This is a genomic window from Clostridium coskatii, assembly GCF_001675205.1.
In the GTDB taxonomy this organism is placed as follows: domain Bacteria; phylum Bacillota; class Clostridia; order Clostridiales; family Clostridiaceae; genus Clostridium_B; species Clostridium_B ljungdahlii.
In genome coordinates this window covers 1-54,133 of the sequence record NZ_LROR01000058.1, presented here as the reverse complement: position 1 = coordinate 54,133, position 54,133 = coordinate 1, and the positions used below count along the sequence as shown (strand labels likewise).

At 31.3% G+C, this 54,133-nt stretch carries 44 protein-coding genes and 1 pseudogene; 27 read left to right on the top strand and 18 right to left on the bottom strand.

The window, feature by feature from the left end; genetic code table 11:
• The first annotated feature begins 160 nt into the window (after nucleotides 1-160).
• From CLCOS_RS15110 to CLCOS_RS15100, 3 genes are read left to right on the top strand one after another with little or no spacing between them, the layout of a single operon-like run.
• Nucleotides 161-1,330 carry an MFS transporter gene (locus CLCOS_RS15110; RefSeq protein ID WP_242867009.1) on the top strand — a complete coding sequence of 390 codons (1,170 nt, stop codon included), beginning with the start codon at nucleotides 161-163 and terminating at the stop codon, nucleotides 1,328-1,330.
• Nucleotides 1,331-1,358: 28 nt separating this feature from the next.
• Entirely contained in the window at nucleotides 1,359-3,332 is a 1,974-nt protein-coding gene (locus tag CLCOS_RS15105) for an FAD-dependent oxidoreductase (RefSeq protein ID WP_063602192.1), read from the top strand.
• Nucleotides 3,333-3,364: 32 nt separating this feature from the next.
• Nucleotides 3,365-4,534 (top strand): iron-containing alcohol dehydrogenase, encoded by a 1,170-nt coding sequence (locus CLCOS_RS15100; protein WP_063602191.1) that lies wholly within the window; start codon nucleotides 3,365-3,367, stop codon nucleotides 4,532-4,534.
• 142 nt (nucleotides 4,535-4,676) lie between these two features.
• On the opposite strand, the gene CLCOS_RS15095 is transcribed toward CLCOS_RS15100, so the two are convergent.
• Nucleotides 4,677-5,264: a hypothetical protein gene (locus CLCOS_RS15095; protein WP_063602190.1), complete on the bottom strand. Its 588-nt coding sequence runs from the start codon at nucleotides 5,262-5,264 to the stop codon at nucleotides 4,677-4,679.
• A 495-nt stretch (nucleotides 5,265-5,759) separates the two neighbouring features.
• On the opposite strand from CLCOS_RS15095, the gene CLCOS_RS15090 reads away from it, so the two are divergent.
• On the top strand, nucleotides 5,760-6,314 hold the full coding sequence (locus CLCOS_RS15090; protein WP_041705503.1) for a hypothetical protein: 555 nt from the start codon (nucleotides 5,760-5,762) through the stop codon (nucleotides 6,312-6,314).
• Nucleotides 6,315-6,404: 90 nt separating this feature from the next.
• On the opposite strand, the gene CLCOS_RS15085 is transcribed toward CLCOS_RS15090, so the two are convergent.
• A complete protein-coding gene (locus CLCOS_RS15085; RefSeq protein WP_063602189.1) occupies nucleotides 6,405-6,593 on the bottom strand; it encodes a hypothetical protein in 189 nt (62 codons plus the stop codon).
• Between the two features lie 344 nt (nucleotides 6,594-6,937).
• Nucleotides 6,938-7,600 carry a Type 1 glutamine amidotransferase-like domain-containing protein gene (locus tag CLCOS_RS15080; RefSeq protein WP_063602188.1) on the bottom strand — a complete coding sequence of 221 codons (663 nt, stop codon included), beginning with the start codon at nucleotides 7,598-7,600 and terminating at the stop codon, nucleotides 6,938-6,940.
• A 289-nt stretch (nucleotides 7,601-7,889) separates the two neighbouring features.
• Here CLCOS_RS15080 and polC point away from each other — a divergent pair, with 289 nt between their 5' ends.
• Nucleotides 7,890-12,239: a DNA polymerase III subunit alpha gene (gene polC / locus CLCOS_RS15075; protein WP_063602187.1), complete on the top strand. Its 4,350-nt coding sequence runs from the start codon at nucleotides 7,890-7,892 to the stop codon at nucleotides 12,237-12,239.
• A gap of 125 nt (nucleotides 12,240-12,364) precedes the next feature.
• Here polC and CLCOS_RS15070 read toward each other — a convergent pair whose 3' ends face one another.
• The 6 genes from CLCOS_RS15070 to CLCOS_RS15045 all read right to left on the bottom strand — a co-directional run bounded on the left by CLCOS_RS15070 (nucleotide 12,365) and on the right by CLCOS_RS15045 (nucleotide 19,715).
• Nucleotides 12,365-13,273, bottom strand: coding sequence for a GGDEF domain-containing protein (locus tag CLCOS_RS15070; protein ID WP_063602186.1), 909 nt, complete (start codon nucleotides 13,271-13,273; stop codon nucleotides 12,365-12,367).
• 227 nt (nucleotides 13,274-13,500) lie between these two features.
• On the bottom strand, nucleotides 13,501-13,881 hold the full coding sequence (locus CLCOS_RS15065; protein WP_275507179.1) for a GlcG/HbpS family heme-binding protein: 381 nt from the start codon (nucleotides 13,879-13,881) through the stop codon (nucleotides 13,501-13,503).
• 220 nt (nucleotides 13,882-14,101) lie between these two features.
• Nucleotides 14,102-16,846: an EAL domain-containing protein gene (locus tag CLCOS_RS15060; RefSeq protein ID WP_082853610.1), complete on the bottom strand. Its 2,745-nt coding sequence runs from the start codon at nucleotides 16,844-16,846 to the stop codon at nucleotides 14,102-14,104.
• Between the two features lie 138 nt (nucleotides 16,847-16,984).
• Nucleotides 16,985-18,184 carry a sensor histidine kinase gene (locus CLCOS_RS15055; protein ID WP_242867005.1) on the bottom strand — a complete coding sequence of 400 codons (1,200 nt, stop codon included), beginning with the start codon at nucleotides 18,182-18,184 and terminating at the stop codon, nucleotides 16,985-16,987.
• A gap of 26 nt (nucleotides 18,185-18,210) precedes the next feature.
• A complete protein-coding gene (locus CLCOS_RS15050; protein ID WP_063602183.1) occupies nucleotides 18,211-18,885 on the bottom strand; it encodes a response regulator transcription factor in 675 nt (224 codons plus the stop codon).
• 179 nt (nucleotides 18,886-19,064) lie between these two features.
• Nucleotides 19,065-19,715 (bottom strand): GTP pyrophosphokinase, encoded by a 651-nt coding sequence (locus CLCOS_RS15045; RefSeq protein WP_063602182.1) that lies wholly within the window; start codon nucleotides 19,713-19,715, stop codon nucleotides 19,065-19,067.
• Between the two features lie 567 nt (nucleotides 19,716-20,282).
• Between CLCOS_RS15045 and CLCOS_RS15040 the strand changes: the two genes are divergently transcribed.
• Entirely contained in the window at nucleotides 20,283-21,449 is a 1,167-nt protein-coding gene (locus CLCOS_RS15040) for a phosphoglycerate dehydrogenase (RefSeq protein WP_013239698.1), read from the top strand.
• A 265-nt stretch (nucleotides 21,450-21,714) separates the two neighbouring features.
• Here CLCOS_RS15040 and CLCOS_RS15035 read toward each other — a convergent pair whose 3' ends face one another.
• Nucleotides 21,715-22,548 (bottom strand): methyl-accepting chemotaxis protein, encoded by an 834-nt coding sequence (locus tag CLCOS_RS15035; protein ID WP_013239697.1) that lies wholly within the window; start codon nucleotides 22,546-22,548, stop codon nucleotides 21,715-21,717.
• Nucleotides 22,549-22,784: 236 nt separating this feature from the next.
• Between CLCOS_RS15035 and CLCOS_RS15030 the strand changes: the two genes are divergently transcribed.
• Entirely contained in the window at nucleotides 22,785-23,540 is a 756-nt protein-coding gene (locus tag CLCOS_RS15030; protein WP_063602181.1) for a YoaP domain-containing protein, read from the top strand.
• A 159-nt stretch (nucleotides 23,541-23,699) separates the two neighbouring features.
• Here CLCOS_RS15030 and CLCOS_RS15025 read toward each other — a convergent pair whose 3' ends face one another.
• The gene (locus CLCOS_RS15025) at nucleotides 23,700-23,888 is read right to left on the bottom strand and encodes a hypothetical protein (RefSeq protein ID WP_242867004.1); all 189 of its coding nucleotides are present in this window, start codon (nucleotides 23,886-23,888) and stop codon (nucleotides 23,700-23,702) included.
• Between the two features lie 394 nt (nucleotides 23,889-24,282).
• On the opposite strand from CLCOS_RS15025, the gene CLCOS_RS15020 reads away from it, so the two are divergent.
• The 3 genes from CLCOS_RS15020 to CLCOS_RS15010 all read left to right on the top strand — a co-directional run bounded on the left by CLCOS_RS15020 (nucleotide 24,283) and on the right by CLCOS_RS15010 (nucleotide 27,772).
• Entirely contained in the window at nucleotides 24,283-25,998 is a 1,716-nt protein-coding gene (locus CLCOS_RS15020) for a methyl-accepting chemotaxis protein (RefSeq protein WP_063602179.1), read from the top strand.
• Nucleotides 25,999-26,078: 80 nt separating this feature from the next.
• The gene (locus CLCOS_RS15015; protein WP_430392618.1) at nucleotides 26,079-26,630 is read left to right on the top strand and encodes an N-acetyltransferase family protein; all 552 of its coding nucleotides are present in this window, start codon (nucleotides 26,079-26,081) and stop codon (nucleotides 26,628-26,630) included.
• A 134-nt stretch (nucleotides 26,631-26,764) separates the two neighbouring features.
• Nucleotides 26,765-27,772 (top strand): aldo/keto reductase, encoded by a 1,008-nt coding sequence (locus CLCOS_RS15010; protein WP_013239691.1) that lies wholly within the window; start codon nucleotides 26,765-26,767, stop codon nucleotides 27,770-27,772.
• 197 nt (nucleotides 27,773-27,969) lie between these two features.
• Here the strand turns inward: CLCOS_RS15010 and CLCOS_RS15005 are convergent, their stop codons facing one another.
• Both CLCOS_RS15005 and CLCOS_RS15000 read right to left on the bottom strand, forming a co-directional pair.
• Complete coding sequence (locus CLCOS_RS15005) at nucleotides 27,970-29,340, bottom strand: 8-oxoguanine deaminase (protein WP_063602177.1); 1,371 nt, start codon at nucleotides 29,338-29,340, stop codon at nucleotides 27,970-27,972.
• A 145-nt stretch (nucleotides 29,341-29,485) separates the two neighbouring features.
• Nucleotides 29,486-30,712 (bottom strand): MFS transporter, encoded by a 1,227-nt coding sequence (locus CLCOS_RS15000; RefSeq protein WP_063602176.1) that lies wholly within the window; start codon nucleotides 30,710-30,712, stop codon nucleotides 29,486-29,488.
• A gap of 209 nt (nucleotides 30,713-30,921) precedes the next feature.
• Here CLCOS_RS15000 and CLCOS_RS14995 point away from each other — a divergent pair, with 209 nt between their 5' ends.
• The 3 genes and pseudogenes from CLCOS_RS14995 (at nucleotide 30,922) to CLCOS_RS14985 (ending at nucleotide 33,358) form a co-directional block, all read left to right on the top strand.
• On the top strand, nucleotides 30,922-31,818 hold the full coding sequence (locus CLCOS_RS14995; protein ID WP_063602175.1) for a LysR family transcriptional regulator: 897 nt from the start codon (nucleotides 30,922-30,924) through the stop codon (nucleotides 31,816-31,818).
• A gap of 28 nt (nucleotides 31,819-31,846) precedes the next feature.
• Nucleotides 31,847-31,969: pseudogene (locus CLCOS_RS22840) on the top strand (methylcobamide--CoM methyltransferase); the annotation flags it as partial.
• A gap of 177 nt (nucleotides 31,970-32,146) precedes the next feature.
• Nucleotides 32,147-33,358, top strand: a complete 1,212-nt coding sequence (locus CLCOS_RS14985) for a methyl-accepting chemotaxis protein (RefSeq protein WP_063602173.1) — start codon at nucleotides 32,147-32,149, stop codon at nucleotides 33,356-33,358.
• Between the two features lie 119 nt (nucleotides 33,359-33,477).
• Here CLCOS_RS14985 and CLCOS_RS14980 read toward each other — a convergent pair whose 3' ends face one another.
• The 3 genes from CLCOS_RS14980 to CLCOS_RS14970 all read right to left on the bottom strand — a co-directional run bounded on the left by CLCOS_RS14980 (nucleotide 33,478) and on the right by CLCOS_RS14970 (nucleotide 36,444).
• The gene (locus CLCOS_RS14980; RefSeq protein WP_063602172.1) at nucleotides 33,478-34,212 is read right to left on the bottom strand and encodes a TIGR03915 family putative DNA repair protein; all 735 of its coding nucleotides are present in this window, start codon (nucleotides 34,210-34,212) and stop codon (nucleotides 33,478-33,480) included.
• A gap of 11 nt (nucleotides 34,213-34,223) precedes the next feature.
• A complete protein-coding gene (locus tag CLCOS_RS14975; RefSeq protein ID WP_063602171.1) occupies nucleotides 34,224-35,561 on the bottom strand; it encodes a putative DNA modification/repair radical SAM protein in 1,338 nt (445 codons plus the stop codon).
• Between the two features lie 160 nt (nucleotides 35,562-35,721).
• Entirely contained in the window at nucleotides 35,722-36,444 is a 723-nt protein-coding gene (locus CLCOS_RS14970) for an alpha/beta hydrolase (RefSeq protein WP_063602170.1), read from the bottom strand.
• A gap of 201 nt (nucleotides 36,445-36,645) precedes the next feature.
• On the opposite strand from CLCOS_RS14970, the gene CLCOS_RS14965 reads away from it, so the two are divergent.
• The 12 genes from CLCOS_RS14965 (at nucleotide 36,646) to CLCOS_RS14910 (ending at nucleotide 50,326) form a co-directional block, all read left to right on the top strand.
• A complete protein-coding gene (locus CLCOS_RS14965; RefSeq protein WP_063602169.1) occupies nucleotides 36,646-37,371 on the top strand; it encodes a LytR/AlgR family response regulator transcription factor in 726 nt (241 codons plus the stop codon).
• A 612-nt stretch (nucleotides 37,372-37,983) separates the two neighbouring features.
• Nucleotides 37,984-38,712 carry a sensor histidine kinase gene (locus CLCOS_RS22510; protein ID WP_192847935.1) on the top strand — a complete coding sequence of 243 codons (729 nt, stop codon included), beginning with the start codon at nucleotides 37,984-37,986 and terminating at the stop codon, nucleotides 38,710-38,712.
• 109 nt (nucleotides 38,713-38,821) lie between these two features.
• Nucleotides 38,822-39,493: a hypothetical protein gene (locus tag CLCOS_RS14955; protein ID WP_063602167.1), complete on the top strand. Its 672-nt coding sequence runs from the start codon at nucleotides 38,822-38,824 to the stop codon at nucleotides 39,491-39,493.
• A gap of 4 nt (nucleotides 39,494-39,497) precedes the next feature.
• Nucleotides 39,498-39,683 (top strand): transposase domain-containing protein, encoded by a 186-nt coding sequence (locus CLCOS_RS14950; RefSeq protein ID WP_063602166.1) that lies wholly within the window; start codon nucleotides 39,498-39,500, stop codon nucleotides 39,681-39,683.
• A 173-nt stretch (nucleotides 39,684-39,856) separates the two neighbouring features.
• Nucleotides 39,857-40,627: an ATP-binding cassette domain-containing protein gene (locus CLCOS_RS14945; protein ID WP_192847936.1), complete on the top strand. Its 771-nt coding sequence runs from the start codon at nucleotides 39,857-39,859 to the stop codon at nucleotides 40,625-40,627.
• Nucleotides 40,614-42,596 carry an FtsX-like permease family protein gene (locus CLCOS_RS14940; RefSeq protein WP_063602164.1) on the top strand — a complete coding sequence of 661 codons (1,983 nt, stop codon included), beginning with the start codon at nucleotides 40,614-40,616 and terminating at the stop codon, nucleotides 42,594-42,596. Before CLCOS_RS14945 ends, CLCOS_RS14940 begins: the two co-directional genes overlap by 14 nt.
• A gap of 36 nt (nucleotides 42,597-42,632) precedes the next feature.
• A complete protein-coding gene (locus CLCOS_RS14935; protein ID WP_063602163.1) occupies nucleotides 42,633-43,361 on the top strand; it encodes a response regulator transcription factor in 729 nt (242 codons plus the stop codon).
• A complete protein-coding gene (locus CLCOS_RS14930) occupies nucleotides 43,362-44,762 on the top strand; it encodes a sensor histidine kinase (protein ID WP_063602162.1) in 1,401 nt (466 codons plus the stop codon). It begins immediately after the preceding gene.
• Nucleotides 44,763-44,966: 204 nt separating this feature from the next.
• A complete protein-coding gene (locus CLCOS_RS14925; protein ID WP_063602161.1) occupies nucleotides 44,967-45,929 on the top strand; it encodes a D-2-hydroxyacid dehydrogenase in 963 nt (320 codons plus the stop codon).
• A 56-nt stretch (nucleotides 45,930-45,985) separates the two neighbouring features.
• A complete protein-coding gene (locus CLCOS_RS14920) occupies nucleotides 45,986-47,056 on the top strand; it encodes an HD-GYP domain-containing protein (protein ID WP_063602160.1) in 1,071 nt (356 codons plus the stop codon).
• 16 nt (nucleotides 47,057-47,072) lie between these two features.
• A complete protein-coding gene (locus CLCOS_RS14915; RefSeq protein ID WP_063602159.1) occupies nucleotides 47,073-49,922 on the top strand; it encodes a response regulator in 2,850 nt (949 codons plus the stop codon).
• 41 nt (nucleotides 49,923-49,963) lie between these two features.
• Complete coding sequence (locus CLCOS_RS14910) at nucleotides 49,964-50,326, top strand: response regulator (RefSeq protein ID WP_063602158.1); 363 nt, start codon at nucleotides 49,964-49,966, stop codon at nucleotides 50,324-50,326.
• A 156-nt stretch (nucleotides 50,327-50,482) separates the two neighbouring features.
• Here the strand turns inward: CLCOS_RS14910 and CLCOS_RS14905 are convergent, their stop codons facing one another.
• Nucleotides 50,483-51,652 carry an amidohydrolase gene (locus CLCOS_RS14905; RefSeq protein WP_063602157.1) on the bottom strand — a complete coding sequence of 390 codons (1,170 nt, stop codon included), beginning with the start codon at nucleotides 51,650-51,652 and terminating at the stop codon, nucleotides 50,483-50,485.
• Nucleotides 51,653-51,843: 191 nt separating this feature from the next.
• On the opposite strand from CLCOS_RS14905, the gene CLCOS_RS14900 reads away from it, so the two are divergent.
• Nucleotides 51,844-52,179 (top strand): YnfA family protein, encoded by a 336-nt coding sequence (locus CLCOS_RS14900; RefSeq protein ID WP_063602156.1) that lies wholly within the window; start codon nucleotides 51,844-51,846, stop codon nucleotides 52,177-52,179.
• Nucleotides 52,180-52,304: 125 nt separating this feature from the next.
• Nucleotides 52,305-53,225 carry a GH25 family lysozyme gene (locus tag CLCOS_RS14895; RefSeq protein WP_192847934.1) on the top strand — a complete coding sequence of 307 codons (921 nt, stop codon included), beginning with the start codon at nucleotides 52,305-52,307 and terminating at the stop codon, nucleotides 53,223-53,225.
• 70 nt (nucleotides 53,226-53,295) lie between these two features.
• Here the strand turns inward: CLCOS_RS14895 and CLCOS_RS14890 are convergent, their stop codons facing one another.
• Complete coding sequence (locus CLCOS_RS14890) at nucleotides 53,296-53,955, bottom strand: helix-turn-helix transcriptional regulator (RefSeq protein ID WP_023162049.1); 660 nt, start codon at nucleotides 53,953-53,955, stop codon at nucleotides 53,296-53,298.
• Nucleotides 53,956-54,133 lie beyond the last annotated feature (178 nt).

Sequence of the window (54,133 nt, the reverse complement as noted above, 5' to 3'; positions counted from 1 at the left end):
TTCTGAGGTATATGGTGATTTTGTTTCTTTACAATTCAATTTTACCATAAATCAGTGAGGAGTTATTTTATTTTACGACAAAAAATATCCCGCATTTATGCGGGTTACAGCGTTTCGCAAACGCCTAATAACCCTACTATATGAAAGGAGAGAAATGTTTATGGAAAATGCAAAAGGTAAAATCAAGTTAGGAATCTACGGCATTGGATTATTAATGATGGGTGTTATCGGCATTTCTAGTTCTTTATCGACAATAGGAGCTAAATTTCCTGAAGCATCACAAACGATGATTCAGAATCTAATTTCAATACCATGTATTGTAATTATACCTACAACTATTGTAGTCGGCAAGCTTATGCAAACGATTTCTAAAAAGAATATTGCATTGGCAGGAATTATAATTTTCCTTATAGGAGGAGCAGCACCTGCATTTATGACATCTTTTACAACTATTCTGGTTATGAGAGGAATACTTGGTGTTGGTATAGGCATATGTCAAGTTGTTAGTACTGCAATTGTTGCTGATAATTTTAGTGGAGTTGAACAACAAAAAGTGCAGGGTACATTACAAGCAAGCCAAATGGCAGGAGCGGCTATTATGGTTTTTGCAGGTGGGTGGCTCACAGAAGTGAGATGGAATTATGTATTTTTCGTTCATCTACTTGCAATCATATCACTAATTTTAGTAGCAACTATGGTACCAAATACAAAACCTGAAAAAATGACAACAACAGGTGATGCGCAAAAAACAAAGCTTACAAGTGCTACATGGGGATGGGTTATATTCATGTTTATCCTATTTATCAGTGTACAAGTATATTCCATTTCATTGTCGTTTCTTGTAACAGAAAAAAATCTTGGAACTGCTGCAGATTCAGGACTAGGATTAGCATTCTTTGCAATTGGCGGTATTATTATGGGCTTGTTATATGGCAGCCTGGCAAAGAGAACTAAAAACTGTGCAATTGCAGTTGGCTGTTTGATGCTGGTGGTAGCTTATGTAGTCATAGCATTTGCTAACAGTATGATTGTGTGCCATATTGGCAGCATACTTGTTGGTATGGCCGTTTCTGCTGCTTTACCTGGTATCTTTATCAATACAGGGATGTCTGTAGATGGATTTTCAGCAGGTATGGCAATTTCTGTTGTAACCTGTGCACAAAATTTTGGCCAATTTTGCTGCCCATATATTATTAATCCAATTGCCGCATCAATTAGCGGTGGCCGCGGTGTAAACTTTATGTGTTTCATCATAGGAGCAGTTGTGGCAGCTGCATTAACTATACTAATGTTAGCTTGGGGAGTTAAAAAAAATAGGCAAGTAATTTAAAAATATACAGCTTGGAGGGGGAAAAAATATGTATCAAAAATTATTTTCGTCAAAAAATATTGGATCAATGACTGTGCGAAATAGAATAGTTATGACTGCAATGGGTAACCATTTGGCAGAAGCAGATGGAAGTGTTTCAGAATCAGATATAGCATTTTATGGAGAACGAGCAAAAGGTGGAGTAGGTCTTGTAATCACAGAGTGTGCTTGTATCAATTTAGAAATTGGAAAAGGAAACTGCCATCAGATAGCAGTAGATGATGATAAATACATTGAGGGATTAAAAAGAATGGCAGATGAAATCCATAAATATGGCTCAGTCATAGCTGTTCAAATCTATCATCCAGGTCGCCAGGGCATAGCAGTAATCAATGGAAATACAAGCATGCAGGCACCTAGTGCTACAGAATGCCAGGTGGTTCACCAACCAACTCATGAGATGACAAAAGAAGAAGTTAAAGATACAATTGACAGATTTATTCAGGGAGCTAAGAGGCTGCAGAAAGCTGGAATTGACGCAGTTGAACTTCATGGAGCACATGGTTATATGATTGGTCAATTTCTAAGTCCGTATACGAATAAAAGAACAGACGAATATGGTGGAAGTTTTGAAAATCGTATGAGATTTTTAGATGAGATTATTGCAGGGGTTCGTAAGGAATGTGGATCAAATTATCCTATTATTGTGAGATATTCTGCAGATGAATGTATGAGTTATGCGGGATATCCGGAATTAGGAATACATTTAGATGAAGGAGTAAAAATTGCAAAGCATCTAGAGGCACAAGGAGTTGATGCACTTGATGTAAGCTGTGGTATTTATGAAACAATGAATACATCTTGGGAACCAGTTGGTTTTGATCAAGGATGGAAAATTAATATTCCAGCTAAGATTAAAGAGTCAGTTTCTATCCCGGTAATTGGTGTATCTGTCATTCGTGAGCCAGAATTTGCAGAGAAGGTTCTTGAAGAAGAAAAAGTAGATTTTATAGGATCAGCCAGACAATTCTTTGCTGATCCAGAATGGGGAAATAAAGCACAAGAGGGAAAGGAAAAAAGTATTAGAAAGTGTATCTCTTGCTTGTATTGCATGGAAACGTTAATGTCTGCAGATATGGGGCCAGCACCTATGGCATGTGCAATTAATTATCAGGGAGGAAGAGAAAATCAATATGGAGACCACTTATTAAAGAAAGATGGTAAGGGACGTGTAGTTGTAGTTATTGGTGCCGGACCATCAGGAATGGAAGCAGCTCGTATACTAGCAAAACGTGAATTCAAACCAATTGTTTTTGAAAAGAATTCTAAGGTTGGTGGACAAATTGTATATGCTTCTAAGCCTCCTAAAAAGGAAAAAACAGCATGGTTAATTGATTACCAAAAAGGGCAATTGGATGAACTTGGTGTTGAGGTAAAAACAAATCATGCACCAACAATAGATGAAATAAAAGCATTAAATCCATATGCAGTATTTGTTGCACAAGGATCTAATCCTATAATGCCAAAATCTATTCCAGGACTTGATGGAGAAAAGGTTTATACACCAGTGGATATTTTGAGTGGAAAAGTAACACTTAATGGTAAAAAGGTTGGTGTTATTGGTTCAGGTATGACAGGAATTGAGACTGCAGAATTATTGGAATCACAAGGCAATAAGGTAACAGTATTTGAAATGGCAGATGAAATAGGGCCGGGAATATTTTTTCAAAACCTGATTGATGTTATGGGAAGAATAGCAGAACATGAAATTAAACTATATCCAAAGCATAAGTTGGTAAAAATTGATGGAACTACTGTGACAGTGGAAACGACAAATACTAAGGAAACTAAAAATTTTGATTTTGATGCAGTAGTAGTTTCTTTGGGAACAGCATCTAATAAAGAATTGGTAGAAGAAATAAAAACAGCATTTGACAAGGTTGTATTGCTTGGTGATGCGGCAAAGGCAGGGCGTATTGAGGCAGCTGTTGGCAGCGGATATAAAGCAGCATTTGAATTATAAAAATAATAGGTTAAAAAAGGGGGAAATGATAAATGTTAAAATCAGGAGTTTACACACAACTATCACCAGTACTTTTTGGAAATGGAACTTTACAGCAAGTAGGTAAAAAAGCAAAAGAATTGGGTATGAACAAAGTATTATTAGTAACAGATAAGAAAATTTCAGAAATTGGTTATGCAGAAAAAGTAGCTAATATTATAAGAGAGGAGGATGTGCAAGTTGTTATATGGGACGGTGTAGAAACGGATTGCCCTGATTATACAGTAACAGCGGCAGCAGCTATAGGTAGAGAAAAAGCAGTTGATGGTATTGTAGGACTTGGAGGCGGTAGCACGCTTGACAGTGCAAAAGCCATTGCAGCAGTAATTCCAAATGGTGATGAGGTACTACAGGAAATTGTGCTTTATTTAACTGGTCAAAAGAATTATGCTGTAAAACCAGTTACAATGCTATTAATTCCTACAACATCAGGAACAGGTTCAGAGAGCACTTTTGTATCAGTTATTTCTTCGGAAATAATGCAATGCAAAATTGGACTGCCATGTCCCCCTGATTATGCAATTGTAGATCCAGAACTTACAGTTGGATGTCCGGCATTTATTACAGCATTTACAGGAATGGACGCATTTTCACATGCCAACGAAGCATTAACGGAAGGAAAAAATACACCACATTCTGATTTGCTAGCTTATGAAGCTATTCGATTAATAACAAAATGGCTGCCGATTGCAGTAAAAGATATAAACAATGTAGAAGCAAGAGAAAATCTAGCCCTAGCAAGTAATTTTGCAGGTATTGCATTTAATGAGTCAGGAGTGCATATGGGACATTCAACAGCACATGCATTAGGGCATATGTACCATATTTCTCATGGTATATGCTGTGCGTTAGTAACTCCAGCTATTATAGAATTTGCTGCTAAAACATATCCTGAGAAAATGAAAAAAATTGGAGAAATAATGGGAGTTACTTTTTCATCAGAAGAACCAGAAGCAATTGGAAAAGCAGTAGGTAATGCAGTTAGAAAGTTGTGCAAAGAAATACAAATTCCTTCTTTTAGAGAGCAAGGATTTACAAAGGAACAAATATTAGCGGCAAAACCAATGATTTATAAAGAACCACTATGTATGTCATTTGGAGGAACAATTACGGAACAAGATGTAGTTACAACATTAGAAACCTTATATGACGGCTACCAATAAAAAACATTGCTTCCTTTAGGTTTTACAAATATAGTAAAGAAATATATATTAAAGCCTATTGATAAAAGTAATATTATATTGAAAAACACTAAAAATAGAGTGGATATATGCATCCACTCTATTTGCTATTATTGCTATTATATTATAATTTATTTAAATATGAAGTATTGGGAATATAGCTATAATCAATATCGTTATTTTTCTTATATAAATCTGAATTTAGAAGTAATTCAGGATTTTTTGCTAGTATAGGATTTTGTAATATTGATTGGGCTTGCTTTTGTAACTTATTGATATAAGAAGATTTTTTTGCAGATATTAAGGCTTCTTTTATTGAACTTTCTTGATCTTTAGTGATAGTGCCATTTGATACTAAAGCATCTAAAGGAAATAGAGAATTATTTTTTGAAGTACCAGAGTATGATAAAGAAGAATTTTTTGCTGATATAAAAGCACTTTTAATAGAATTTTCCTGATCCGATGTAATGGTACCGTTTGATACTAAGGCATCTAATGCAGAACTAAATGTATTGTTGCTAGAATTTTGTAAAGAGCTTAAAGCACTTAATGCTTTAGGACTAAGTTTAACTGAATCCGAACTTAAGTTAGAAATTAAATTATCTGAATTGTCAGAAGAATTATCTGAATCTAAAATTGGATTTTGTGAAACTTGATTACTTGTATTTATACTATTCAAGTAAGAAAGTAAAGAATTAATAGTATTAGACATAAATAGTACACTCCTTTATAAATTATTTCATTAAATTATCGAATTAATTTTATAAAATATAATATAATTTACAATATATTTTTCATTTGCTAATATTTTGGTAAGTAAGTATAATCTATGGAGTATAGAATTATCATTTTTTTATATAGTTACTGGTTAGTTCTAATAAAAGATGATAAACTTAGTATAGAATATATGAGTTAAGACATTTGAAAGAAAATAACAAGTCAAAAATGCGACGGATATTTTTTATCCGATGACTAACCCGCTCTAATACTCACACTTTTTCAAGTGTGAGTAAAGAGCGGCTATGTCCCTGGATAACAAGTTCTAAGCATCAGTTGCTAAGAACTTTGTTTATCAGACAAGGAGGTAGGTTCCGCAGATAGTGAATCCTATCTAAGGGTTCTACCAACGCAGTATGATAAAAAATAGGCTAGCATACTGACTAGTTATTTCTTTGAAAATGCCTAAGGAAGGATGAAAGGTAAAATAATGAAAATAGAGAATTTAAAAGTATATGATCTAGAAGAAAGCATAAAAGCAAGTAAATATCCTATGGCAGTAGATACAGATAAATGTAATTCTGATATTACAAATACAGTTAAAAGTTTGGCTAAATCACCTAAAGGAGAAGCACATGATCAATTTTTATCAGGAATACGTGTTGCCTTTGATTTAACATTTACTAATAAGGCATGGGTTGAATTAGAAAGATATAGATTTATCACTTTCGTAAGCAGTCAAAGTACAATGCATAGAATATCTAAATTTGATTTATCCAAGCAGTATAATGAATATGTGGATAAAAGAATTATTGATATTATCGAAGAATTAAAGGATACATATAATAAAACTCAGGATAAAGAAGATTACTTAAAGCTTTTATACTCAAATCCTGCAGGATTTGAACTTACTGCAAGGCTAACTACTAATTATAGATGCTTAAAAGGTGTATATAGCCAGAGAAGGAATCATAGATTACCAGAATGGCGAGAATTTTGTAAATGGATTGAAACTCTACCATATGCTAAAGAATTGATAATTTAAATTATATAAAAGTGAGCACTGGCTGAAACCAGTGCTTATTTTTATATAAAAAATTTATAATGCAGATATTTAAATCGTAAATATTGGATGCTAATTAAAAAACGTAAATAATATAAGCAATATAGCCATAGGAATAACTGCAAACACAACTAATAATGCAGGTGGTATGTCATCTTCCTGTACAGGCTTATCATTAAGTTTATTTAATTCTTCAGTTGGTGGCTGTACAGTATGATCTTTTTCTATTGATTTTTGTCCTAGAGAACCTAAGTTTGCCATCAATATACACCTCCTTATATCAATTTTATACTTAAACAAAAATTTCCTTCTCATTAATTCTTATCTAAGTATACGTTTACAGAATATCCACATTTTAGTTAAATAAGAAATAGTTTAATATATTTCTTATTTATATTATATACAATTGTTTCCGATTTGTGAACAATATTTAAATTATTTATAAAATTTAATTTGGCCAAATTTAGATTATATAAACAGAGTTCTTGGTTTCAGGTGGAGTTTTTTCTCCATCTGAAACTTAGAAATCGTTATCCAGGGACGTACCTGCTCTTTACTCCAACTTGGATAAGTGGGAGTATTAGAGCAGGTAGTCATCGGATAAATTATCTACTAAATGTCTGCGTGTCTCCCAATAATTTAATTGAATTATTATCAACAATTATTCCGCCGGTATTTTTAATTGCATATACTGTATCTGTTTTTTCATTTAGTACTTTATTTATATAGTTTTTTTGTACTTCTGTTCCTTTATAATGAACTTCAATGTCAAAATCTTTAATGAAATTTAATCCTTTATTATATGAGAATGTGTCGTAATCTTCATCGGGAGTGATATGATACTCTTTTATCTGAATCATTGCTCCAGCACTACTGCCAATAATTGTTCCGGTAAAGTTTTCAATTTCATTTACTAAATCAAACTCCTTTAAACGGTACATCATTTTATCAGGAAGACCTCCAGTAAAAAATAGTATATCACTATTTTTTATTTTGTTTTTTGCATTTTCCTTTGTATCTTCAAAATAATTTATGCAGTTTATATTTTTTTTCTTGATTCCGTAGCTTAAAAAAGGTTTTATGATGGATTTATAATGATCGCCATTATCTTTGCCAAACTCATTTTGCCAATCCACATTGTTTTTTATGTTTTCACTAAAAGAAAATGGAATTATTAGAACCTTATTACTACAATTTATATATTTTGATACTGCATCTTTCCCCCAAGTATCATTAAAATTATATAAGCTAAACAACATATTTACCATTAGTATTTCTCCTCACTAATTTTTAATATAAACATAATTCTATTGTAGATATTATATCATATTGAAGATATTTTAAGCTTATCATAATTCTGAGGTAAGTTCATTTTGATGAAAGGAACAATAAAATTATGATAACTTCCTATTTAGATAGGATATAATATAATTGCAAGAAAGTAGTGAAAATGGATAAACGGTGTTATATACACTTTTTCTCTACATGACAATGCATAAGATTATCCTATATAATAGTAGCATACTAAAAATTTTGGGGAGAAGGTTAAAAAGTAGTATGAAAAGAATAAATGAAATTTTTAGTGATTATGAAACAGAAGGTAACATAAGTGCTGCCATTGTAGAATCTGTAGCCTTAAGTAAAAAAACTAAAACTTTAGAAATGAAAATTAACTCAGATAAGTATATTGAAATAAAAGAAATCCAGCGCCTTAATAAATTTATAAGAGAAAGATTTTCACTAAAGAATTCTAAAATTGCTGTAAAGTATGCTAAAGATACGGATAAAAAACCCATAGAAGATGAATTAAAAAATATTATATTTTTGGTAGCAGATAAGCATCCTGCTTTGAGAGCAGTACTCTTAAATAATAGTGAATATGAAGTGAATGAAAATACCATAAATTTTAATTTAAAAATTTCAGTATCAGAATTTTTAAAATCTATGAATTATGATAAAAAGATCTCTAAGGCTATAAAAAGTATGTATGGTACAGAATATAAAATAAATTTTGTTGATAAATTAGGAAGTAAAGAATTAATAAAGTTTGAAGAGGATAAACGTGAAAGTGAAATGCTGTTTATTAAGGAGGAAATTAATGCTATACGAAGCAATAATGTTTCTAAATTGCCCAATAAGCCTTTAGAAAAAAATCAGGAAATGAAAACAGAAACTCATAGGAAAAAGGCTAATAATCCATTTTTGATATTTGGCAGAAGTAGTAGTATTAGGGAGCCTGTAGTAAAAATTACTGACATTACACCAGATGAGGGTAGAATAGCTATACAGGGCGAAATATCCAATATGGAATCAAAGGAACTCCGAAGTGGAAAAATACTAATTTCCTTTGACTTGTATGATGGTTCAAGTTCTATGACCTGTAAGGTATTTTGCAAGCCCGGTGAAGACAGTGAGGTATTATCAAGACTTAAAAAGGCTAAGGGTATTAGGCTTTCTGGAAACTCAGGATATAGCAAGTTTTCTCAGGAAATTGAGATTATTGCCAATACTATAATTGAAACAGAAGGCATGAATAAAGTTCAGCGGCAAGATAAATCTGAGGTAAAGAGGGTAGAACTTCATATGCATACGCAAATGAGCCAGATGGATGCTATGACTAGTGCTACTGATTTAATTAAAAGAGCTATGAGCTGGGGCATGAAATCAATTGCTATAACAGATCATGGAGTAGTTCAGGCTTTTCCTGAAGCACATAAACTTTTAGGAAGAGATAATCCAGATATGAAGATTATATATGGAGTTGAGGCCTATCTGGCACCAGATAAAAAGCCATCTGTAACAAATCCTAAAGGACAGAGTATTGATACCACCTATTGTGTATTGGATTTGGAAACCACAGGATTTTCGCCAGTAACAGAAAAAATTACTGAAATAGGAATCATGAAAATCAAGGATGGAAAGGTAATAGACACATTCAGCACTTTTGTAAATCCTGAAAAGCCAATTCCGTTAAGAGTTGTAGAGGTTACAAATATAACTGATGATATGGTAAGAAATGCAGAAACCATAGAGCAGGTATTTCCTAAAATGCTAGATTTTATAAAGGATAGTGTTTTGGTTGCACATAATGCTGAATTTGATGTGGGATTTTTAAAGCATAATGCCAGAATTTTAGGGTGTGACTTTGATTTTACATATGTAGATACTTTGTCCTTAGCACAGGAGGTCTTCCCTGATTTTAAAACCTATAAATTAGGGAGAATTGCTAAAAACCTTGGTATAAAGGTGGAAGTTGCCCATAGAGCTTTGGATGATGTGGCAACTACTGTTAAGGTGTTTAATGTAATGCTTGAAAAGCTAAAAGAAAGGGGAGCAGAAAACCTTAAAGATATAGATATATACGGCCGTGATGAGGCAGCTAAAAAGGAAGAGTATAAAAAGCTTAAAACTTACCATGCAATAATACTAGCAAAGGATTATGTGGGATTAAAGAATTTATATAAGCTGGTATCTTATTCTCATTTGGATTATTTTTATAAAAAACCCCGTATATTAAAGAGCCTGTATAAAAAATATTCTGAGGGCTTAATTCTTGGTAGTGCCTGTAGTGAAGGTGAATTGTATCAAGCAATACTACTTGGAAAATCCGATGAGGAAATTGAAGAATTAGCAAAAGGATACGATTATTTGGAGATTCAGCCTCTAGGAAATAATGACTATTTAGTAAGGACAGAGCAGGTACCTGGTAAAGAATATCTAGAGGAAATTAATAAAAAAATTGTAGCCCTGGGAGAAAAGTTAAATAAACTTGTAGTTGCTACAGGAGATGTTCACTTCATGGACCCGGAGGATGAGATATACAGACGTATACTGGAAGCAGGACAGGGATTTAAGGATGCAGATAATCAGGCTCCATTGTATTTAAAAACTACAGAGGAGATGCTTGAGGAATTTTCCTATTTGGGAAAAGAAAAGGCCTACGAGGTGGTAGTTACAAATACCAATAAGATATCAGATATGTGCGATCCAATTAGTCCTATTTCACCGGAGAAATGTCCGCCCCATATAGATGGCTGTGAACAGACTATTAAGGACATTGCGTATGAGAAGGCCCATGAACTGTATGGAGATCCACTTCCAGAAATTGTTCAGTCCAGGCTGGACAGGGAGCTGGAATCTATTATAAAAAATGGATTTTCTGTAATGTATATTATTGCTCAAAAGCTAGTATGGAAATCAAATGAAGATGGCTATCTAGTAGGTTCTAGAGGATCTGTTGGTTCCTCTTTTGTAGCAAATATGACCGGTATAACGGAAGTAAATTCTCTGCCGCCTCATTATAGGTGTCCTAAATGCAAGTATTCGGACTTTTCAGATTACGGTGTTAAAAATGGATTTGACTTACCGGATAAAGTGTGTCCTGTTTGTGGAGAAAAGCTAGCTAAGGATGGTATAGATATACCTTTTGAAACCTTTTTAGGCTTCAATGGAGATAAGGAGCCAGATATAGATTTAAACTTTTCAGGAGAATATCAGGCAAAGGCTCATAAATATACAGAGGTTATTTTTGGAAAAGGCACAACCTTTAAAGCTGGAACTATAGGTACTATAGCAGAAAAGACGGCTTTTGGATACGTAAAAAAGTACTTTGATGAAAAGAATATTCCAGTAAACAAGGCAGAAATAACAAGAATCTCAGCAGGTTGTACAGGTATAAAAAGAACCACTGGACAGCATCCGGGAGGAATTATAGTTGTGCCAAAGGGGCGTGAAATCTTTGAATTTTGCCCTGTACAGCATCCTGCAGACGATCCTAATTCAGATATTATAACCACACATTTTGATTATCACTCTATTGACCAGAACTTATTGAAGCTTGATATACTTGGACACGATGATCCAACAGTTATAAGAATGCTGCAGGATATAACTGGGGTGAATCCCCATGAGATACCGATGGATGATAAGGAGACTATGTCTATATTTTCATCTACAGAAGCTCTAGGAGTAACACCAGAACAGATAAATTCTAAGGTAGGAACCTTTGGTATTCCTGAATTTGGTACTAAGTTTGTAAGGGGAATGCTTGTAGATACAATGCCAAAAGCATTTTCTGATTTAATATGTATATCAGGACTTTCTCATGGTACCGATGTGTGGCTTGGAAATGCAAAGGACTTAATTGATGATGGAATAGTTACATTAAGTGAAGCAATATGTACCAGGGATGATATTATGATTTATCTTATCAAAAAAGGTCTGCCGCCAAATAGTGCATTTAAGATAATGGAGCTGGTACGTAAAGGAAAAGTATCGAAGCAGCCTGAAAAATGGGCAGAGTATGAAGCTTTAATGAGAGAACATAAAGTACCAGAATGGTACATAGATTCCTGTAAAAAGATAAAATATATGTTTCCTAAAGCTCATGCTGCAGCTTATGTAATGATGGCATTTAGAATAGCCTGGTTTAAGGTTCACATACCAAAGGCTTATTATGCAGCATATTTTACTATTAGAGCAAAGGCCTTTGACAGTGAATTTATGATATTTGGAAAAGAAAAGGTTATAGAAAAGATGAGAGAAATTCAAGTCATGGGTAATCAAGCTACTCCTAAGGATAAGGATATGTATGATGACTTAGAGATAGTTCTGGAAATGTATGAGAGGGGATTTAAATTCTTACCAATTGATTTGTATAAATCTCATGCTACCAAATTTATAGTAGAGGAAGATGGTTTAAGACCACCTATAAATAGTATATCTGGCATGGGAAATATCGCAGCAGAAAGTATATTTAGTGCAGCACGAGAAGAGCAATTCAGCTCTATAGAGGATGTAAAGAAACGTGCTAAAATTGGAAATTCTGCTGTAGATTTACTTAAAAAGTTTGGCTGCTTAAAAGGCCTTCCAGAAAGTGATCAAATAAGCTTTTTTGATGTAATTTAAAAGATAATTAAAAAACCAGGGATTTAAAATATCCCTGGTAAAAAAATTAATCGAAGAAGGCTAATGTTGAATTCATACAATATTATGTGTAGAATAAAATTATTTATACATGACACACTATCACATTATGCGATTACCTTGTTTCTTCCAGCATTTTTAGCTTCGTATAATTTTTTATCTACTTCTTTTATTAGATCTTCTTCATTAAGGTTCTCATTAAATAATGTTTTAACGCCAAAGCTTGCAGTGACTTTTATAGAGGCACCTTCATAATTAATTATAGTGTTTTCTATTGCTTTTCTCATTTTTTCAGCAACTTTTACTGCTGTATCTTCACTTGCATTTTTTAAACAAATTATAAATTCTTCTCCACCATAACGGGCTGTCCAATCTACATCTTTTCTAACAGAACCACTAAGTATAGAAGCGATTACTTTAAGTACTTCATCTCCAGCTACATGTCCATAAATGTCATTTACTTTCTTAAAAAAATCTATATCTGCCATTATTAATGACAATGGTTTATTGTTTAATAAACTCTTTATTATGTCAGCTGGAAGTCTTTCGTATATAAATCGTTTATTAAAAACTTGGGTAAGAGGATCTAATACTATTAGTTCATTTATATGATTTACTGCATGGCGTATAGTGTCGCTATCTTTATTTTCTATATTTTCTATGACTCCACTTTTAGTTACATCTTTGAGAAGTTCAAGAACTACTGGTAAATCATCAACTTCAACTGGTATAGCAGTGATCATGTAGACTTTTGTGCCAGTGTACTCTATTTTTACAAAAGTTTCTTTTTCATTATAAGCTCTACCAGAAACGCAATTACTACATACTTTTCCCATCCTCCAAAGATTATAACAAGAAGATTCCAATTCATTAACCTTGTTTAACTTTAAATCTAATAATTGTTTTTTTACTGGGTTTACTACCCTAATTACGTCATATAATGTCTCAAATATTGACATGGTGTTAATTAATGTATTCATACTAATACTTTTATTACTTGTATTAACTTTTTCCATATTATTTCCTCCTAAAATAGAGTCCATTATTTTCAATCATATCATAAATATTATGTTTTCTGTAGTAAAAAAACTCCAGTAACTTTTTTAATTACAAAACTATCTATAATAGCAACCTACTTTATTACAATTATATACTTGCTAAACAAGAAGTTAATTGAAAGTGAAAAAGAAGATAGCTGGCTGCTGCCTTCTTTTCTTGTATTTAAAAATTTTATTTTCTTTAACTATTTTTTCAATTCTGCACTGTATACATCCATAGCAGCTTGAGCTACTTGCATGTCTTGGTCAACAGAACCACTGCTTACACCAATAGAACCAATAACCTCACCATTTAGTAGTAGAGGGAAACCTCCACCAAAAATAATTATATCGCTATTATTTTGTATACCATATAGAGATGATCCTGGCTGAGCGAGAGATGTAAGTTTACTAGTTGGCATTTTTAGTGCAACGGCAGTATATGCTTTACTCTGTGATATTTTTTCACTAGCTAAAATTGCGCCAGCCATTCTATTAATTGAAATTAAGTTTGCATCAGCATCGTCAATAGTAATATACATGGGAACCTTTATTTCATTTGCTTTTGCCTCGGCAGCAGTAGTAATTTGTATTACATTGTAAAACTACTATAATAAACTTTTAATTATTAAAAAATTAATAATGTTTAAGCACATTATTTATTAATATTGTAATAAACCTACATGCGGTGTATAATATTAATTGTCCTAAGTTAATATATAGATAGTTAACTGTAAAACTAAACTAGTTATGATATGGAATACAAGTTAAGTTATAGGGTTAACAATCTATATAACTTGGAGAAAATTAAATTTTATTATATTGCTTTATATATTTGATAAAATCACTGATAATAAGGGGCTTACTAAAATAATACCCTTGCAGTTCATCACATCCTTCATCTATCAATCTGTTAATTTGTTCTTGAGTTTCTACTCCTTCTGCAACGGTTCTTAGATTAAGAGTTTTTGCCATAGAAATAATACTTGGGGTAATATTTTTGTGATTTATATTTGCAATATCGTCTATGAAGGATTTATCAATTTTTAAATAGTCGGCAGGCAAACGAGTTAAATAACTCAGAGAAGAAAACCCTGTGCCGAAATCATCTATTGAAATACCGATTCCTAATTCCTTTATTTTCTGCAAGTTTTGTATTGCTTCCTCAGTATTTTGCATCAAAAAACTCTCTGTTATTTCAATTACTAAATCAATATTTTGAGAACTATTCTCTTTGAAAATTTCTTTGATTTTTGAAACTAAATTGTTATTTTCAAATTGCTTTGAGGAAACATTAATGGATAATTTAATATTAATACCACTGCTTTTTAGTATTCTATCAATTTTAAAAATTTCTTCTAATATCCAATTACCAATAGGTATTATCATTCTATTGTTTTCAGATACAGGTATGAATTTATCAGGTGTAAATATTTTTCCATCTGCTGTTTCCCACCTAATAAGGGCTTCAGCGCCAACTATTTTAAATTCATTTCCATCAAATGCAGTTTGCGGCTGAAGATATAATCTAAATTCCTTGTTATGAAGTGCTTCATTGAGCCTTATTTGCATTTCGAGAATTTCCTGGTTTCTCTTCTCAATTTCTTTTGAAGAAAAAGAATATTTTCCTTTTCCAGATTCCTTTGCATCGTACATTGCAGCATCTGCTTTTCTCATTAATCCTTCAACAGTGGATTCATCATAGGGTGCTAATGCTATTCCTATACTTACCCCTAAAGTTATTTCCCGACCAAGTATACTATAAGGAAGAAGTATTTTATCGATGATAACTTCTGATACAGCTTGTACATATTCATGGCTGTCTACATTTTCAAGTATTACGGTAAATTCATCCCCTCCTAACCTTGATACAGTGTCAGATTTACGGATACTAGATTTAATGCGAGCTGCAACTTCTTTGAGAAGCAAATCTCCAGCTGCATGACCTAAAGAATCATTTATAACTTTAAAACCATCTAAATCCATAAAAAGTAAAGCTACTGCTTTTTTATTATCATTAGCCCTTATAAGTGATCTTTCAAGTCTTTCATAGAAGAGAGTTCTATTTGGTATTCCTGTTAATAAATCATAATAGGCAAGACTGTGAAGTTTATCTTCTGTTTTTTTTATTTTACTGATGTCTGTAGATATAGAAATATAATTTTCTACTGCTCCATCTGATCCTTTTAAAGAGGTTATTGACATCCATTTAGGGTATATCTCGCCGTTTTTCCTTTTATTCCAGATTTCACCTTCCCAATAACCATTAGTACTTAAATTGTGCCACATATTTAAGTAGAAGGTTTTGTCATGACGCCCGGATTTTAGTATTCTAGGATTTTTCCCAATTAAATCATCTTTTTTATACCCAGATACTCTCTGAAAAGAATCATTTACTTTAATAATGTTTCCAGAAGCATCTGTCATCAATATACCTTCCATTGCAGTGCCGATTATTCTATATGAAATTAATAATTCATCATTTAGTTGTTTAAGGTTATTAGTGTATTCCTGCATTTTAGTTATATTGTGAAAGGTAAATAATCTGCCAATTTCAGATTTATCTGTATCAAAGATAGAAGATTTATATACTCTATAGTAAAAAGTTTTATTGTTGAAGTTAAAAGTAATTGTATATTCATTGCTTGTATCGCTTACTGTAGTAACATGTTTTATATCTGGTACAAATTTTAATAGATCATTAAATTTTATTCCTATGAAATTCATACCTTGTTTAATATTAAATTTTTTATTTTTGAAAGACATTATAAGCTTGATGCCTGCTGGATTGATATCTATTATTTTGTTAGAAGAATCTACTATAATAACAATGTCCTTAATATTTTCTATTAAAAGATCTCTGGCAATTGGCACTATTACTAACTTAGGCATATGAAACATTCCCAAGTATAATACAATCAATGTTAATAGCATGCAAATAGGAGTAACATCTATAAAGACTGACTTAAAATTAGCACTAATAAATAAAAAGTTAATTCCGATAGATACAATTGCACCTGTAAAAATAAATGTACTTTGCCTGCGGTATAATTTGGGAGACTTTATTGCTTTTATCATAAGAATGCAGCATCCTACTAAAATACTGCAGTAGGTATAAATGAGATTAATGTAGAATCCAATATTTGGCGCATACAATAATATGGGAATACCTCTAATATATGACATACTAACATGTGACATAAATTTATAAGGTATGCTGTTGGAAGTTAAAGACAATAATGATAATGCTGGTATAATAAAAATCAATAAAATAAAGTAAAGATTTTTTCTATTTTTATTAGCATATTCATTTATTATTAACAGGTAAAGTGGAGAAATAAATACTGTACTAATAAATTCTATCTTCTGGAATAAGATATCTGCTTTCTCTATTTCTGTATAATAGCTAAGTACCTCCATTAAAAGCCACAAAGAAACAAGTATAGTGTTTATGATTAATAATTTTCCCATGACAGTATTTCTTATTCTATACAGAAAAGCTAATAAAGTTATAGAAACTATAAAACTTATACCGAATAAAATTCCATACATTGATATTCTCCTCTAAAATGATTGATATATTATATACATAATTTTAAGGTATAATATACATAATTTCAAAGTTTTTTGTGGAAATTTTTCTTTCTAAGCATTGACTTAAAGTTACAGAAGCAGTAATAGATACTTTAATTAGATTAGAACAGTAAAACAAATGGATTTTCCATCCTCACTTCTAACTGAAATCTTTCCATGATGAGCCTGTACAATGGATTTGGCAATGGAAAGCCCAATTCCATAACCTCCAGTTTCTCTGGATCTTGAGGAGTCCGCTCGATAGAATCTGTCAAATAACTTGTCTAAGTTTTGTTTATCAATTTCGTCCGTTGTATTATATACTTCTAGCTTTGATTTTTTCTTTGCAGCAGATAAAGAAATTTTGATAGTTCCTTTTTCATTAGTATACTTCACAGCATTGTCCACAAGAGTAGAAACGAGTTGGTGGATACTATCTTCATCTCCATGTAGTTTTATTCCTGGCTTAATATCCATTAGAAACTTTTTATTCTGTGTTTCTGCAATGGTCCCAAATGGAGCTGTCGTTTCAAAAACTGAATCACTCAAATCAAAATCAGTAAACACCAATGTAATATTTCCTTCATCCATCTTTGAGAGTGTTAGTAAATTTTTTATAAGCTTATCAAGACGGGAAATTTGATTTCGAGTACTTGTAATCCATTCGCTTTTACCGTGAGTTAGCTCCAGCACATCTGCATTAGCTGAAATAATTGCAAGTGGCGTCTTGATCTCGTGTCCTGCATCAGTAATAAATTGCTTTTGTCTCTCCATATTTTCAATAATAGGATTAATCGCTTTTTTAGAAAAAATAGACACAAGGATAAACACAAGCAAAAGGGTTATTAGTGCAACTCCACAAGAAGTTAGTAAAAATAAAGTAGCTATCTGGATCTGACTTCTACAATCCATGAATACAAGCATTAGACCATCCGGTTTATTTACTACTATATATTTATAGATGTCACTATATCCACTAGTTTTACCCCCATGTAGTACTTTATTGGCATATCCTGATGCATCGGCTGAAGAAACAGCAGCAATATGGTTTGTATCAATTTCTCGGATACTGCCATCTTTATTGACCTTTACTACAAAATACCGTGTTTCAAACTGAGTTTCTGCATTCATTTGAAAACCAAATCTTTGCTCATTAGGTGGCAGTTTTCCTTTTTTATATATTGGAAATTTTCCCTGATTTTCTGAAAGAATTCTAAGGGCACCATTTATTTTACGATCTATCTGGTAAAGGTTAACTATATTAATGGAGCCAAGGAGAATGAATACAACCAAAGCCAGTGAACCCATTGTAATCATAATGAATTTTCTCTGTAATTTTTTAATCATTTAATCTCCTCCAATATATAGAAGGAATCCCTCCCTGAATTAATTTTTACATTAGCACCTAAAGATGACAACTTTTTACGCAGGTAAGAAATGTATACCAACACCACATTGATTTCAGCTTCCTCATCATATCCCCAAATTCGTTCCATAAACTGTTCTGTGGAAATCAAACATTTTGGATTATTCATTAGCATCTCAAGCATCTGAAATTCTTTGTTGCCAAGTCTTAGAGAGGATTTTTTACTTGATAATTCATAGTTTTCTTTGTTGAGGCTAATATTTCCTACTTTAATTAAGCTTGGTGTAAATTCACTCTTTCGTCTGGTCATAGCATGAACTCTGGCCAGCAATTCACCCATAGCAAAAGGTTTGCTCAAATAATCATCTGCTCCTGTATTTAGTCCAAGAATTCGGTCTTCAATCTCAGCCTTTGCAGTAAGCATCAAAATCGGTGTATGTATTCCTTCTTTCCTTAAATTTCCCAATGTTTCAAGTCCATTCATCTTTGGCATCATAATATCTAAGATAATCACATCATAACTTTTGTATAATCCACATTTTAAAGCGTCTGCTCCATCATACACAGCATCCACTGAATAATTGTTATGTTTTAAAATGGCAGCCAATGCATTTGACAATTCTTTTTCATCTTCCGCAAGTAAAACTCTCATAATATATCTTCTCCATCTTAAGGGATTTGAAAGAAACTAACAAGTCAAAGATGCGACGGATATTTTTTATCAGACAAGGAGGTAGGTTCCGCAGATAGTGAATCCTATCTAAGGGTTCTACCGACGCAGTATGATAAAAAATAGGCTAGCATACTGACTGGTTATTTCTTTGAAAATCCCTAATATTGTATTTCATTTATCATATCTGAAATAGTCTGCAAATTTAAATCTGTTGAAGCAATTTCATCTGCACACCGTTTTAATTCATTAATAATCATCTTCTCATTAGAAATGTTTTTTTTGTATTTTAACTGGTGCTCTAAACTTGCCCAACAATCCATTGCAATAGTACGTATTTGAATCTCACAGTACACCATTTCAACCCGGTTTTCTAGATGTAATGGTACTTGTAAAATCATATGATAACTACGATAGCCATTGGGTTTCGGATTGTGAATATAGTCCTTTTCCTTAATAATCTTAATATCCTGCTGGTTCTTTAGCATGTTTACAATCCAATAAATATCATCTAAGAATGGACAGATAACACGGATACCAGCTGCATCATGGATTTCCTTTAAAGCACTCTCCACCGTAACAGGTAAATTTTTTCGCACCAACTTTTCTTTCATGCTTTTAGCTGACTTAATTCTGGCCTTACAGTGCTCAATGGGATCTTTACATTGCTTTGCTACTTTGTATTTTCGAATAATATCCAATCTGGAGATAACTTCAATAATTGTTCCTTCTAATAGTATATAAGATTCTTTATAGAATTCATGTTCAGGTAACAGCGTTTTACATTTAATGTCATATTTAGACTGCTGCATTATGTATTCCTCCTTGCTGAAATAGTTATTTTCAATTTCTAATATAAAAGATAACATTGTAACCTTAAATATAGGTTAAATTTATAGTAGTATAAATAAATAACTCAACTTTCGTACATATAAAATTTTGACTTAATATAAAAAAATTGCGAAGCAACTTTTTTAGTTAATAGTTAAGAGTGAAGAATTAATAGTTAATGTAGATTTTTTTTCGTTATACTACAAAAAATCTTTGATTAAGCTTTTCATCACTCGTTTTCTAAGGCAAAACATTGCTATTTTATATAAATTTAAAGATTTTTTGCGACATCTAAAAATCATCCTTCACTATTAATTTTTCATTATTAATTCTTAACTTGAGAAGCTTCGCTTCGTAATATTTTTAAACTGTGAAAGTTGAGTAAATAATTCATCATTTGTATTATAGTAGAGTTGCCCAAATGCTTGAATTTTGATAATATAATAATAAATCTGACAAATGGTCAAGCTATTTTCTATTAATGAATCTTACTTAGTGAGAGTGTTACAATAGGAAGCCATCAGATAAACGATATAGGGGGCAATTAAATGTTTAAAATTCAGAAGTACAATAACATTTCACAAGAAAAACTTAATACAATGCCAAATGATTTATATGAGATTGGGGAAAATTTCGATAATCCAGACGGAATTCTTCTTAGAAGTTTCAATTTACTTAATGCCGAACTTCCTCAAAGTCTTAAAGCAATTGCAAGGGCAGGAGCTGGAGTTAATAATATACCAATAGACAAATGTTCTGAAAATGGAATTGTTGTATTTAATACCCCAGGAGCTAATGCAAATGGTGTTAAAGAGTTAGTTTTAGCATCTCTCTTTCTTTCTTCAAGAAAGATATATAGAGGAATAAATTGGACTAAGTCTCTTAAAGGAAAAGGTGAAGATGTTGTAAAGTTAGTGGAGAAATCAAAAAGCCAGTTTCAAGGCCCGGAAATTAAAGGAAAAAAGCTGGGAATTATAGGGCTGGGTGCTATAGGTGCAGCAGTTGCCAATGATGCACTTGCACTTGGTATGGAGGTAATAGGGTATGATCCATACATATCTGTAGATTCAGCATGGAATCTTTCTCGAAAGGTAGAAAAAGAGACGAATTTTGATAACTTACTTGCTGAAGCAGATTATATTACTATTCATGTTCCATTAAATAATAATACAAAAGGTATGATTAATAAAGAAAAGTTTGCAATTATGAAAAAAGGTATGAAAATAATAAATATAGCAAGAGGTGGACTAGTTGTAAATAAAGATTTACTTGAAGCAATAGAAGATGGCACTGTAAGTTGCTATGTTACAGATTTTCCGGAGGATGAATTAATAGGAAATGATAATATTATTACAATTCCTCATTTAGGAGCTTCAACGCCTGAGTCAGAGGAAAATTGTGCAGCTATGGCGGTAGAGGAACTTAGAAATTTTCTTGAAAGAGGTACTATTAAAAATTCAGTAAATTTCCCAAATTGTGATCTAGAGTACAAAGGTCACATAAGACTTTTAGTTGGAAATATCAATGTTCCTAATATGGTTGGACAGGTAACAACTATATTAGCACAAAATGAAATAAATATTGCCAGTCTGTTAAATAGTCATAAGGGAAAAATTGCATATAATATAATAGATGTTGATGGTAATGTAACTTCCGAAGTATTGGAAAAAATTAAGGCAATCGATGGGGTTGTGATGGTAAGAATTATTAGATAGTTATGCTGTAGTCATCGGATAAACAGAGTTCTTGGCATCAGATGGAGTTTTGACTCCACCTGATGCTTAGAAATCGTTATCCAGGGACGCAGCTGCTCTTTACGACCGCTTGGAGAAGTGGGAGTATTAGAGCAGGTAGTCATCGGATAAAAGGACAGCATACTGTATTTTATATATAATGCATCGCCTTATACCATACAAAGGCGATGCATTATTAGTTAATCACAAAATTGAGAAAAAGTAAACTTAGGTTTTTCAACTCATATTAATTTAACTTCATATTATCAACCAATATCTGTGAATTTTCAGTGATTTGTGTTATTGTTGCAGATACTTCTTCTAATGAAGCGGCTTGAGTTGTGGCTATTTGGCCTAGTTCATTTATAGTATCTATTATTACTTTCATATTGTTGTTCATCTCAACAAGTGCTGAAGAGATCTTTTTGGAAGATTCACTACTATTTGATGCCAATTTTCTCATTTCTCCTGCTACTACGGAGAAACCCTTTCCGTATTCTCCAGCTCTTGAAGACTCTATTGCAGCATTAAGTCCAAGAAGATTAGATTGTTTTGATATGCTTTCAATTAAGTTAATAGCCTCATTGCTTTCGGTTATTAGTTTTTTTGTTACTTCAGTATTTTCTATAATATAATTTAATTTTTCAGACAATTTAACAGCATCGTTAGTAATTTCTGATATACTTGAGGTTGTTTCTTGAAGAGAACTCTTTAATTCTGATGTGGACTTTTTAATTTTTATGAGGTCTTCTATATCTGTTGATAAAATTAATACTCCGACAACTTGGCCATCTTTATTAATTGCGGGAATTATGGTAACTTTAGCATCTATACCATGTTCATTTTTATTAAATACAGCTCTAAATGTTTCTTTTTTATTAAAAATGGTATCATTGGCACCAGTATTTTTCATGAGATTCATATCGGATTTGTCACCGACTTTTACAGTAGATTTTTTATTTTTACTGTCTAGAGCATATATACATTTTTCTTTGTCCCAAATTGTGATAACTGTATTTCCCTCAAGTGCTTCACTTATGACTGGTGCAGTATTAATCAATGATTGAAAAATTTTTTCCATTTATAATTCCTTCTCTCATAATTTTGTGAAATATTTTATTAACAATATATCACAATTTAGGGCGATTTTCTACTTTTAATAAATAGTATATATTTCCATTTACTATAGATCAAGTTATACTCTTGATTGTGCAGAAAATATGAACTTATAGAAATATAATTATCAAACATGACATGCAGTTGTCATGTTATTTTTGATATATTGTATGGTAAAATAAAACATAGGAAGGTGCTAAAATGGAATTAGTAAAGGTTACGGAAGAAAACATAGATGAAGAACATATTTGCTGTGCAATTTCAAGCAATAAAGATTGCCAGGTTGTTTCAAAAAAAGAATGGCTGAAGAAACGTTTTAAAGAAGGGCTGGTATTTTTAAAAGGAAATGTCAGGGGAAAGTGTTTTATAGAATATGTGCCATCAGAAAATGCATGGTGTCCTATTGAGGCAAAGGGTTATATGTTTATTGACTGCCTGTGGGTATCAGGGCGATTTAAAGGGAAAGGATATTCAAATGAACTTTTGAATGCCTGTATTTCTGATAGCAGGGAAAAAGGAAAATTAGGGTTAGTCATATTGTCTGCTAAAAAGAAAATTCCCTATATTTCAGATCCTAAGTATTTAAAATATAAGAAATTTCAATTGGCTGATACTTCAGAGCCTTTCTATGAATTATTTTATTTCCCATTTAGTCAAAATGCACCTAAACCATGTTTTATGAAGCATATAAAAGTACCTTCAATTAAAGAACAAGGTTTTGTTTTGTATTATTCAAATCAGTGTCCATTTACTGCAAAGTATGTGCCTATTATTGAAAAGGTTGCTTCGGAGAAAAAAATTGCCTTTAAATCAATCCGATTTGAATCAACTAAAGAAGCAAGAATGTCTCCAGCACCATTTACTACATATAGTTTGTTTTATAATGGCGAATTTGTTACAAATGAAATCTTATCTGATAAGACATTTGAGAAAATGATATCTAAGGTTATTGACTAAATATTAATGAATCTTACTTAGTGGGAGTGTTACAGTAGGTAGTCATCAGATAAGAGTACCCTGTAAGATTATACACGATATCATTTCTGTGTCTATCCTGCAGGATACATTTTTATTTTAAATATCAAATAAATTAATTAACCTATGCATGTCCATATGTTAACAATTTTTAATTTTCTTTATTAACTCCTGGGCAACTTTCTGTCCTGAAATTAACATACCACCCAAAATTGGTCCCATTCTTTGACCACCAAAAGTTGCATTAGCAGCCATACCGGATACATAAAGGCCAGGGTAAACTTCACGAGTATTTTCAACAACCTGTTCTTCTCCGCGGTCTGCCCACAATTGTGCTGCATTGAAAGTAAGTCCAGAAACACATTCAATGGAATCAGCTGTATAGTAATTTTCTTAATGTAATTTTTGAAAATTTTTTACTTCTAAAAATAAATAGACTATGTTTAATCTATTATCAGCTAATTAAATCCCTTTTTTAAAATAACTATACATTATGAATATTTTGACTAATAAATTATAACATATTATAACATATTATTAAGTAAAATCCGTTGATTATAAAAAAAATATCAAAATATTACTATTATTTTAAATAAAATGGAATAATATATGTCATAATTTTCAGTTTATGGAATAATATCAAAATAAAAAAATAGCAAATAGGCATGAATATATTATTTTCTATACAAAATATTCATTTTGTTTAATATGAGGAGGGTCTCTAATGAACTTATTGAAAAATGTAAGAGTAAAAGTAAGATTACTTATTTCCTATTTAATTGTAGCTACATTGATTTTAATTGTAGGAATAGTAGGAACAATATCTTTAAAGAAGGTTTCGAATAATTCCCAAAACATGTATAATCAAAATATGCAGATTGTTTATAAGTTGTCCGATATGAATAGGAATTTATCTGATATAAGGTCAGATACTTTAAAAATGGTTTATCAAAAGAGCGATACAAAAAGGCAAGATGCTGAAAAAGATATAAATGAAAAAGAAAGCAATAATGCGGAATATATTAAAACTTTTGATACATTTCAAATGGATACTTCACAAAAGAGTGCGTGGGAAACATTTAAAAGTCAATTGAAAAGTTATAATGATGAAGTTAAAAATATCAATAATTTTTCATCAAAAAAGGATTACGAATCTGCAGAAAGTGAATTGCTAAATAAAGCTACACCTATGAGAGAAAATATGTCTAAAAGTTTAAATGATTTAATAAACTTAAATCTCAATTATGCAAAAAACGATAATCAAGACGATATAAAATTATATAATATGTCAAGTGTAATAATGACTATATTGGTAATTTTTGGATTTGGCCTTGCGATATTGATAGGATTGCTTACATCAAATGACATAAACAAGGTACTTCATGACATACTTAATTTTGCACATAAATTAGAGAAATATGATTTATCATATAAATCTTCAATGGCTAGAAAAGACGAATTTGGAGAAACTGTAGTTGCGCTTACAAATGCTAGAGACAATATAAAAAATCTTATTGAGAATATAATGGAAGATTCTCAGGATATGAGTGCAGCCAGCGAAGAATTATCTGCTACTGTTGAGGAGCTTTATTCTAAAACTGAAAACATGCAAAATGCTGTGGACGATATTGCATCTGGAGCACAAGAAACAAGTGCATCTACTGAAGAAATTACAGCATCTATTCAGGAGGTAAATTCGAGTATAAGTGAGCTTTCACAAAAATCTTTAGATGGAAGTAATAGTGCAAACCAGTCAAAAGAGCATGCTTTAACCGTACAGAAAAGTGGTAACAGGGCAATCGAACAAACAACAAAAGTCTATAATGAAAAAAGAGAAAAAACATTGAAGGCAATTGAAGATGGTAAAGTAGTAGAAAACATAAAAATTATGGCTGATACGATATCGAGTATAGCGGAGCAGACAAATTTACTTGCATTAAATGCAGCAATAGAAGCAGCAAGAGCTGGAGAAAAAGGGAAGGGATTTGCTGTAGTTGCAGATGAAGTAAGAAATCTTGCGGAGCAGTCTTCAGAAGCAACAACTGGTATTCAGGACACTATTTCAAAGGTACATGAAGCATTTAAAAACCTGTCATTGAACAGCAATGATATATTGGATTTTGTATATAAAGATGTAGGTAAAGAATTTAAAGCTTTTGGAAATATGGGCAATCAATATTATAGTGAGGCTGAATTTGTAAGTAAAACGTCGGAAGAAATTGCGGCTATGTCACAAGAACTTACTGCAACCATGAATCAGGTGAGTGAAGCAGCACAGAATATGGCAGAAGTAGCTCAGAAATCTTCAGAAGATGCATTTGTGATAAAAGAAAGTATAAATGAAACTACACAGGGAATTGAACAGGCGGCTAAAACATCACAAATTCAGGCATGCAGTGCTCAGAAACTTAATGAACTTGTACAAAGGTTTAAATTATAATTATGGGTGGAAGGTTTGGTATGATCGTTATTGCAAATTAATATTTTATGAGAGAAGGTAAAGCGGTGACAAATGTTACAATGCGTATGGCAACTAAAGCAGATGCAAAAGAAATTTTGGATATATATGAGCCTTATGTTAGGAATAGTGCAATCTCTTTTGAATATGATGTTCCATCTATTGAAGAATTTACTGAGAGAATTAATAACATATTAAAAAAATATCCATACATAGTAGCGGTAGATAACAATCAGATTATTGGTTATGCATATGTTTCATCATTTAAGGAACGAGTTGCATATGATTGGGCTGTTGAAACTACTATATATTTAAGTCAGGACTGTCGAGGTAAAGGTGTAGGAAAAAAATTGTATTTAGCTTTGGAAAAAATATTAAAGAGACAAAATATCATTAACTTGAATGCGTGTATAGCCTATACAACTACCGATAATGCATATCTTACAAATGCCAGTATGTATTTTCATGAGCATTTAGGATACAGGAAAGTTGCACATTTTACAAAGTGTGGATACAAGTTTGGAAACTGGTATGATATGATTTGGATGGAGAAAATTATTGGAGAGCATTCTGAAAATCCAAAACCAGTTATTCCAATATCAGACTTGCAGTGATTTTATTTTGGTTTTCAGCAAATACAATACTACATTTAAAGAACTTCTAAATGATGTATTGGAAAATCAATCATAATATTTTATTAGTAATAGTGTATAATATTATCTAGGGTTTTAAGGAGGGTGACGATAATATGCAAACTGTAACATTAGGAAAAACTGGACTAGTTGTAAGCAAAAATGGATTTGGGGCACTTCCAATACAGCGTATTTCAAAGAAAGATGCCGTATACTTATTGCAGAAGGCATTTTATAATGGTATCAATTATTTTGATACTGCAAGAGCGTATTCAGACAGTGAGGAAAAGCTTGGAGCTGCCTTTTCTTACATAAGAGATAGGATTACTATAAGCACAAAAACAGCAGCACAAAATGCGAATGATTTTTGGAAGGATTTAGAGCAGAGTCTTAAAAATCTTCAGACAAATTATATTGATATCTATCAGTTTCATAATCCTGCGTTTTGTCCAAAACCTGGCGATGAATCGGGACTTTATGATGCAATGATTGAGGCAAAGAAACAGGGAAAAATTCGTTTTATTGGAATTACAAATCACAGATTGGCAGTAGCAAAAGAGGCAATAGAATCAAATTTATATGATACGCTGCAATTCCCATTCTCTTATCTTGCAAGCAATGCAGATATAGAAATTGTGGAAGCATGCAAGAAAAATAATATGGGTTTTATTGCAATGAAAGCTTTATCAGGAGGACTTATTACAAACTCTGCCATGGCATATGCATATCTTGCACAGTTTCAACATGTTGCTCCAATTTGGGGTATACAGCGTGAGAGTGAACTAGATGAATTCTTGTCCTATAATGATAATCCACCAGTTTTGACAGAGAATATGAAAAAACAGATTGAACATGACAGAAAAGAATTATCAGGAGATTTCTGCCGTGGATGTGGGTACTGTATGCCCTGTTCTGCTGGGATTCAAATTAATGATTGTGCAAGGATGAGTCTTCTTCTCCGACGGGCACCGCAGAATGTTTACTTATCAGAAGAATGGCAGGAGAAGATGAAAAAAATAGAGGATTGTATTCACTGTAACAAGTGTATGAGCAAATGTCCATATGGCTTAAACACTCCGGAACTTTTAAAAAAGAATTACGATGACTACAAGACCTTTTTATAAGGCATTTGAAAGAAAATAGCAAGTCAAAGATGCGACGGATATTTTTTATCAGACAAGGAGGCAGGTTCCGCAGATAGGAATTCTATTTAAGGGTTCTACCTCCTTAAATCTTACAAATCCAATGAATTTGTGAGTTTCGTTAGTAACTTTTGTATTATACTTATAGCAAAGTTTATTATTAATCGGTGTTCCTTGCCTTACAGATTATTTTCTCTTTCATGTTTAACTATATCTTGAGCAATTTTATGGGCGTTTTTTGCTATTTCATCTGTATTCATGGTAATAAGTTTTCCATCTATTGAAACTATTTTTCCGTTAACAATGGTCATTTTTGTATAACTTGAGTTTCCAAGGCATACTAGCGAAACAAGTGGATCATGGCATCCTGCATATTCAACTCCACTAAGATCAAATAATATTATATCTGCAGCTTTTTCTCTATCTAGCCTTCCAGTATCAGTTCTTCCAAGCACATCTGCACCACCTCTTGTTGCAATCTTTAACATTTCATAAGCATTAAGTCCTTTTGTTCCATACTTTAAATGATTTAGAAGATAGGCACGTCTAATTTCCTCCCACATATTAGAACCATCATTGCTAGCACTTCCGTCAACCCCTATACTTATTTTTCCACCTTTTCGAACAATATCAGAAGTCCTGCAGATTCCACTGCTGAGTTTCATATTGGATGAAGGACAGTGTGCAATACCTGTTCCGTTTAATCTATCTATTTCTGCATCACTAAGATATATACCATGTGCATACCAAACATCAGAGCCAACCCATTCAAGTTCCTCCATAAGTTCAAAAGGTCTTCTCCCGTATTTTTCAATGCAAAAATTCTCTTCATCCAGCGTTTCTGCAAGGTGAGTATGCATCATAACCCCTTTTTTTCTAGCTAAATCCTTCGTTTCAAGCATTAACTCTTTCGTAACTGAAAATGGTGAGCAGGGTGCTAGTGCGATTCTTGTCATTGCATAATCATTTACATCATGATACTTGCTTATAAGTCTATCACTATCCTCTAATATTTTATCTTCCTCTTGAACAACTGTCATTGGAGGAAGTCCTCCCTGGTCCCGTCCTAAAGACATGGAACCTCTTGTGGCAGTAAAACGAATTCCTATTTCTTTTGCTGCTTTAATTTCATCATCTATTAAAGTTTGAGGCTGATTGTTTGGAAACACATAGTGATGATCTGAAGTTAAGGTGCATCCGGTTCTTAATAGTTCACTAAAACCAACTAAAGCACCATAATATACTGCGTTGGGAGTTATGTTTTTCCAAAACTCGTACAATCCAATAAGCCATGGGAAAAGTGGTTTTTCTTGAACTTCTTTTATTCCTCTAAATAAGGTTTGATATAAATGGTGATGGGTATTTACAAATCCAGGCAAAGCTACAAGATTGGTACAATCTATTATGTCTGTCTTATCAGGTACACTAAGTTTCTTACCTATTGAAGTGATTTTTGGACCTTTTACTAATATGTCTACATTTTCAAGTATTTCATCTTTGTCATTAAATGTTACTACAGTTCCAATATTTTTTAAAAGTAATGCTTCCATAATAAAATCCCCCTTAGAAAACAAAAAAACCGCTTTGAATGAGTATATTCAAAGTGGTTAACTCGACACTGATTTAAATATAAAGTTGTTTTTCTTCTAATATTATATTACCGATTTTATGAATACTTGTATAGCTTTTTACTATTTAAATTCTATTCTTGGATTTGCTTTTCATGATTAATAAAGCAATTGTTAGTAGTAGTGTAAATATACCACATGTAAAATATCCAAAGCCTGCACCTGCCTGCTGCATAACGGCACCTGCAAATGAATTCCCAATAGGAGCAGAACCTGAAGTAACTAAAGAATATATGCTCATAACTCGTCCCCTATACTCATTTGTTATATTAAGCTGCAAGATAGAATTTGACATATTTAAAAATGTCAGATAGAAAAATCCTATAAACACTATCAAAATAGCAACTATATAATATTGCCTAAAAAAGTATGTAAATATTTGAACTATTGATATTAATATTGCATCTCCAATTTGTATGGTTTTGCTAAGTCCATGCTTACTTCTTAGTACCATAAAAATTGCACCGCTTAAGGCTCCCACACCAAATGCTGATAAAAGAAAGCTGTACTCTTTTGCACCCATTTTTAGTATTTCACTTGTGAATACCGGTATTATAACTTCCGAATTTGCTGAAAACACACATACTATAATCATAAGTAGAACTGTAAATTTTAAAATATCATTGTCTGTTATGTATTTAATACCATCTTTAATTTCTTTTATTACATTCTGATTATTTTTCTTTAACTTATTCTCTTTAACTTTTATTCTACATATTCCATAAATAACAGGTATAAAACTTATTCCATTAATAAAGAAACAGGTAGTAGTACCGAGTTTCACCATCAAGATACCAGCAATAGAAGGTCCAACAATCTTTGCCAAATTAATAACTGTAGAATTTAAAGAGATTGCATTCATTAAATCCTCTTTTCCTACGAGTTCAACGTAAAATGATTGTCTTACTGGTAAATCAATAGTTTGGGCAAATCCAAAAATCACTGCAAGTACAGCAATGTGCCAATATTTAACCACATGTATCCATACTAAATAAGCTAATACAAGTGATTGTACCATAAAAATAACCTGAGTTAATATAAGCAGTTTTTTCTTGGAAAATCTATCTATAAAAACGCCAATAAACAGTGAAAATAAAAATACAGGTCCAAATTGAAAAACTCCCAATAATCCTAAAAGAAATGCTGACTTTGTAATACTATATACAAGCCATGCTTGTGCTGTTCTTTGTATCCATGTGCCCATTAATGAAATGCACTGCCCTGTCCAAAAATATCTAAAATTTCTATGCTTAAGAGCAGAAAATGTACTGTTTAATTTTGATATTAGTTTCATGATATATTACCTCTTATACTGCATCAAATTTTTCAGTAAAAACTAAATATACGGGACTCTCTGTATACTTTTTATTAATACTCTTAGTCTATTATAAATTCAATAATGTTATTTGAATAATACTATTAATGTTATATAATTGATAGGATAATGCTATAATGGTTTAATTTAATGAGTTAAAATTCATATAAAGAGAGGATTTTATTACTATGGATTTTCATCAATTAGAATATGTAATAGCTATAGCAGAAGAAAAGAGCTTCTCTAAAGCCGCAAAAAAACTTTATATATCACAACCATCTTTAAGTGAGTATATTATGAGATTGGAAAAACAATTAGAAGTAAAACTATTTGATAGATCTACAAGCCCTCTTACTTTAACTTTTGCAGGAGAAAAATACATTGAAACAGCTAAAAATATTCTTAATTCAAAAAAACGTTTAATGAAGGAACTTTATGATATATCAGATTCAAAAAAAGGGCGTATTACAATTGGTATTCCAGTCCCTACAGAAAGGTATATTTTACCTTTGGTTCTACCTAAATTTTATAAAAAATTTCCGAATGTAGAAATTGTTATTGAAGGACATTCTGCAAGACAGTTAGAAGAACTACTAATAGTAGGAAAAATTGATATTGCCATTATGCATTTACCAACACAAGATAGTCGTATAGTATATGAACCTATATCAATTGAAAGGGTATTTCTAATAGCTCCTCCTGGATATAATGCAGAGCTTGAAAAAAGGCAAAAGTTCGACTTCACCTGCTTAAAGAATGAAAAATTCATCCTAATAAAACCAGGGCATAGAATAAGATTTATTGCAGATGAATTGTTTAAACGTGCACAATTTGAACCTAATATTCTTATTGAAACTAGAAATATTGATACTGCATATAATCTTGCAAATGCAGGTATGGGCTTTACCTTAGTCCCAGAAAGTGTAATAAGGTTTTTTAACACAAACAATTACAAGAACTATTTTTTAATAGATGACATAAACTTCATACTTGCTGTGGCTTATAGAAAAGGAGATTATATAACAAAGGCATGTCATGAGTTCATTAAAATTACAAAAGAAGCTTTAGTTTCAAAACAAGGATAGGTATTTGCACCCCTGGGGTAGTAGTTATATAGCAGAATGTAATAATAGATATATAGATGAAGTGTCTAAGTTAGGTGTATCTATTGGATTTGCAGATCCAGTTTCATCCACTAGTCTTATAAGTCCAAAACAATTTAGAGAGTTTTCATTATTTGAATTTTACAGATGTTATTTTGGAATCAGCTAAGTAATATACATATAAGAGTATAATTCTGTCGAAAATTATAGAATTAAATAGTTTTTACTCAAAATAAATGGTTTAATCTGTGATATAATTTATTAAACATATTTATTAAAAGTTATGTATAGAAATGGAGGTATGTTATTTATGATTTTCTCATCGACAAAAGGTATTTATCGAAATTATTTGATGGTACTTCCTAACTTGAAAGAAATAATACAGGAAGATGTCATGGTCTGTTTGATGGATAGCCAAAAATTTCTTGGCTATTTTCCTGGAGATAAGATGGTTGCAGACATTAAGACTGGAGAGGATGTGCCAAAAGATGATCCACTACATAAGACAGTAAGTGAAAATAGAATAGTCTGCCAAATAGTACCAGAACATGTTTATGGTTTTCCTTTCAAGGCTGTAACCTTTCCTGTAAGAGATGAAGATGGAAAATGTATCGGTGCAGTGGGTTTTGCAAAATCTCTTGAGAAGGAATATGACCTTAGTAATTTGCTTAAGAATCTTACACATGCATTTGAAGAAGCTAAAGTTAGCATGGAAAGTGCATCTTCTCAACTTAGTGGTATTTCAGCTAATGCTCAGGAGAATTCATCAACATTAGAAGAAGTTTTAGGAGATGTTGATGACTTGATGAAATCCGCAAAAATCATAAATGATGTTGTTTGTGAGACAAAGTCATTGAGTCTAAAAATGAAAGAAGAGACAAAGAGTGGAGAGAAACTAGTTAATAATATTACTGATATAGTAAAAGACATTTCAGATTCATCAGGAAATGTTTTTAGTCTGATGACAAGACTGAATGATTCAACAAAAAGGATTGTAGATATAGTCAATCTTATAAATCAGGTGTCGGAACAAACAAACCTTTTAGCGTTGAATGCAGCAATCGAAGCGGCAAGAGCAGGTGAACAGGGTAAAGGCTTTGCAGTAGTAGCGGATCAGGTAAAGAAACTTTCAGAGCAGTCAAAGACTGCAACAATGGATATTAATACTCTTGTACAACAAATAGGCCAGGAAACAGGTAATATATTAAAAGCAATTACGGTGTCCGAAGAAAGAATTAAAGATGGTGTAGACGCCTCCGAAAGGACACTCGAAAGAATAATGGGAATAACTGAGGAAATTGAAAAAGTAGATAAAAGAATTGAGTACATAGCTGAAAAATCAAGTATACAGTCGGAGCAATCGGAGAAAATATCTACTTGCATGAAAAATGTAGCTGAATCAGTGAACAATACAGCTTCGTATTCTGTTTCAGCCTCTGAACAAATAATTGAAGAAAAGAAGAGACTTTCTTCTGTGGATGAAGCTATAAGCAGTATTGCTAGTGAATTAGTAACAGTGTAAAATCAATGGATTAAACTTTCCAAGTGGATTTACAAAGTCAGCACTTGTAACTACCTGCTTTGCAGGTAGTGTTCTTTATATGAATATAGACTTTGAATGTGTTGTGAAAATATACTTTATTATTTAAATTCTGTAAGATGAGACCAATATCTTTTAGGCATGCAGCGGCTGCGCAGCCTTAAATTTTTACGTTCTTCTATGTTGACGGATTTATAAAAGGTTTTCCAAAGAGTTTCAAATTTGCCATCTGCTGAGTTTAAAATTTTAGCGTCTTCCTTTTTAAATTCAGTTATGATAGCTGTCTTTTTGTTGTATATGATTGCCAGTTCTCTTTTTAAATCATGAATTATAAAATTCTGATCGGAAAATCTTTTTGTAAAATGATTGAGTATCAATGGTAAAATATTATGATCAGGTTCTATAGGAGCATAAAAACTTAAGGGTGCTATTTCCTTAAATCTTACAAACCCATTGAAGTTATGAGCTTCAGCAGTAACTTTCCTAGTATACTTGTCAACTAAAATTATAATATCATTATTTTTAGCTAAATTAATATTTGTACCATATTTATAGCAAAGTTTAAGATACTTTAAAGCAATAGAACTGGAATCTGGTATTCCACAAAGACATAAGTAATAAATATTTGTTAAAACTTTTCTGTTAAGTTTTTTTATGATGCTCTTATAAACTCTATCAGATTTATCGTACTCAGTTGAAATATTCAAAATTTCATTGAGAAATGAAGGTATATAGTCTCTGGATTTTGTTATGATACAAGCTTCTTTGCAACTGTAGGCATAGAAGATAGCTGTAAGCAACCCTTCAAAAGTATCATCATATATATATTCTTTCAAGACAGAACCTCCTATAATTCACCAGTAATTGAGGTGGACTTATCATTTAACAAAAGCAGTTTATTATTCGATGAAAATTTAGGGATAGTTAAATTATCTATATTATCAAAGAAACTTAATTGTTTTCCCTTATCTATTGAATTTAAATCAACTTTAGGAGAAAGAGCTTTCTTAATTAGCATGTCATCAAATTTCACAGCTCCATAGTATCTGCCTTTGCAAGTAATAAAATATTGTGCTCTTTTTATAACTATGCCAAGTTTTTTTAGGTCAAAAAAGTCTAGTGAAGCAATTCTACGGGCACTTATTATCTTATGTGCACCGCGTATCCCAATCCCAGGAACTCTTATAAGAATGTTATAAGGAGCCTTATTTATTTCAACAGGAAATAGATGAATATTATTTAAGGCATAGGTTGTTTTAGGATCAAAGTTGATATCAAAGTTAGGGTTTTTTTCATTTAATAATTCTTCTGATTTAAATCCATAAACCCTCAGCAGCCAATCACCTTGATATAGCCTATGCTCTCTTAAAGTAGGTGGAGTTTTAATATCTGGAAGATTGGGATTATTATTAACAGGAACATATGCGGAATAGTAAATTCTTTTTAGATCAAATTTGTTATATAAATTTTCTGTTAAATTCAGTATATTTAAATCATTTTCTTTTGTAGCTCCCACAATAAGCTGAGTGCTTTGTCCTCCAGGCACGAATATAGGTGAATTTTTATATTTTCTACGGTCATACTTATTTGCAATAATATTATTTTTGATGTCACCCATAGGTTTAAAAATATCGTGCTTATTTTTTTCAGGTGCCAATAATTTAAGGGATTTTGCTGATGGAAGTTCTATATTTACACTCATTCTGTCTACAAGGGAACCTGCCTTTTTTATAAGGTCCTTGTCGGCTCCGGGAATTGCTTTCATATGAATGTAACCCCTGAAGTTATGTTCATTCCTTAGTTTATAAGCAACAGTTGTAAGTAGTTCCATAGTAAAGTCAGCATTTTTCACAATTGATGAACTTAAAAACAAGCCTTCTATATAATTACGTCTGTAAAAATTCATGGTCAAATCTACAATTTCATCGCAGGTAAAAAAAGCTCTTTCGATATCATTGGATTTTCTATTGATACAATAAGAACAATCATATATACAGCAATTTGTTAAAAGTATCTTGAGCAGAGATACACACCGTCCATCTGGAGTAAAACTGTGGCATATACCACTTACATTGGCTGAACCAAGATTGCCTTTTTTTGAATGTCTATTTGAGCCGGAAGATGAACAAGATACATCATATTTGGCTGCAGAAGATAAAATTCTTAACTTTTCACCTATTTCCATACTTCATCACCAATCTTTGCATTTCTATGAATTAATTATAACTCATTTTTTATAAAAGAACAAGTGTTCGCAAAATGAAGCTAGACTGGAAAGATGTATATGTGATTGAAAGAAGCAGCTGTAGCTATAGAGGATAGGAAAACTACTCTATTCATTATACTTATATATGCATAAGCCATAATAGTGCTTTACTAAATCTTTTGCAAATTTCAGTAAAATGGCCGCCATTATTCCATTCTAGTGTTATATTTTCTGTAGATACAAGCTGTTTTGACAGTATAGAAAATGTCTTTTGAGTGCAATCTCCAACTTTAGCCATACGTTGATTTCTACTGCGTTCTTCACTTTTGCCAAGAGAAAGGTATACTTTTTCAGCAGTATTTATAGGAGAATTGGAACTCATGAATTCAATCCACCCATCATACCATAATGAACCAGACAAGCTTCCTACTTTTCCAAAGATTCCAAATAGGTAAAGGCTGTATAAAGTCGCAAGTCCACCTAGGGAATATCCAATTAGTACAGTGTTTTCAGGTTCAGCTTTTGTCCTGTAATGTGTATCGATGAAAGGCTTGATAACTTTAGTAAGGTTATTTAAATATTCATATGCACCTCCACTAAAGTCTTCTCTGTTTTTTGATAAGGCTGGTGCAGGCCATGGAGAAAAATCATGATTCCAATTTTTTGATTCAATACTTATGAGTATAAAAGCACTGCAGTCTACATCAAAATGAGGTTCTATAGAATTTATTATTTCTTTCATATTGTTATCTCCATTCATATATACAACAGGATAATTAATATCAAGTATGTTATAGTCAGGTGGAAGATATAGCAAACAATGATGCTCATTTATATTTAAATTTTGTATAGTTCCGTTCATGTCTTCACTCCTAGAATATTTAAATTTATAATTATTAATTTACAGCAAATTATGGAGAAGTACAAATTTTTTTGGATTTATGAAGCAGCGTTTGCGATGAATTTGGAACAAGGTCAAAAATACTCATGTGGGGGGCGTAAACCTATATCTATAGGATATATGATAAAATGATAAAAGATGTTTATAGAAAGGAAGGTACTTATGATTAAAATTGCAGTTTGTGATGACGAAGTATTTCAGAGGATAGATATTGTAAAGAAAGTTAGAAATGTTTTAGAAAATAATTATGACAATATTTGTTATGAAATAGAAGAGTATAGCAGCGGAGAAAAATTGATTTCTTCTGGATACTATTTTGATATTGTGTTCTTAGACATAAAGATGGACAATCTTTCTGGAATAGATATAGCTAAAAAAATAAGAAAAAACAATAGTACTACCAAGATTATTTTTATAACGGCTTTTAGAGAATATGTTTTTGAAGCCTTTGATGTATGTGCATTTCAGTATCTTATAAAGCCTGTAGATGAGAAAAAAATATTAGAAGTTGTAGATAGAATTTTAAAGATGTTTGATGATGAAAAAAATAATGAAAAGTGCATTATAATTAATAAGGGAAAAAATACTACAATAAAGGTACTTTTAGATGATATAAGTTTTTTTGAGGTACAAAATAGAATTATAAGTATACATACTGAAAAACAAATTATACGGTATTATGATAAGATAGCAAATGTGGAAAAACAGGTACCTAAAGAAAGTTTCTTTAGGTGTCATAGGAGTTACATAGTAAACTTTAAATATGTAATGAAATTTAACAAGACCGAAATAGTGCTTGATAATAATACAAAAATAATATTAGCAAAAGGTAAATATGATAAATTTTCTAGAGCGTTTTTAAGATATATAAAGAAAGGCAGAGTATAGAATATGCTTGTTTTTAGTGTAATAAAGAATCTATTGCTTTTTGCTTCATGTATACTGAATTTCTTTATTCCATATATATTACTCGAAAAATTTTTAAGATTTAAAGTAAAATTCCAGTATGTAATTATATTAATGTTAATAACATGTAATATACCTTTTCTAATTGTAAATAAGTTTAACATTGAAAGTGTATATCAATGGATACCAACAGCTATATGGATTTTTATCTTTTCTTTAATATTTTGTAAAGGTACATACTTAAAAAAAATCATAATAACTATAGCATATGTTTGTTTTAATGAACTTATTCAATATGTCACAATTCCTATGACTTATGTGACAGATTATTACATTATTATAGCAAATTCATTTTATGAAACAGAACAAGTGAGAGCAATAATTAATTATATATTTTTAATTATTTTACAATTGCTTTATCTCTTAATACTCAATTTTATAGTGAAAAATCATTATTTTGATTATAAATTTAAGAATTTTAAGTATACGATATTTTTTGTTGTCCCTAATGTATTCATAGTATCATTAATATGTGAATATTTTAAACTCTATTATAAAAATAATGTGAGAGATTCTTTACTAGGTAATATCAAAATGTTGGGGTTCGCATTCACTGGATTAATTTGTGCCGTGTTTACAGTAATAACTTTAGCTAAAATTGCACAAGAAACTATTATAAGAGAAAGGGAATTACTCTTAAAACAACAATTTAGTATACAAACTCAGCATTACAAAGATTTACAAGTACAAATTAGAAATACAAGAACATTTAGACATGATATAAATAATCATTTGATTTGTATCAAGAATTTATTACTTCAGGGTGACATAAAAAGTACAGAGAACTATTTGAAAAAAATAACCAGTTCATTAGAAAAAATTAGTTTAAGAGTAAGTACAGGAAATTCATTTGCAGATGCCGTTATAAGTGAGAAATATAATATAAGTATAGACAAAGGGATAGATTTTAAGTGTGATGCCAAGATACCTAATAAAATAGAAGTTGATCCTTTTGATTTATGTATAGTACTTGGTAATGCCCTGGATAATGCAATAGAAGCTTGTGAAAAAATCACAGATAATAGCATAAAAAAATACATACATGTAACGAGTACTATTAATAAATCATTTATAGTGTTTGAAATAAAAAATAGTATGAAAGGCTATATAAAAGATAAGCATATTTCTACTGATAAATGTGATTACGTAAATCATGGAATAGGTATGATGAACATACAAAATATTGCGGACAAATATTTTGGAAATACATATATTGAAAGCAGAGAAAATATGTTTATATTAAATATTATGTTTCAAATTTGATATATATTCACTACAAATAAAAGCATGTTCACAACAATATATATTATTTTAAGTAAATACTTTCCGAGAATTTATATATAATTTTATTTGACAAAATGGAGGTATATACATGAAAATAAATATTATATCAAATACAATGATTAATAATATGAAACATAAAGCAAATAGTACTAGCATTGGTAAGTCAAGTCCTCTAGATAAAGAAAAATTACAGCTGCAGCAGCAAATGAAAAAAATTGAGGAAAGTGATGTTTCTGAAGAAACAAAAGATGAGTCAATTAAGGAAATTCAAAAACGTTTGTTAGAAGAAAAGTCTAATAAGTTGGATAAAAAATCAGAAACTAAAGAAGATACTAAACAAGAAACGGAAGAAGAAGCTTATGACAAATCTCAGGGTATAAATAAAGAAGTTATGATGGGACTTATGTCAGCTTCGTTTCATGAAAGAAATGGAAGAGTTGCATATTCTGAATATAAAAAGGCTAAAGCAAAAGGAAATATGGGACAAGCTGAAATAGCATTAAATTATACTTCGTCTGAGATAAAAAAAACATCACAAAGTGCAAAGTTAATTCAAAAAGGAATTGGAGAATATAAAAAGCAATTGGATAAAATCAAGAAAAAAGATAATCCGGTAAAATCTACAGAGAATAAGCCTAATGCAGATGATAGAACGGTTGAAGTACATAATAAAATTGATTTAAAAGAGCAAAATAATGATAAAGATACTATTCAAGTTAAAGGTGAAACTAGTGTAAAAAAGCATAAAAATAAGAGGTAGATTTTTGTGGCATATTACTGTATTGGAGAAGTCCAATATAATTCAAACAGCTGAAGCCAACGGTATTGAACCCTATAGTTATCTTAAGTTTTTGTTTGAAAAGCTGCAAGGGGTTCAATTTGAAGCACATTCTGAGTTTCTGGATGAATACTTGTTATGGGTTCAATCTTCATGTAAAAAGAAAGCATAATAAATAACGGCTATTTTAACGAATGGCCGTTTATTTTATGCCTATATACTGGATAATTTTACCTTAAATCAAACAAACTTAAGATGAAATTAAGATCGTATTAAATCCACCTTAAACTCATACATATACAATCTAACTGAAGTCAAATTCAGGAGGAAATCATAATGAATATAATGGAAGTTATAATGGAAGTTAGAAATGTAAAAAAAGTGTATGGTTCAAAACACGGAGGAAGTAAATCAAATGCATTAAATGGAGTGAGCTTTTCTGTTCAAAAAGGTGAATTTCTTGGAATTATGGGGCCTTCAGGAGCAGGCAAGTCCACATTATTAAATGTAATATCAACCATTGATACTCCAACATCAGGCACAATTGAACTTAATGGCAAAAGTTTTTTAAATCTTAATGAAGATGAATTATCAATGTTTAGAAGAAAACAGCTTGGATTTATTTTTCAAGACTACAATCTTCTTGATACTTTAACCTTAAAAGAAAATATTATTTTGCCACTTTCTTTATCTAAGATAGATGTGACATCCATGGAAGAAAAATTAAAAAAGATTAGCGGCATTTTAAATATTGATAATATATTAGAAAAATACCCTTATGAAGTTTCAGGAGGTCAAAAGCAAAGGGCTGCAGCTGCAAGGGCTATAATAACTGATCCAGAAATAGTATTTGCAGATGAGCCTACAGGAGCATTGGATTCAAAATCTTCAACAGAGCTTTTAAACAATCTTTCTTTATTAAATAGGAATAATGGAGCAACAATTGTTATGGTAACTCATGATGCATTTGCAGCAAGCTACTGTGAAAGAATTATATTTATAAAGGATGGAATACTTGATACTGAGATTGAGAAAACAGGCAGTAGAAAAGATTTCTATAATAAAATACTAGGCACTCTTGCTAAAGTAGGAGGTGCTGAAAGTGACACCATTTAATCTTGGAATAAACAATGTAAAACACAATTTTAAAAATTATGTTTCCTATTTTATAAGTACGGTAACTTCAGTTTTTATCCTCATGATATTTTATTCCATATACTATAATCACGAAATACAATTATTTAGCTCAAGCAAGGTTAAGGTTGGTGCCATTTTTAAAGCTGCAGCTTTTGTAGTTATAATATTTTCAGCCATTTTCATAGGCTATGCTAACAGCTTTTTTATAAAAAATAAAAAGAAAGAAGTTGCTATATATTCACTACTTGGTATGAAGAAGAAAGAAATAGGAACACTGATGTTCTTCGAAAATATCTTTCTAGGGATATTAGCCTTAATTGTTGGCGTACCCTTAGGAGCATTTACCTCCAGGTTCTTCTTAAAAATACTTAATGTATGTATGAAATCAAACAAGCCTATACAATACACCTTTGATATTAGAGCTATAGTAATGACGATTTTTGTTTTTATGATTATATTTTTGTTAAACTCCATAAAAGCTTACGGAATAATATATAAGTTTAGACTTATAGAGCTTATACATGCGGCTAAGGAAGGAGAGAAGAAACCTAAATTTTCTAGAGTTTTAGCATTATTATCATTAATAATGGTTATTGGCGGATATATTGGTGTATTAAAAATCAATTTGGAGTCTGGTGGAGCCCAAATGCTGTACAAAGGTCTCCTTATAATGCTGCTTGTTGTTGCAGGAACTTATATATTGTTTAACAATTTCATAATTTATATCTTTAAGCTGTTTGAGAAAAATAAAAAAGCTTATTATAAAGGAGAAAATTTAATAGGAGTATCTCAAATAATCTACAGAATTAAAGGAAATTCTAATCTTCTAGCAACCATAGCTGTTGTATCTGCTGTTGCAATTACAGCATTATGCTTTACTTTTAGTCTTAACTTGACCCTTGATAAAATTGCACCAAGTGGATGTCCATTTTCAATAATGTATCAAAGCGGCAGCGATAAACTAAATAAAAAAGTTGAATCTGTTATTAATAATCATAAAGAGATTAAAACAACTTATAAGACAGATATTGTAATGATAAATGGAAGTGGGCTTACACAAAAGTATAAGGGTCCCTTTGAGAAAGATTTAAAGGCTCCTTTTGATATGTTTATAATGTCTGCATCTGAATACAAGGATATTGTAAATAATTCAGGTTTTAATGATGGTACAGATATTGTCGATAGAGCTAAGAATATTAAAATTAATAAAGAAAATCAATGTTTTTTTATTGAAGTAAGTAATTCAGCTGAAGCAAGAGGGAGACTTGCAGGTGATGAGCTTAATGCAACTATTGGAGGAAAAGCGTATAAACTTGATATCTCCGACTCAAGTAAGAAATGTGTTTTAGGAGTTAAATTTCAAAAAACGACTATAGTAGTACCAGATACATTTTTTAATAAGCTTTTAAATGATAATAGAAATAATACAACTGTTATAAGAGCATATAATTTTGATAATGCATTAAAAAGTGGAAGTGTTGTTACAGAGACTTCTCAAATGATGCCAAAGGACAGAATTTTTTCTTCTTACTATGATATGTATACCGAGGTTCATACTTTGTATGGAAGTTATGTGTTTATAGGTGCATTCCTAGGTATTCTCTTTGTGGTTTCCACTGGAAGTATAATGTATTATAAACAGTTAACAGAAGCTTATGAAGATAAGAATAGGTATTCTGTACTTTCAAAAATAGGTTTAACCAAAAAAGAAACTTTAAGAATTATATCAAAACAACTGGGATTTATTTTTTTAATGCCGCTTTTATTTGGTATTCTTCATAGTGTATTTCCACTTATGGCCTATATGAAATATCTCTGTGGCTTTTCAATATCACAGCTGGAATGGATGGGTATGACAATGGGAGTATATGTAGTAATTTATTTATGCTTTTATCTTCTTTCTATTAAATCTTATATGAAAATCATAACGAAAAATACTGTATACTAATATTATTGAGTTCAATAATAAAAGGGGTGTTTTTGGGTGGATTTAATAAGTAATGCAGATAAAAAAATATTACTTATAGATGATGAAGAAGATATAACGGATTTAATAGAGGATATTCTATTAAAAGAAGGATTTAAGAATATTAGAAAAGCTAACTGCGGATTAGATGGTATAAAAATATGCGAGAGTGAAAAGCCTGATATAGTAGTGCTTGATATAATGCTTCCAGACATCGATGGAATTGAGGTATGTAAAAGAATAAGACAATTTTCTTACTGTCCAATTTTATTTTTATCTGCAAAAAATAGTGATGTTGATAAAATCGTTGGACTGAGTATGGGAGGGGATGACTACATTACCAAACCCTTTAGTCCAAGAGAAATTGCCTTTCGCATTAAGGCACAGCTTAGAAGACAGCAGTATGATGGTATAAAGGAAGACAGCAGTAGTGAAAATGAGAATATAATCATTGGCAGCATTACTATTGATAAGTTGCACAGTCAGGTATATAAGGATGGTTCAGAAGTAAAACTTACAGCAAAGGAATATAAGCTTCTTTTATATCTGGCAGAAAGTTCAAATAAAATAGTCAATAAGGAAAGATTATGTGAGGTAGTATGGGGAGATGATTATTTTGGATATGATAATACAATCTCCGTTCATATAAGACATTTAAGAGAAAAACTTGAGAAAAATCCTTCTAAACCGGAAATTATAGTTACTGTAATAGGACTTGGATACAAGCTTGTAAAGAGGAATGAATAGATGAAAAAATCAGGATATAAGATAATATTTAATTTATATTTTAAGTTTTTTATTGCCTTTCTAATTTTAATTTCAATTTTTTTAGGGATAGGGCTTTATCTATTAAATGTTAATATAAGCAGTGAGAATAGTTATGCTAACTGGAGCAGCTGGCCTGCATATTTTACATCCCATTTTTACAAAGAAATTAGTTTCGATGAAGGCAAACCAAAGCTCACAGATTCAGCAGTAGATGAATTAAAAAAGTACAAGCTTTCTTTTCAAATTGTTGATAAAAATGGAGATGTGACCTTAGAATATAATGAACCTAAAAGTGCCACAAAACATTATTCTCCAATAGATATTGTTCAGTTATATAAAAATGGAGATAGTGAAGGAAAACATACTATATTTGTTGGAAGTGTTAATAACAGCGGAGAAAAGTGGACTTACATTATAGGTTTTCCTGCAAAAATATCAAAAATAACCTTATACATGAATTATAACAAGGTTTTAAAGATAAAGTTTGTTATATTGGCATTATTTATATTACTTATACTTATTGCTGCAGTTTATGGTATATGGATGAATCGTACATTATTAAATATAACCTCAGGCATAAGAAGACTTGCTTCAAATGATTATATTCCTATGAAGGAAAAAGGAACGTATAAGGATATAAAAAGCAGCCTTAATCTTTTAGATAGTAAACTTAAAGCCAGCGAAGATGAGAGAAAAAAGAATCAAACTTTAAGGGAGGAATGGATAGCTAATATTTCACATGATTTAAAAACTCCACTATCTCCAATAAAAGGTTATGCAGAAATATTGAGTGATCCTAAGTATGATGTCACATCTCAGGATGCAAAAAAGTATGGAAAAACAATACTTAGAAATGCAGAAAATTTAGAGAGTATAGTTGAAAATTTGAATTTTACCTATCAATTGAAAAATGGAATGCTTCCTATAAATCGTGAAAATCAAAATTTAGTGCGTTTATTAAAGGAAGTAATTATAAGTATATTGAATAATCCTGAATATGAAAAAAGAAATATTATTTTTAACTGTTCAGAAGATATTATAGATTTCAATTTTGACAATACACTTTTTAAGAGGGCTTTCACTAATTTGATTTATAATTCAGTAATTCACAATAGTTCCGATACTGAAATAAGAGTTTCTATAAAAAAGAAAGATAAAATATATATAAATATTGCTGATAATGGAAAGGGTATGTCAGAAGAGGAAGTGAAAAAGCTTTTTGAAAGATATTACAGAGGGACTAGCAGTTCAGTAAGTGTTAAAGGTTCAGGCCTTGGAATGGCAATTGCAAAGCAAATAGTAGAAGCACATGGTGGGGAAATTAATGTAAAAAGTAAGTTGAATGTTGGTACAAGAATAGAAATTGAGTTTGAGATATAATGTTAGGGACTCAAAAGCTTTGTTTCGCATTATTTCAATATTAGGCGAAAATTTCGTATGGGCGAGTGGGTCGAAATTTATATAAATTCAGTAGAACAAGATAGGCACTATATATAGGAAAATGTTCCATGTTTTACTAGAGAAAGATTTATTAAATTGCTGATTGCATTATAGTATAATGGATGTTATAAGGAAGTGGTTGAGATGAGAATTTTAGTTGTGATTCCGCTAAATGAAGATGAAAAAGAAAGACTTCAAACAAAAATGCCAGAGGCAGAGTATATATATATATCTACTAAAGAAGTTACTATTGAACTTGTAAAAAGCGCTGATATAATTATTGGAAATGTTCCACCAGAATACATAAAGGAAAGCAAAAAACTTAAATGGCTGCAGTTAAATAGTGCAGGTACGGATGGATACTGTGAACCCGGCGTAATTCCTGAAGGAGCATATCTTACAAATGCTACAGGTGCCTATGGTCTTGCAATATCTGAACATATGCTGGGCATGCTGCTTGAAATTAAAAAGAAGTTGAACTTATATTATATAAATCAAAAAAAGCATCTGTGGAAGGACGAAGGAAATGTTACTTCAATAGAAGGAAGTACTACATTAGTTGTAGGTCTTGGCAATATTGGAGGAAACTTTGCCAGAAAAATGAAGGCACTTGGAAGCTATACAATAGGTATAAAAAGGACTAAAGGACAAAAGCCAGAATATATTGATGAATTATATACAATGGAAGCTTTGGATGAACTTTTACCTAAAGCAAATATAGTGGCTTTAAGTCTTCCTGGAACAAAGGATACTTACCATTTGTTTAATAGAGATAAATTTAACTTAATGAGGAAAGATGCAATTATTCTTAATGTAGGAAGAGGAAGTTGTATATGTACTGAGGATTTATGTGATGCCCTTGAAAATGGAATTATCAGCGGAGCAGGTCTTGATGTAACAGAACCAGAACCGTTACCAATAGAACATAGATTATGGGATACACCCGGAGTTATTATTACTCCTCATATATCAGGATTTTTTCACCTTCCAGAAACCCTGCGAAGAATTGTTAACATAAGTATTGAAAATCTTGAGCATTTTAAGAAACGGGAGCCGTTGAAAAACATAGTTGATTTTAAAACAGGCTACAGGGTACATAACAAATAAAAATTGATAAGAACTTTTGATTATTAAAAAATTAACTATTTTATTTGGAGGTATATATGAGAGTTATTAGTGTCTCCAGCCTGAAGGGGGATGAAATCCTTGGAAGGCAAATTTATGATGAATTCGGTAGAGTTTTACTTAATATAGGAGTAAAATTAAAACCTTATTATATTAAGAGAATTAAAGAAATTGGAATTAACTGTGTATACATTGATGATGATATATCGAAAAATGTGATTATTGAGGAAAGTGTTTCTCAAAAGACAAGGCAAATGAGTAAACATGCTGTTAGGAAAATGATTGGAACATATTGTCGAGAAGGAAAAACTGATGATAGTAGTATTATGAATTCAGTAGATTCAGTAATTGAGGATGTGGTGTCGAATAAAGAGGTTTTGATAAATGTTGCAGAAATAAGTGCAAGTGATAACAATATATATTCCCATTCAGTAAATGTTTGTGTATTAGCTACAATAATAGGAACTCATATGGGATATAGTGTAATGAAGCTTAAAGACATAGCTACAGGTGCTCTGCTTCATGATATAGGTAAGATAAAAATTATGAATGATAGGAAACTTTTAGATAATTTTAAGACTAAGGAAGAATTAGACAAATATATTACATTAATGCATCCAAAGGTCGGCTATGATTTTTTAGGATCACAGTATATTTGGAATGCATCCGTCAAGGTAGTTGCATTAATGCATCATGAAAGAAGTGATGGCAGCGGATACCCTTTAAAGTTGCAGGGTGATGAAATAAACAAAATTGCAAAGATGGTGTCCATATGTGACGTATTTGATAATATGATATCAGGTAGAAATGGTTTGAAAAGCAAAAGTGTCAATGAAGTTATTGAATATCTTGTTGGCATGAGTAATACTTATTTTGATGCAGAAATGGTAAGAAAGTTCACTATGAATATAGCGGCTTTCCCAACAGGAAGTGGAGTTATTTTAAGTTCAAATGAAAAGGGCTTAGTAGTAAAGCAAAACAGTTCAATGCCAATGAGACCTGTGGTAAAAGTTATATATGATAAAGCTGGAAATTTACTTTTAGAACCTTATGAAATTGATTTATTAAAAGAATTAACTCTTTTTATTACGAAAACCTGTGAGTTTTAAAATTAGGGGGGATTTTATGAAAGGTGAAGGCAATTACCCAAATGTTAACTATTCCAGTGGTTTCCTGAAATTAATTCATAATATTTTTCAGAAATTTTTAGATGTAAATAGTAATAATTATCAGATTGAGTTAAAAAAATCATTGGAGGAAATAGGTTTATTTTTTGATTTGGATAGAATTTTTATCTATTATTTTTCTAAAGATCCTACTTTTATGCAAATAGAATGCCAATGGAATAAGAAAGGTATAAAACCAAAAAGAGAGATTGAGGAGGAAGAGGTAGTTTATGCTTTCCCATGGTTGATTCGCCAGATTAAGAATAAGGATTTTGTTGTAGTGAATGATGTAGAAGAATTTTCTGATGAAGCAGTATTTGAAAAAGAGGATTTTTTAAAGGAGGGAATCAAAACTTCTCTTATAATTTCATTAAAAAGTGAAAATAAGTTAATTGGATTCATAGGTTATGAAAGTTTATCAAAGCCTACAGTATGGAAAGAGGAGCAAATTGAAATATTAATAGACATTTCAAAGGCTTTTTCGCATACAAGAGCAAGAATTGTAAAGGAGAAAACATATAAAAAAGCTCTTAGTGGGCAGGCAATTTTACTTAATAATTCTGAATCACAAATTTGGGCGTTAAGTAATGTTACTTCTTACGCAGCTGTTAATGAAGCCCATGCAAGTTTTTTTGGAAAGAAGAAAAGTGATTTAGAATATCAGGATTTATACGATATATTTGATATAGATACTGCAAATAAACTTTCTGCAAGCAATTGGGAGCTATTTCAAAAGAATGAGCCGGCAAAAAAAGAAATTGAGGTTAGAAACTTCAAGGGTGAAAATAGACTGCTTCAAATTAAAAGTAAGCCTCAGAAGGATAAGACAGGTAATATCAAGTATCTTATTTGCACTGCTGAGGATATCACAGAGCAGAGATTAGCAGAAAGAGAGTTATACAAGGCAAAAGAACAAGCAGAAGCAGCAAATATTGCAAAAAGTCAGTTTCTTGCAAATATGTCTCATGAAATAAGAACTCCAATGAACGGAATATTTGGATTCCTCGATTTGCTTCAATCAACTAATTTGTCTTTAGAACAAAAAGACTTTATACGTGAAGCAAAATCTGCTTCAAAGGTATTATTGTATATTATTAATGATATATTGGATTTTTCAAAGATTGAAGCTAAAAAGCTAACCATGGAAAAGATTAGATTTAATTTAAGAAATACTATTGAAGATGCGGTTTCACTACTTGTCCCTAAGGCAGTAGAAAAAGGACTTGAACTTTATACCATGATTAGCGAAGGTGTTCCTGAAGAGGTTGTTGGTGATCCATCAAGGCTTAGACAGATATTAAATAATCTTATAAGTAATGCAGTAAAATTTACTAATAAGGGTGAAATTTCTGTTACAGTTGATTGCTTAAAGGAAGAAAATGAAACAGCTGTACTTAACTTTGAAGTAAAGGATACTGGAATCGGAATTCGTAAGGATCATATTGATAATATATTTAAATCTTTTAGTCAAGCAGATACGTCTACAACTAGAAAGTATGGAGGAACAGGGCTGGGGCTTGCCATATCTAGTGAATTGGTAAAAATGATGGGCGGTGAAATTCACGTTGAAAGTATATTTGGAAAAGGGTCTATATTTAAGTTCGATGTGAGATTGAAGATTGTAAAAAGAGCCTCAGGGCAGAAATTTGCGTTTGAAAAGCTTGATGGTATGAATATTTTAATTGTTAATGATGATGTAAATAACAGGAAAATTATTAATTCATATCTTCAAGAAACTGGTCTTAAAGTATTTGAAGCTGAAAACGGCAGTAGTGCCATTACCACAATTCTTTCAAATGCAAGTACAAAAAACAAAATAAACATTGCCATCATGGATTATCAAATGAATGATATGAGTGGTTATGAACTGGCCAATACATTAAAAACAATACCTTTTGCAAAGAATATAAAATTAATACTTCTAACTAGTATAACTCAAAAGGGAAATGCTGAGGCTGTGAAAGAATATGGCTTTTCATCATATTTGAGTAAACCTGTCAGAAGAGATGATTTACTTGCCTGTATTGCTATGGTATTGGGCCTTAAAAAGGAAAATGGAGAAGGACATCAAGTTATAAAGAAACATATAGTTAAAGAAGTTAAAAATGCATTAGAACCAAGAATTTTATTGGTTGAAGATAATAAAATGAATCGTAAAATTGTTATAACTATGCTTAAATCACATGATATGACTTGTGATGTGGCGGTGGATGGTAGTGAAGCATTAAAAGCAGTGTTACAGAAAGATTATGATGTTGTTTTTATGGACTGCCAGATGCCGGTAATGGATGGGTATGAGTGTACATCTAAGATAAGGATGTTAGAAGGAGACAAAAAGCATACTACAATTATAGCAATGACTGCTAATGCTATGGATGGTGACTCAGAAAAGTGTATTAAAACTGGAATGGACGATTATATTAGTAAGCCTATTAATTTTAATAAGATGTTTAAGATGATAGAAGCCAATACTAAAACGAGAGAGTGTGTAGATGATTATAGTAAAATAATAGACGATAATATTGACTGCTTTGTTAAAACTACAGGACTTGGAAAAGATGATGCAAAAGAAATACTTGAAGAATATATAAGATGTTTACCTGATTTATTATCAGATATTAGCAAGGCTATTGATGTTAATGATTTTGATAAATTGGCCTGGATAACTCATGAGTTAAAGGGTTCTTCTGGAACCTTAGGAATACTTTCTATTCATGAATTAGCAATAAAGCTAGAACAGGCAGCTTTAAAACATGAAATAGATGAATGTACTAGATTTTTTGCTAAAATAAAGGATTTGCTTCACTAAAGAGGATCTTTAAAAATTAGGGATATAAAGGAGCTTTTAATATGAAAAAGGTATTAGTAGTTGACAATTCATCGTATATGAGGATGTTTGTAAAAAAGATCATTGAAAAGGGAGGTTTTCACAGTATATTTGGTGCATCAAATAAACATGAAGTAGTAGAGCTGTTCAAACTTGAAAAACCAGACATTGTGCTTTTAGATTTGAATATGTCTGAGGTTAAGATGGATGGTGTTGAAGTCCTAACTGATATAATGAAAATTGACCCTAACGCAGTTGTACTTATTATGTCAGCAGTAGGACATGAAGAAGTGAAAGATGAATGTATAAAACTAGGAGCTAGTGGCTATATTAGGAAGCCTTTTCATACTGAAACTTTATTGAAGACATTAGAAGAATATAAATAAATTTAATGAATACATAGTAACCGTATTAGAGAAATCATATGCTTCCCTTATAGTAGATAGTTAAATAACTAAATAGTCTACTATAGGGGAAATTCATTTTTCTATAGTATTATACCTATGCTAAAGCAAATATAAATAGGTATATGCAGTGCAATGTTAATTAGAAATTGTTCTTTCAAAAACAATTTCTCCATTTATGATTGTCTTTACTACTTTTGTATTTACCATATCTAGAGGATCACCGTTTAGTATAATAATATCTGCATCATAACCGGTCTTTATCTTTCCTATTCTATTATCACATCCTAATATTTCAGCAGCATTGGTTGTTATTGATTTTAAAGCATCTAAAGGCTTCAATCCTTCTGAAACTGCAAGCAAAGCCACTGGTCTTAGTTGATCTATAGAATTATAAGGATGATCTGTCATTAATGCTACTTTTATACCTGCTTCTACTAAGTGCAGTGCAGAACTATAATTACGTTTTCTAAGTTCCATTTTTATTCTTGGAGTTAACATAGGGCCAAAAGCTACGGGTATATTTTTTTCTTTTAAATAATCACTTACAAGATGGGCTTCAGTGCCGTGTTCAATAACAAGTTTTTTTATATTAAATTCTTCTGCTATTCTTATAGCAGTGATTATATCATCAGCTCGATGGGCATGAGCTCTTAAAAACATATCTCCTTTTAATAAGGGAATTACTGCCTCTAGTCTAATATTTCTTTCCTTAATTTTGCCCTGTTCCTTTTGTTCCATATAGTCCTGTGCTCTTATAAATAATTCACGTATTAGAGCAGCTACTGCCATTCTAGTTACGGGGCAATTTCCTTTATTACCATAGCAGCACATAGGGTCTTCTCCAAATGCTATTTTAAGACCATAAGGATCTTTAACTATCATATTATCAATTATATTACCATGAGTCTTTAATACGGTATTGAGCCCACCTACTGGATTATTACTTCCTGGGCCACTCATAACACAGGTGACACCAGCTTTTACCGCATCTTTAAATGCTATGTCTAGGGGATTTATTGCATCTATAGCTCTTAGATGAGGTGTTACTGGATTTGAAGTTTCGTTATTATCTAAACCTAGTTTGCCAGTAGCCTCCTCTATAATGCCTATATGTGTATGACAATCTACAAATCCTGGTAATACATACTGTTCTTTAACATCTATTGTCTTTAAATTCTCACATTGGAAGTCTATAGTGTCAGCAATCTGTTGTATCTTTCCATGTGTTATTAGAATGTCCTTGGTAAATTTGCTATAATCGTGATAGTTTGTTAGTAAACAATTTTTTAACAGTATTGGATTCATTCTCTCGCCTCAATTCAAACTAATTAAAAAGTTTTTTGAAAACAATATATTTATTTGTACAAATATATTGTTTTCAAAAATAAAAAAAATACACAAGTAATATATTGCTTCAGATTTCAAAATTAATTTTATCTAATATGGTAATATTAGATTACAGTTATAAATTTTTACGAATGAAGAGGTCATTATTTATGGAAGTATTCAAATCAATATTTTATTTTATTATGGCAGGAGTATTTGAAATAGGAGGGGGATATCTTGTATGGCTGTGGCTAAGAGATGGTAAAAGTATATGCTGTGGTTTAGCTGGAGCTATAAGCCTTATTATCTATGGAATAGTACCTACACTTCAACCTAAAACTGCTAACTTTGGTAAGGTATATGCTGCTTATGGTGGGATATTTATCATTCTTTCAATTTTGTGGGGATGGAAGATAGATAATGTTATTCCAGATAAGTTTGATTTAATTGGCGGAGCTATTGCATTAGTCGGGGTTATTGTTATTATGTATGCGCCAAGGGGATAGAACTCTTTCTATTTTGAACAAATTAAAAGCTTCATGAATACACTAAAATGGGGGCATTGGCATAACAGTTACTAGACTCCTTTTGTCCTAAGTATTTAATAAGAATACAATAGGAGGAATAATTTATGAAGATAATGAATGGAATAGACGTATATGAAGGAGATAATATTTCAGACTGGAATGTTATTAAAAATACAGATGGTATTTCTGTAGTAATTCAAAAAGCAACACAAGGTCTATCGCATGTAGATAGTTTATTAAATTATAGATATCAAAGAATTAAACAGGCAGGACTTAAATTGGGATTTTATCATTACGCAAATGGCAATGATCCAATAGCGGAAGCAAAGCACTTTTTAGAAACTATCTCAGGATTGGAAAGTGACACTGTTCTGTGGTTGGATATAGAGGGAGAGGAAAATTGGAGCAGGAGCAATGCTATTAATTTTGCAAATGCGTTTATCAAATATGTACAGTCACAAGGCCGCAAGATAGGAGTATATTCTGGATATGCATTTTATAAAGATTACCTGGCAGGTAATATTCCAGACGTTCCACTTTGGATTGCAAGTTATGGCAGGCAGCCTTCCCTATATCCAGATGATTCTTCATGGCAGTATTCAGAAACCGGGAAATTAAACGGCGCTGTGGGATATGTGGACCTGAATTATTTTATAGAAGATATATTTACTGGAAATGTATCACCTGTTAAGCCGAATACTCTTGTACAACAGATAAAAGCACTTCAGTATAACCTGAATTTAGATTATAGTGCAAAACTAGCTGTAGATGGGATTGCAGGGAATGAGACTATGGCAGCATTAAAAGGAATCCAGAACATTATTGCTAAGGGTCATAAATCTCATGTAGTGCTGTGGATACAACAGAAACTTGAACAATATGGCTATTTAAAGAAAAATTCCTATACTCCTATGGTTTACGATGAAGCCACTTTTCAAGCTGTAACTAATCTCCAGAAGAATTGGAGAAAAGCTACAGATGGTATTTTAGGTCCAGACACATGGAGTATATTTTTGAATAACTAAATTAAGGAAACTGTGAAAAGAGGTGCACCTCAAATGTTTTATACGTATCTAACATTTGGGGTGCACTTTATTACATGTATTTGTTTAAATACCTGTATATAGTAGGCTCGGAAACCAGGAGAGCTTTGGCTACTTTAACTACAGCCCCTTTCAAATTGAAAGCTCCTTTATCGTATAAATATTTTACTACACAAATCTTTTCATTAGCAGACATGCGTTCTGGAAGAATATTTATTTCAGATATAGCCTCATTGATCATGGTACACAAGAGATCATCCACATTATCATAAAATTGTTCTTGTGTTTTTATGTTTTCATTTTCGCTCACATCGGTATTTGATACAAAACTTAATTTGTCCATTAAATCCTTAACTTTATTATAAGGTTCAACATCTATATTTACACAAAGTAATCCTATTATCTTGTTATCATCATTTTTAATAAAATAGCTTGAAGATTTGAAGGTTTTAAAATTACCCACTGCTTTGTAGTTAGCAGCATAATTTTTATTTGTATAAGTTTTATTCTGAATTATATTGAAAACTAAGTTAGTAAGGGGACTACCTATATTTCTTCCTGTTAAATGACCATTTTTTATAAAAATTATAGAATTGTTAGGAGTAGTTATATCTTGTATTACTACCTCACAGTTATCTCCTAGAATTTCAGAAATAAATTTAGCTACAGGTATGTATTTTTTTAATAATTCTCTGTTATTCAAATTTTTCACCCCAATTATTATTTAACTTATAACAATAAAGATAATAAATAAAAATAACAATATACCACTCAATGATAAAATTATTAAAATATATAAAAATACTTATTTAGATTATAACATTAAATTCACATATTGAAATATATATTTATAAAATTTTTTATAATATAGCACCTATAATGAAATATAC

Bases quoted from the DNA above. Each gene is read 5' to 3' on its own strand.
- CLCOS_RS15110 (WP_242867009.1), top strand. From the start codon at position 161: ATGGAAAATGCAAAAGGTAAAATCAAGTTAGGAATCTACGGCATTGGA.
- CLCOS_RS15105 (WP_063602192.1), top strand. From the start codon at position 1,359: ATGTATCAAAAATTATTTTCGTCAAAAAATATTGGATCAATGACTGTG.
- CLCOS_RS15100 (WP_063602191.1), top strand. From the start codon at position 3,365: ATGTTAAAATCAGGAGTTTACACACAACTATCACCAGTACTTTTTGGA.
- CLCOS_RS15095 (WP_063602190.1), bottom strand. From the start codon at position 5,264: ATGTCTAATACTATTAATTCTTTACTTTCTTACTTGAATAGTATAAAT.
- CLCOS_RS15090 (WP_041705503.1), top strand. From the start codon at position 5,760: ATGAAAATAGAGAATTTAAAAGTATATGATCTAGAAGAAAGCATAAAA.
- CLCOS_RS15085 (WP_063602189.1), bottom strand. From the start codon at position 6,593: ATGGCAAACTTAGGTTCTCTAGGACAAAAATCAATAGAAAAAGATCAT.
- CLCOS_RS15080 (WP_063602188.1), bottom strand. From the start codon at position 7,600: ATGGTAAATATGTTGTTTAGCTTATATAATTTTAATGATACTTGGGGG.
- polC (WP_063602187.1), top strand. From the start codon at position 7,890: ATGAAAAGAATAAATGAAATTTTTAGTGATTATGAAACAGAAGGTAAC.
- CLCOS_RS15070 (WP_063602186.1), bottom strand. From the start codon at position 13,273: ATGGAAAAAGTTAATACAAGTAATAAAAGTATTAGTATGAATACATTA.
- CLCOS_RS15060 (WP_082853610.1), bottom strand. From the start codon at position 16,846: ATGTATGGAATTTTATTCGGTATAAGTTTTATAGTTTCTATAACTTTA.
- CLCOS_RS15055 (WP_242867005.1), bottom strand. From the start codon at position 18,184: ATGATTACAATGGGTTCACTGGCTTTGGTTGTATTCATTCTCCTTGGC.
- CLCOS_RS15050 (WP_063602183.1), bottom strand. From the start codon at position 18,885: ATGAGAGTTTTACTTGCGGAAGATGAAAAAGAATTGTCAAATGCATTG.
- CLCOS_RS15045 (WP_063602182.1), bottom strand. From the start codon at position 19,715: ATGCAGCAGTCTAAATATGACATTAAATGTAAAACGCTGTTACCTGAA.
- CLCOS_RS15040 (WP_013239698.1), top strand. From the start codon at position 20,283: ATGTTTAAAATTCAGAAGTACAATAACATTTCACAAGAAAAACTTAAT.
- CLCOS_RS15035 (WP_013239697.1), bottom strand. From the start codon at position 22,548: ATGGAAAAAATTTTTCAATCATTGATTAATACTGCACCAGTCATAAGT.
- CLCOS_RS15030 (WP_063602181.1), top strand. From the start codon at position 22,785: ATGGAATTAGTAAAGGTTACGGAAGAAAACATAGATGAAGAACATATT.
- CLCOS_RS15020 (WP_063602179.1), top strand. From the start codon at position 24,283: ATGAACTTATTGAAAAATGTAAGAGTAAAAGTAAGATTACTTATTTCC.
- CLCOS_RS15015 (WP_430392618.1), top strand. From the start codon at position 26,079: ATGCGTATGGCAACTAAAGCAGATGCAAAAGAAATTTTGGATATATAT.
- CLCOS_RS15010 (WP_013239691.1), top strand. From the start codon at position 26,765: ATGCAAACTGTAACATTAGGAAAAACTGGACTAGTTGTAAGCAAAAAT.
- CLCOS_RS15005 (WP_063602177.1), bottom strand. From the start codon at position 29,340: ATGGAAGCATTACTTTTAAAAAATATTGGAACTGTAGTAACATTTAAT.
- CLCOS_RS15000 (WP_063602176.1), bottom strand. From the start codon at position 30,712: ATGAAACTAATATCAAAATTAAACAGTACATTTTCTGCTCTTAAGCAT.
- CLCOS_RS14995 (WP_063602175.1), top strand. From the start codon at position 30,922: ATGGATTTTCATCAATTAGAATATGTAATAGCTATAGCAGAAGAAAAG.
- CLCOS_RS14985 (WP_063602173.1), top strand. From the start codon at position 32,147: ATGATTTTCTCATCGACAAAAGGTATTTATCGAAATTATTTGATGGTA.
- CLCOS_RS14975 (WP_063602171.1), bottom strand. From the start codon at position 35,561: ATGGAAATAGGTGAAAAGTTAAGAATTTTATCTTCTGCAGCCAAATAT.
- CLCOS_RS14970 (WP_063602170.1), bottom strand. From the start codon at position 36,444: ATGAACGGAACTATACAAAATTTAAATATAAATGAGCATCATTGTTTG.
- CLCOS_RS14965 (WP_063602169.1), top strand. From the start codon at position 36,646: ATGATTAAAATTGCAGTTTGTGATGACGAAGTATTTCAGAGGATAGAT.
- CLCOS_RS22510 (WP_192847935.1), top strand. From the start codon at position 37,984: ATGTTGGGGTTCGCATTCACTGGATTAATTTGTGCCGTGTTTACAGTA.
- CLCOS_RS14955 (WP_063602167.1), top strand. From the start codon at position 38,822: ATGAAAATAAATATTATATCAAATACAATGATTAATAATATGAAACAT.
- CLCOS_RS14945 (WP_192847936.1), top strand. From the start codon at position 39,857: ATGGAAGTTATAATGGAAGTTAGAAATGTAAAAAAAGTGTATGGTTCA.
- CLCOS_RS14930 (WP_063602162.1), top strand. From the start codon at position 43,362: ATGAAAAAATCAGGATATAAGATAATATTTAATTTATATTTTAAGTTT.
- CLCOS_RS14925 (WP_063602161.1), top strand. From the start codon at position 44,967: ATGAGAATTTTAGTTGTGATTCCGCTAAATGAAGATGAAAAAGAAAGA.
- CLCOS_RS14920 (WP_063602160.1), top strand. From the start codon at position 45,986: ATGAGAGTTATTAGTGTCTCCAGCCTGAAGGGGGATGAAATCCTTGGA.
- CLCOS_RS14915 (WP_063602159.1), top strand. From the start codon at position 47,073: ATGAAAGGTGAAGGCAATTACCCAAATGTTAACTATTCCAGTGGTTTC.
- CLCOS_RS14910 (WP_063602158.1), top strand. From the start codon at position 49,964: ATGAAAAAGGTATTAGTAGTTGACAATTCATCGTATATGAGGATGTTT.
- CLCOS_RS14905 (WP_063602157.1), bottom strand. From the start codon at position 51,652: ATGAATCCAATACTGTTAAAAAATTGTTTACTAACAAACTATCACGAT.
- CLCOS_RS14900 (WP_063602156.1), top strand. From the start codon at position 51,844: ATGGAAGTATTCAAATCAATATTTTATTTTATTATGGCAGGAGTATTT.
- CLCOS_RS14895 (WP_192847934.1), top strand. From the start codon at position 52,305: ATGAAGATAATGAATGGAATAGACGTATATGAAGGAGATAATATTTCA.